Raw genomic sequence first — 57,671 nt, forward strand, 5'->3', positions numbered from 1 at the left:
GTTTGGTCAACGGTATTCTCTCTTCCACGCAAACGACGGAAGCAGAGATTTATGAACAGCGTGAACGCGTAAAACAGTTGAAACATTTATTGGAGAGCATTCATGTTCCAGAATCAAAACAATTGCTGCAATATATCGATGCACTCGTGAAGAAAAGTGTTTGGATTATGGGGGGTGACGGTTGGGCATACGATATCGGTTTCGGAGGTTTGGATCATGTTATCGCATCCGGACGAAATGTAAACATCCTTGTTCTTGATACGGAAGTCTACTCCAACACCGGCGGACAAATGTCCAAAGCAACGCCTCGCGGCGCTGTTGCAAAATTTGCAGCGGGTGGAAAACCGGGTGGAAAGAAAGATCTCGGATTGATCGCCATGAGTTACGCTAATACCTATGTTGCACAGATTGCGATGGGTGCGAACGATCTGCAGACGGTGAAAGCAATCCAAGAAGCAGAAGCATTTGAAGGACCATCCCTTATCATCGCCTACTCTCATTGCATTGCGCACGGCATCAACATGCGCCTTGGTATGAATGCACAGAAGCTTGCGGTGGACTCTGGTTACTGGCCGCTATATCGTTACAATCCAGCGTTGATGAAAGAAGGAAAGAATCCATTCCAACTTGATTCGAAACCGCCGAAAGTGAAGTTTGAAGAGTTTGCGTACAATGAGATCCGATACAAAATGTTAACGAAAATGGATCCTGAAAAAGCAAAACGTTTACTTCGCGAAGCACAGGAAGATGTATTGAAGAAATGGAGATATTACGAACAACTTGCGGCAATGAACTTCACAACACCGCAGGCAACAACGGCAAGTCATTAATACTAAACTTGACCGTCACCTTCAAGATGACGGTCAATGAATATCTTACGGAGAATAATTATTATGGATTTATCAACTGAATATCTCGGACTGAATCTTAAAAATCCCATCGTCCCCTCCGCCTCGCCAATGTCACGCACGGTTGGCAGTGTTCGATTGATGGAAGATTACGGTGCATCGGCGGTCGTGCTTTTTTCAATCTTCGAAGAACAGATCCGGCACGAAACAAAAGAACTGTATCACCATCTTACCTATCACGCGGAAAGTTATGCCGAAGCAACTTCCTATTTTCCGGAAGCACACGAATATCACAGCGGACCGGATGAATATTTGAATCATATCAGAAAGCTGAAAGAATCGGTCAGCATTCCGATCATCGGCAGCATTAACGGCGTTACCGAAGGTGGCTGGATTGAGTATGCAAAATTGATTGAACAGGCTGGTGCCGATGCTTTGGAATTGAATGTCTACTATATCCCGACCGATTCAAATATGACCAGCGATGATATCGAACAAACATATTTGGATATTGTGAAAGATGTACGCAATCAAGTTTCCATTCCGGTTGCGGTAAAACTCTCCCCATTCTTTACGTCGTTATCCAACGTAGCAAAACGATTGGATAACATCGGCATCAACGGCCTTGTCCTCTTCAATCGTTTTTATCAACCGGATATCAATCTGGATACATTGAGCGTGGAACCAGGCGTTGTCTTAAGTTCATCTAACTCTTTACGATTACCACTTCGCTGGATAGGCATTCTGCATAACAAGATTAAAGCAGATCTTGCCGCATCGACTGGCGTTCATTCCGGTGAAGATGTGATCAAATTAATTATGGCCGGCGCGAATGTAACAATGATGTGTTCGGCACTTCTTCGTCATGGACCGAGAAAGATTCGTGAAGTGTTGACGGAAGTCCAACAATGGATGGTAGAACACGAATATACAAACTTGAATGACATGCGCGGGAGCATGAGCCACAAATCGGTTGCCGATCCGTCATCATTCGAACGAGCAAATTATATGAAAGCATTACAAACATACATGTGAGGTAATTATGTCAATCTTCTTCAGCAGGCAATGTGAATACGCATTGCAATCCATCATCTATCTTGCGCAAAAAAAGCAAGGCGAGATGACCACTATTAAAGAGATCTCATCGCACTTAAACATCCCGTTTCATTTTCTGGGAAAAATCTTCCAGAAACTTTCGCATAAGGGATTGCTTCATTCCATGAAAGGTGTTTCCGGCGGATTCTGGCTGGCAAAACCTGCCGAAGAGATTGTGTTGATGGATATTATTATCGCAATCGATGGAAGCGATATTATGAATCTTTGCGTGCTCGGTTATTCGGAGTGTAACGTGGCAGCACCCTGCCCCATGCACAACGAGTGGAAAACAACCAAAGAGAATTTCTTTGCATCGTTGAGCAAAAAGAACATCCTTGATGTCGCAAAAGACATTAAAAAGGATGGATATAAAGCTGCATAATTAGCTGATTTGTCGAATTGGCTTATCCATCACCATCTTCGACTTCGACAGAACTTTATCAATGCGTCGGTTCGGTAAACACCGCACTGACGCATGCTTTCACTACATTGTAATTTATTACGAACAATGAATACTCCAATTTCCATTATTAAGCTTGCATCACATAATCAGACAAATCGCTCTGATATCAAACACGCTTCTCCTGCTTTACGAAAGATTCCTACAGAACAACGTCGAAAAAAATTCAAACCGAATCTCTCTTTCCGATGGTATCGTCGAATTATGGATCGACTAAAGAACGATTCACAATTCTTTCGGTCATCCGTACAACTAGCGTTTGTGTTACTCTGCATTTGGATCGGCATTGAATTCTATCTCTTCATGCAATGGGGAATGTCTTTTGGGACTGAAACATACGTTGAACGCCCTCCGGGCGTTGAAGGATTTCTCCCTATCAGCGCATTAATGGGAATGCTTCACTGGATCTACAGCGGAACACTCAACACAATTCATCCAGCCGGAACAATTATCCTTGTCGGATTTATCGCCGTTAGCTTGATTATGAAAAAAGCATTCTGCAGTTGGATGTGTCCTGTTGGCACACTGAGCGAATCGCTTTGGATGCTTGGCCAACAACTCTTCAAACAAAATATTATTGTGTGGCGATGGCTGGATTATCCGCTCCGTTCGTTAAAATATCTTCTTCTCTTCTTTTTTGTCTATGCCATCGGGGCAATGTCGGTTCAAGAATTGGAAATATTCATTAACAGTCCATACAACAAAGTGGCCGATATTAAAATGTATCTCTTCTTTGCCGAGATTTCGCAATTTGCTCTTTGGACAATTATTGGATTGATGCTTTTCTCGGTAGTAATTAAAAATTTTTGGTGCAGATATTTATGTCCCTACGGCGCTTTGCTAGGCATTACCGGATTATTAGCGCCCTTCCGAATCACGCGTGTGAAAGAAAACTGCATTGATTGCGAACTCTGCACAAAAGTTTGTCCATCGAATATCAAAGTGCATCAAGTCAGTCAAGTGTGGAGCGATGAGTGTACAAGTTGCCTGCGCTGCGTTGAAGAATGTCCTGTAAAAGAAACCCTTGTGCTTCGATCTAAAAAAAAGTCTGCTTCAATTTCACCGTGGGTCTTCGGTACACTTGTAGCAGGAGTGTTTATTGCGGTTACCGGATTGGGAATGTTAACCGGACACTGGAAAAACTCGGTTTCAAAGGATGAATACCAATTTCGTTTTCAAAATCTTGATTCGCCGCTCTACAATCATGCACGCGGTTCTGTTCCGCAATACGGGCCAAACGATTAAGAATCTTCTTTACATTTTCCATATTCACGTGCATATTGAAGATCATTTCAACACCGTACACTACCGATGAAGCAATTTATCATTTCACTTATCCACGCCCTGAAGCCGCCGAAACAGTGGCGTATTCCTGTTTTCATAACAGTAGGAACATTGTTCGGACTCGGTTTGCTGGTGCTGTATGTTGGTAATGCCACGTCATACCTATCCGACGATCCCCGCGCCTGCATGAACTGTCACGTGATGGCGCCGCAGTTTGCAACATGGGAACGAAGCAGTCATGCACGAGTGACTGTTTGTAATGACTGTCATGTCCCACACAATAATGTCGTCAGCAAATATGCATTTAAAGCAATGGATGGTACGCGACATTCATTTATGTTCACGTTCCGCATGGAGCCGCAAGTGATTCATATTCATGATGCTGGGATTGCCGTGGTTCAACAAAATTGCATCCGATGTCATTCCCAACTTACTCAAAATGTGAACGAAAGATTTGTCACTCTTGAAGCACAACAGCATGGAGACGGAAAACTTTGCTGGGAATGTCATCGTGAAACACCACATGGACGCGTAAATAGTCTAGCTTCTGTTCCATATGCACGTATTCCAATTCCGTCCGATGTGACACCAGCGTGGATAAAAAAATACCTACATAATGATCGAGCAGGTCAACGTTAACGCCGACCTGCCACCCAAAAAATACTTTTATATCGCGGAGCATTATTATGAACATCACTGAACTTATCGAAAAAAAACCGTGGACCGCTTGGGTGCTGTTCGGCGGTACAATCATCATTGTATTTCTCGTCGGCTGGCTGGGTGCATCCATTATGGAACGCCGCAGTGAAGCAATGATGCAATACCAAGTAACAAAACCGATTGCGGAGTGGGAACCACGCAACGAGGTGTGGGGAGAAAATTATCCCCGTGAATATGAAACATATAAAAGTACAAAAGACACGACATACCTGAGCAAATACGGAGGAAACAAAAAACGAGATCTGCTTGAAGAGGATCCGCTCAATGTTATTTTGTGGGCAGGATATGCTTTCTCTCGAGAATATAATCAGGCTCGCGGACATTATTATGCCATTAGCGATATACGAAATACGCTTCGTACAGCTGTTCCTCAGCCCGCTACATGTTGGTCATGTAAAAGTCCGGATGTTCCCCGCATTATGAACAAAATAGGACCGGCAAATTTTTATAAAGGACATTGGGATTCTCTCGGTCATGAGATTGTGAACAACATCGGCTGTCAGGATTGTCACGATCCGAAAACAATGAATCTGCGAATCACACGCCCGGCACTTGCTGAAGCGTGGCAGCGGCAAGGAAAAGATATCAACAACGCAACGCGTCAGGAAATGCGCTCACTCGTCTGCGCGCAGTGTCATGTGGAATACTACTTCAAAGGAAAAGTGGAAAAGTATCTCACCTTCCCTTGGGATAAAGGATTCTCTGCCGACTCAATGGAAGCGTATTATGAACAGATTGGTCATATTGATTTCGTTCATACAATCAGCAAAACACCCATTCTTAAAGCTCAACATCCAGATTATGAATTGTATCGCACAGGTATTCATGCCGAACGGGGTGTTTCGTGTGCAGATTGCCACATGCCGTACAAAAACGAAGGGGGCGTAAAATTCACCAATCATAAGATTGCTTCTCCATTGGAAAATATCGCTGGCTCATGTCAAGTCTGTCATCGCGAGAGCGAACAAGTACTGACAAAAAATGTAAACGACAGACAAGACAAGATTATGGAATTAAAACACCTTGCAGAAAAAGCACTTGTGGCCGCACACATTGAAGCAGCGGCTGCGTACAATGCGGGTGCAGATTCTTCCGAACTGGTTCCCGCATTAAAACTTATCCGCTCGGCACAATGGCGTTGGGATTGGGTGTCAGCAGCAAATGCAGTGGGCTTCCACTCTCCTCTGGAAGGTGCACGAGTGCTTGGAACATCAATTCAACGAGCAGAAGAGGCACGACGGTTTATTACACAAGTGCTGATAAAACACAACGCATCACCAATAGTGCAAATGCCCGATCTCTCTACCAAAGCAAAAGCGCAGGCATTCATCGGATTAAATATTCCCAAATTGATTAATGAGAAAAATGAGTGGAAGAAAACTGTCTTGCCAACGTGGGATGCCAAAGCAAAAGAACGTCAGGGAGATGTGAAGTATTAAGGTGAGATATTTAGAAATCAGAGTATTAGATAAAAAATAAGTCATGTGAGAGATCAATTGTTAGTTGCTCTATTAAAAAGAAAACAAACCGAAGAATGGAATTATCATCTAGAATCTCAAAAACACAAAAACAACGGTCATACTGAAGAATCTGAAAATAGTATCAGATTTGCCGATAAGTTTTTTATATGCACGGCACCTCCCGTTTTTTGAGATTCCGCCTTGCGGGATTCCCAAACGCGGAACCGAACAACGGGGCTTCGTTGCACATTTTTTTGAAAAAAATTCTGTGGCTTACTCAGATCCTTCGCTCCGTTCAGGATGGCAATAGTTTCATTTTTAAGATGGGTTCTAGTTACATGGCGACTGTTTTGTGTTAAACTCCATTCTTTCCCATCAAACACTCGCTTCACAGTATAAATCATTTCATATAACTCCTCTTACAGAGTGTGTTCTTTTCTGTATTGTAGTTCCTGGCAATTCCAGTTATCTTTCCATATGGAATTGAACGTTGTGAATATTGTTCTCATCGTGGCCGCATCGCAATCATTTCTGCTGGCAGTGCTCATTTTTCAAAAACACCGTGCGTTGTTTGCCAACAGATTCCTGGCTGCGCTCTTATTCTGTTTTACGGTAATCTCTATTCACCTGCTTATTCAAGACGCAGGTGTTTATCAGATAATTCCATTTGTTTTTGTTATTGTCGGAATTCCCCTTACCGCTTCTCCTCTGCAGTTTCTCTATACCAAATATCTGCTGCGAAGGCAAACACATATAGCTCCGGGTGATTGGATCCATTTTGCCTTGTTTCTCCTCTTTGAATCTGCACTACTGATAGCATTTGTCTTCGGATTCGTTGATTTTTCCGAGGCAACAGCCGCTACTCCCGATACAGCCCCATTCTTTTTGCGTCTGTTTAATTGGCTGTTGATTGCTCAGGGATTGTTCTACGTTGCAGCCGGACTCCGTTTGATTATCCGCTTTAACAAACAGTTGAAAGAAGTTCTCTCTTCTATTGAACAGCTGCAAATGAACTGGCTCCGCAACACCACGCTGGCGATGCTCTCCGCTTGGATATTGTTTTTGGTTGAAGATACGCTGATGACGCAGGGAATCAATCTTTCCAACTACGTTTTTGTCTCCGTTGTTTTTGCCATCTATGTGTATGCTATGGGGTTTTTCGGATTGATGAAGTCGGAAATCTTCTCCGATCCTTCGGTGGAGAAAGTGATGCACGTGGTAGAAGAAATTGAAATCACTCAGGATGAAAACAATGGAGCAAAATATCAACGCTCGGGACTTTCCGATGAAACGGCGGGGCAATATCTTCAATCGCTCCTTCGGTTGATGGAAGAAAAGAAGATCTACCGCAACAGCTCTCTGACGCTTACGGAATTGTCGGAAGAGTTATCCGTTTCGCCGCACAATCTTTCAGAAGTAATCAATACAAAACTCCGAAAGAATTTTTATGATTTCGTAAACGGATATCGCCTGGAAGAGGCGAAGAAGGATCTTGCAGATCGCTCCAAACAACATTTGAAAATTCTCTCCATTGCTTTCGATGCAGGGTTTAATTCCAAAGCCACATTCAACACATTGTTCAAAGAACAAACCGGCGTCACCCCTTCCGAATACAGAAAAAAATTGTTGTTGTCGACTATCGGCGAATAAATAATTAACGTTTTTTTCGCCACAGATTACCATGATAAAATTTATTTTTTCTATTTTCTTCATACTTTCTCTCCTTCACGGGGGTCAACTCCCCTTTTCGCGCGGTGTCAATCTCACCAACTGGTTTCAAGAAGCAAACGCACGCGATATTCAATTTTCAAAGTACACCAAAACGGACTTTGCCAATATCAAATCTCTTGGCTGCGATGTCATCCGACTTCCCATAAATATGCATTCCATGACAAGCGGAAGCCCGGCATATATTGTCGATCCTCTGCTATTCGATTTTCTTGATGCGGCTGTAGACTGGGCGGAAGAACTCGGTCTTCATATTATTATTGATAATCATAGTTTCGATCCTGCCGTGAATACCTCGCCGCATGTTGGAAATATTCTTGTTCCAGTATGGAAACAAGTTGCTGAACATATGAAGCATCGTTCTAAGTTGGTCTATTATGAAATATTAAACGAACCGCACGGAATTGGTGATGATGTCTGGAACATTATCCAGAAAGTGGTCATAGATTCCATCCGTTCCATTGATTTGAAACATACCATCATCGTCGGTCCCGCCGGGTGGAATAGTTACCACAATCTCAATCTGATGACCGCGTATGCAGATACAAATCTGATCTATACGTTTCATTTTTATGACCCGTTTCTGTTCACGCATCAAGGGGCAAGCTGGGCAAATCCATCACTTGTTCCGTTGACCGGTATTCCGTTTCCGTATGATGTGACACACATGCCTCCATTTCCTCCCGCGTTAGTCAGAACATGGGTGCAAAATGATTTTAACAATTACGCTGCTAACGGTACAGTCGCTAAAGTAAAATCGCTCATCGATATTGCAGCAAATTTTCAAAGCAACCGGAATGTCCCTCTCTTTTGCGGTGAGTTCGGTGTCTATATTCCCAACAGCAATAATCAGGATCGAGTAATATGGTACGAGCTAATCCGGACGTACTTACAAGAAAAGGGAATTGGTTGGACCATGTGGGATTATCAAGGGGGCTTTGGTCTATTCAAATCCGGATCGCAGGAATTGTTCGAGTATGATCTGAATATTCCGTTGGTCTCTGCTCTCGGTTTCAATGTTCCTCCGCAGAAACAGTTCACCATCACTCCTGATACAACAGGATTTGATCTGTATCGAGATTACATTGGTGCGCATATATTAAAATCGCATAATTCTCCAAGTACCACATTGGATTTTTATTCAACCGATGTACCGGCGGAAGGAAAATATTGCATCCGCTGGAACGATGCGCTGCAGTACCAACATATCGGATTTAATTTTCTTCCAAATAAAGATCTTTCCATTCTTAAGGACTCGGGATATGCATTGGAATTTCGTGTGCGAAACGGTGTACCGGAACTGCAATTCGACGTTCGCTTTATCGATACCAAAACAGGCCCCTCCGATCATCCTTGGCGAATGCGAAAGACAATGAATGCCGCAACTGTACCTTGGGACAACTCCTGGCATCACGTTCAAATTCCACTTTCATCATTTACCGAACATGGTTCATGGGACAGCATTTGGTATAATCCCATTGGCGCGTTCGATTGGAAAGCGATCGACCGTTTCGAAATTGTGGCGGAACAAAGCAGCTTTCTCGGAAAAGAAATTTGGCTGGATGATATTCGCCTCATACGTCATACTCCATCGCTTGTTCAACAATCATCTGTTGTACCACAACAATTCACACTGTATCAAAATTACCCCAATCCTTTTAATCCGAGCACAACAATTCGGTTTGATGTACCTGCTTCTTCGCACGTAACATTACAGATCTTTACTGTTCTTGGTCAACATGTAGTAACACTCATCAATGAAGTGACCGATCCAGGAACACATCAAGTACAATGGACTCCACATCTCTCGGGTGGGATCTATTATTATAGAATACAGGCAGGCACATTTATACAAACCCGAAAACTTGTATTTTTGAAATAGAGGATTAAAAACTTTCTTTCATCGATTGCGCTAAAAGATGCAGAAAAATATCCGTGATACTCTTCAGCGTTTGCGGATATTTATCTCTCCCGTTCATCCCAATCGGACTGAACCACCTTTCCACGTTCAAACCCATCGGTAAAAGCGAATACTCCGGCGATATATCGTAATTTTGTTCTGTAATGATCATCGATTATGGATTAATAGTTTTGGAGAAACAATGAAACAACTGTTCAAATCATTTTTTGTATTAATACTTTCTTCATTTTTTCTTTTTTCGCAACAGCATTTAACTGGGACCATCGAAGGAATTGTCCTCGATCACGCAACCAAATCGCCGCTGATTGGTGCAAATATCGTTCTTTTGAATACAACCATTGGATCTATTACCGATACAGATGGGAAATTTTCAATCAAGAATGTACCTGTGGGAAATTACTCTGTGCAAATGCGAATGGTGGGCTATGCCACCGCAACAAAGACAGATATTATCATCCGTTCACAGCGGATCACAACAGTCTCCGGATCCTTGTTTGAACAGGCACTCGAATCGGAACAAGTAACAATCACCGCCGGATATTTTCAACAAAATGATGTTCAGCCGCTGAGCATTACATCATTCAGCGCTGAAGAAATTCGTCGTGCACCTGGTTCCGGCGGCGACATCAGCCGGGTGATTATGACTCTGCCAAGTCTGGCAAAAGTGAATGACCAATCCAACAGTCTTATCGTCCGCGGCGGAAGTCCGTTGGAAAATGCTTTTTATCTTGATGGCATCGAAATTCCCAACATCAACCACTTCCCCACACAAGGAGCAACCGGAGGACCGATTGGAATGATAAATGTTGATCTCATCGACGAAGTGAATTTTTATACCGGCGGATTTTCTGCGGCGTATGGTGACAAACTTTCTTCGATTCTCGATTTAAAAATGCGGGAAGGAAACAGGAATGAATTTGACGGACAGTTCGATCTGAGTATTATGGGATTCGGGGGCGTTGTGGAAGGACCGATCGGAGAAAAAGGATCGTACCTTCTTTCCGCCAGACGAAGTTATTTGGATTATGTCGTAAAGATCTTCGATATCGGAACATCGGTTGTACCGCGATATGGCGACATACAAGGAAAGATCACCTACGATCTTTCACAACAACACAAACTCAGTCTTATTTTCATCAACGGAGACGATCACAACAATCCAACACGAAGTGTTGCCGAGGAAAATGATATGCTCTATTATGGCAATCAGGATATATATCAAACCGCCGGAGGTATTGCATGGAGAGCTTTGTGGAGTGGTAATTTCTATTCAATGACTACAGTTGGTTATCAAGCAACAATAGCGCAAGAAGATTTTTTTGAAACCAACACTGGATTGCCTCTGGTGAGGAATCATTCAACGGAAGCTTCCATCGGCATCCGAAATAGCAATCACCTTCGAATCTCAGAATCACATTCGTTGGAGTTTGGCGGGGAAGCAAAACAGTTGATGCAAACATATGATAATGCATTTGGTGCATATTCAACCGCATTCGGTGATTCAACAACACCCGCCTCCATCGGAAATAATGTTAACGAAGTAAAGATAGGCGCATTTTTCACATACATCGTCCGACTGTTTGAAGGATTAACGGCGACAATCGGTACTCGAGCTGATTATTTTTCTTTTAATGATCGAGTTACTGTTTCTCCACGACTTTCTCTTTCCTATCAACTGAACGATCTCACCTCTTTCAAACTTGCATCGGGTATGTACTATCAAAATATGCCGCTGTCGCTCCTTGTACAATCTGCAGCGAACAAATCTCTTCATGATCCGTACGCAGTCCATTACATTGTCGGTATTGATCATATCCTCGGCGAAGCTGCCAAAGCAAGTGTGGAAATCTATCAAAAGGAATATTATGATTTTCCGGTCGATCCTTCAGATCCATCTCTCTTCCTTGTGGATGAGATCTTCTATCGTAACGGATTATATTTTCATCACAAACCGTTAAGCAATGACGGTAAGGCGCGTTCGCGCGGTATTGAACTAACACTTCAAAAAAAACTCGCGAAGGATTTTTATGGAATTGTAAGTGCAACACTGTTTCGAACAGAATATAAAGGGGCGGATGATGTCTGGAGAAATCGGGTTTTCGACAATCGTATCATCCTTAGCGCTGAAGGGGGATATAAACCAAATTCGGAGTGGGAGTTCAGCGCGCGATGGATCTATGCCGGAGGAACTCCGTACACTCCGTTCGATTTAACACAATCCTCTCAACTGAAACGAGGAATATTCAACAGCAACAAGATCAATGGATCACGCTATCCTGCATATCATTCCATGAATGTTCGATTTGATAAACGGTTCCATTTTGAACACTCCAATCTCGTCCTCTATCTTAGTGCATGGAATGTGTACAATCAAAAAAATGTGGCTACCTATTTTTGGAATGAGAAAGAGAATAAACTGAATACCATTTATCAGTGGAATCTCCTACCAATCTTCGGGGTAGAATATGAACTGTAAATGTTAAAAATCAGCCGTGAACAAAGGGTATTTTACCTTGTCAAATAGCTTGCTCCTCTATCCGAACTTTGTTACTTTTCGCGTAACAGTTCTTGGGGAGGTGCTATGCCTGAGAAAAATAAATCTCTCGTTCGCCGTTATTTTACTGAGGTTTTGAATAAGGGGAATTACGATCTTATTAAGGAACTTTTTTCCCCCTCGTTTATTTTTTCCGGTCCCGCCATGAAACCAATGCGGGGTATGCCGGAACGGATTTATGATTTTGTTGCTTCGGCGCGGAATGCTTTTCCCGACCTGTATTTTTCGATCGAAAATGAAATTGCCGAAGATAATCAGGTAGTGGTGGTGTGGAGGATGACGGGAACCCACGAACATGCGTTTCGAGAAATCGAACCGACTCACAAACACAGTTCCATTACCGGAACGGATATCTTTTATATAGAGAATGGGCAGATCGAAGGAATGTGGGCATTTTTCGACATGAGAGGTATCCTGGAACAATTGCCAAAAAAGAAAGTGCGCGTCCCCTCAAAAAAGAAATCGGTACAAAAAATAATCCGACGAAAGAAAAAAACGTTGTAATACACATTTTCAACTTCGGTAATGACAACGCATCAATAAACAATTTCTCCTTCCACAAAACATAATTCGTATATGCAATCCGCTGCGCTTACACCAGAGGAATATATGACAAACCTGCCGGAAGAACGGAAACCGGTAATGATGGAACTGCGGAAAGTTATTCTCAAAAATCTTCCGAAAGGATTTGTGGAAGTGATGAATTATGGAATGCTTGGATACGTCGTTCCCCATTCAATGTATCCGGATGGATATCATTGCAACCCGAAACTGCCACTTCCCTTTATGAACATTGCGTCACAGAAAAACTTCATTGCGGTTTATCATATGGGAATGTATGCCGACAAGAAGTTGCTCAATTGGTTTACAAAGGAATATTCAAAATTGGTCAAAACCAAAATTGATATGGGAAAGAGTTGTCTTCGCTTTAAAAAACCTGATCAGATACCGATTAAACTGATCGGCGAATTGGCGGGAAAAATGTCCGCAAAGGATTGGATCACAATCTACGAAAAAAATATCAAACGATAGTGTTGTTACAGTTCAAATTTTTGCATTCGCTCCGGAATATCAATCTGCTTGAATTTATTCTCCGTTAAGGAAGCCGCAAACCGTTCCGCTCGCTCCAGATCGCCATGGACAAGAAAAATATTCTTCAGCATCGATTTGTCGAATGGCGCCATATAACCGAGTAATTCGTTATTATCTGCGTGAGCGCTAAAAGAATTCATTACCACCACTTCGCAATTCAATTTTTTCACTTCACCAAAGATGGAAATCTCCGGATTTCTATCAACAATTTTCTTCCCTAACGTGTGTTCCGCCTGGTAACCGACAATCAACACAGTGTTGTTCGGATTTTCAATGTTGTTGTTTAGATGATGTACAATACGCCCCGCTTCGCACATTCCCGAAGCAGCAATAATCATACATGGTTCCCGCTTATCATTTAACGTTTTGGACTCCTCTGCCTCGCGGATAAAATGCAATCGTTCAAATCCGAACACATCGTCATCACTTTTTAAGATTTTATTTGTCTCTTCGTCGAAACATTCGGGATGTTTACGGAAAATCTCCGTTGCCTTCATGGAGAGAGGACTATCCACATACACCGGGATGTCTGGAAGTAATCCTTCGTTCTTTAAATTATTTAATTGGTAAACCAGATCCTGCGTTCTTCCGACGCTGAACGACGGAACAATAATCTTCCCTCCCCGATCCATCGTCCGTTTCACCACTTCTAATAATTTTTTGGAAGACTCCTCAGGCGGTGCATGGAGTTTTCCGCCATATGTACTTTCGCATATGAGGGCAGAAACATTTCCCATAAATTCAGGATCGCGCAGAATGGGAAGATTCGGTCTGCCGACATCGCCGGTAAATCCAAGGTGAAAAGTCTTTTTCCCTTTTTCCTCGATCGTCAGATGAACGGAAGCTGACCCGAGGATATGCCCGGCATCAAAATATTTTCCCGAAACTCCGTTGAGTACTTCAAAGTCCGTTCTATATGGTATTTCCACCAGCAAATCGAGCATCGGCTGAACATCTTCAGTATTATAGAGTGGTTCAATCGGAAGTAGTCTTTTTTTCGCCCTTCGTTTATTGACAAATTCAACATCCTTCTCCTGGATGTGTGCGCTGTCCATCAGCATAATCCGGCAAAGATCAGCGGTAGCAGGAGTGCAAAAAATTTTCCCTGCAAATCCATTCTTTACCAAATTGGGAAGATTGCCGGCATGATCGATATGAGCATGAGAAAGTACAACAGCATCAATTGTTGTTGGATCAAAAGGAAAATTTTTATTCCGTTCATAGGTCTCCGCTCGTCGCCCCTGAAACATACCGCAATCAAGCAAAATTTGTTTTCCGTTGACATGAAGCAGATGCATTGAACCGGTAACCGTGCGGGCAGCGCCAATAAATTGTAGTTCCATAGGTAAATTCGAAGTGATGGATCAATAAAAAATGTATAGCGGAAGTTGTTCCTTTGATAATACTAAACGAATGCCCTCTTATCAAGATTCAATTTCCGAGCTGTTTTTGAAAACGGATAATATAATCTTCTACTAAATTCAAGATCATATAATCCAAATCATTATACCGTCGGTTATAACTCCTTATTTTTCATCGCTACGTTCGTTGAAGTTATCAACCGTAGTAAAATATCTTCAAAAACACTAAATATTCTTGCCTTTCTCACCCAAAAGAATGTGGATAACCTGTGAATTGGGGTGGAAAGGTTTTTCTTGTCTGCCCTTTCGATTTTTCGTATTTTTGTATAGAAAATCTCGGCCTTTGGAGTAATTCTCTAAAGGTTTTTTTATCAATGGATATACACGCTTGCGTTGTCTTGATGACTTCGGAAGATTAATCGTTTTCTGACTATGATCGAAAGTATGACCGGTTTCGGTAAAGGTGAGGCTTCCTCAAAAGGGGTCACATTTATCGTAGAACTTCGCAGTGTGAACAACCGCTTTTTAGAGATCTCAACCCGCGCCCCAAGAACAATCTCCCAACGCGAGAATGAGATCAAAGAACTCATCAAGTCCAAGGTGGCCCGCGGAAAGATTTCGTTAAGCGTAATAAAAGAAGATGAAAGTGATGGCGAACTTCCGATTGCTGTTGATAAAAAGCGAGCAAAAGAAATTTATACCGTACTTGAGCAATTGCGTAAGACGGCAAAGATTAAAGCTCCTGTAAGCCTTGAACACCTGCTCCATTTCTCTGAAATTTTTGAGACGAAAGAAGTGCAAGAAGATGAAACAGAATGGAAAGTGTTCCAGCAGGCACTGTCAAAAGCTGTAGACTCGCTAAAAAAGATGCGGGAAAAAGAGGGAGCAGAACTCTCGCGTGATTCAAAAGAACGGATTCAAAAGATCAACAAGAATATTGATACGGTTGAACAGCTCTCAAAAAAACGAATCCCCGAAGAGCGTAAACGGTTAAATGATCGGGTGTTGCAGCTGGTGGAAGATAAGAGTATCATTAATAATCAGCGTTTGGAATTGGAGATCGCTATCCTTTCCGAAAAACTGGATGTGACGGAAGAATGTGTCCGATTCCGCAGTCATAATAAGTTTTTCCTTGAAGCGTTGCAATCGAAGGAATCCGAAGGGCGCAAACTGAACTTTCTGATACAGGAAATGAACCGTGAAGCAAACACAATCGGCTCAAAATGCAACGATGTAGAGATTGCCCATATCGTCGTTAGCATCAAAGAAGAATTGGAAAAAATCAGAGAGCAACTGCAGAATATTGAATAACGGAGGTAGAGAATGAAAACATTCACCGCTGTTCTTGAAAAAGATTCTGATACAGGATTGTTTGTCGGATACATCCCCGGATTTCCGGGGGCACATTCGCAGGGAGAAACACTCGACGAATTGAAGAATAATCTTCAAGAAGTTGTCGAGATGATTTTAGAGGGCGGGGAACCTAAGCTTGAAGCCGAATTTATCGGGACACAAATGATTACGGTATGAGCAACATTCCTGTTCTCAGGCCGACAGAAGTTATAAAAATTTTGGTATCCATCGGTTTTATTGAAATTCGTCAAAAGGGTTCCCATAAGCAATTTCAACATGCCGACGGGCGTATGACTACGGTTCCGTTTCACAAAGGTAGAGATATTTCCCCTATATTGTTGCGGCAAATTGCTAAAGATATCGGGTTAACAATTGAAGAATTTTTGAAACATCGATGAGTTCAGCAAAACTTTTTGCATTTGCATCACCCAGCGGTGGTGGTAAAACATCCATCATCAAGCCGCTGCTGAAGAAACATCCGGAATTTGAATTTTCTGTTTCTGCGACGACACGCGGAATGCGCCCCGGGGAAGTGAATGGAAAGGATTATTTCTTTCTTTCGAAACAGGAGTTTGAAGATCTGATTGCCAGCGGAGGATTTGTCGAACACGAGTTTTTCTTCGACAATCATTACGGAACATTAAAGCGCGAGGTCGATCGGTCATTAGCGGCAGGACATTCGATGGTGTTCGATGTGGATGTCAAAGGAGCGCTCTCCATACGGAATATGTATCCGAAGGAAAGTGTTTTAATCTTCATCGCACCGCCTAGTTTAGAAGTATTAGAGCAGCGCTTGCGAAACCGCAAGACAGAAGATGATCAGAAGATCCAAAAGCGGCTGCAGCGTGCGGCGATGGAGATGGAAACAGGAAAACAATTCGACGCGAAGGTGGTAAACGACGCGTTAGAGGAAGCAATAGCAGAAGTAAATTCGATAATTACGAAACATATTACATCATAACACAATAGAGGTAACGGTAATGGCAATTAAAACCCTCGAGATAAAAAATCTTGAAGCAAAAGCGGCGAATGTGTACGAAGCGATCGTGGTTCTTTCCAAACGAGCTCGTCAGATTAACGAAGAGACAAAGATGGAATTCTCACAGCGCATTGAAAATCTTGTCGCTCTTCCCAATGCGAATGACGACATGGATGAAGAAATCTCCAATCCAGACCAGTTGAAAGTCAGCTTGGAATTTGAAGCTCGTCCAAAACCGACCGAAGAAGCGATTGACGAGTTGATGAAAGATAAACTCGAATTTCGCTATAAAGAACCCGAAGTAAAGAAATAATTTTTCTCATCGACACCATCCAGGTTTTTATCAATCTGGATGGTGTTACCTTTTTCCCCATGCTGGCCGGCAAAAATATCGCTCTTGGTGTCACTGGCGGAATTTCCGTCTACAAAATGTGCACCGTTGTTCGGCTCCTGAAAAAAGCCGGTGCGAACGTTCGCGTCATGATGTCCCCGTCGGCAACCGAATTCGTCACCCCGCTTACCTTCTCAACGCTTTCGCAGGAAGAAGTTGTTGTTTCCCTCTGGCCGGAAAACAAAAAAGGTTCGACTAATCTCGGTGTGAAACATATCGATATTGGTCTCTGGGCCGATGTGATGCTTGTTGCTCCCGCCACCGCGAATACTATTGCTCATATTACACATGGTTATGCTGAAGATGCTCTCTCCTCCACTATTCTTGCCCTTCGCGCTCCGTTAATTATTGCGCCGGCAATGGATTTGGACATGTGGGAACACCCTGCAACACAGGATAATCTGACAACGCTTCGTGCGCGAGGATGCTTCATTATTTTACCCGAAAGCGGCGAACTGGCAAGCGGTCTTGTTGGCATGGGACGATTACCGGAACCGGAAACAATTGTTGAGTATGTGAATGATGTTCTCCAAAAAACGCCGCAGGATTTGAAGAAGAAAAAGATTCTCATCACCGCCGGACCGACGCATGAACCAATCGATCCTGTTCGATTCATCGGTAATCGTTCTTCCGGTAAGATGGGATTTGCCATTGCTAACGCGGCTGCTCTGCGCGGCGCCGACGTAACGTTAATAAGTGGACCAGTTACGCTTGGAACACCAAAGAATGTGAAAAGGATCGATGTTGAAACTGCGGAAGAAATGTACAGCGCTGTGATGGCACACGCAAAAAAACAGGATGTGATAATCATGTCTGCCGCTGTTGCGGATTATTCCCCCGTAACACAGGCGAAAGAGAAAATCAAAAAACACTCAGCCGGAATGACGATTGAGCTCCGATCGACTCCAGACATCTTAAAATCGATTGGTGAGAAAAAATCAAAAAAACAGATTCTTGTCGGTTTTGCCCTCGAAACGGAAAACGAACTTGCCAACGCACAACAAAAATTGCAGAAGAAAAATCTTGACCTAATTGTGTTGAATTCAACAAAAGATAAAGGAGCTGCGTTCGGTACCGATACAAATGTCGTTACATTGATCGATCGCAAAGGAACGGTGAAGAAACTTCCAAAAATGCCGAAGTTTGATGTTGCCGTGGAGATCTTGAATCACATAAAGACAATTGTATAGCCACAAAGGCACGAAAGCATAAAATTTTCTTATCACATGCCTGAATCTGAAATCGAAAAAATTTTATCAGACGCACAGCGATTTTTACAGCAGGAACAACTGTTGTTCGGCAATTCCCTCTATCATGAAACGATAGTAACAAAAACATCACTAACCGCAATTGCCGAAAAAAAAGAAGAACCTATGGCTGCAAAAAAGAAGATCGAAACTCCACCAGAACCAATCAACATTGTTCAAACACAAAAAAAATCTAACGAACCGTGGCAATCCGATGTAAAGTTGGACGATCTGAACAGGCATATCTGTAACTGCACAAAGTGCAGACTTGGTACTACACGGACGAAGTTTGTCTTTGGCGTCGGCAATCCAAAAGCAGATCTCCTGGTGATTGGTGAAGCGCCGGGAGCAGATGAAGATAAGCAAGGCGAACCATTCGTAGGACGTGCGGGACAATTGCTGAATAAGATTTTAGAAGCAGTTAATTTTAAACGTGAAGAAGTGTATATCGCAAATATTTTAAAATGTCGTCCGCCGGAAAACCGCCGCCCTCATCCGGACGAAGTGGAACAGTGCGAACCGTATTTGTGGAAACAGATTGAGCTGATCAAACCAAAATTTATTCTCTGTCTCGGACTCACAGCGGCGCAGACATTGTTAAAAACAGAAGAGTCTCTCACTAATTTGCGCGCATCTGTTCACAATTATCATGGCGTACCGACGTTTGTTACGTATCATCCCGCAGCACTGTTGAGAAATCCGAACTGGAAACGCCCAACATGGGAAGATGTGCAGAAGCTGAGAAAAATGTATGATGAAACAATTAACAATAAACAATAATCAATCAGCATACAGTCGTTCCTGATTCAGGAATAAGGTAATTGATTAATGTTCACTGATCATTGAAATTATGGCTGACCAAAATATAGAACAATCTTCAGGACGCGTACCACCGCAGGCAATGGATGTGGAAATGTCCGTGCTGGGAGCAATGCTGATGGAAAAAGAGGCAATTTCCCATTCGCTCGAAATCCTGGACGAGGATGCATTTTATAAACCTGCTCATGTGGAGATCTTTAAAGCAATCATCTCCCTGTTCGAAAAAAACGAAGCGGCGGATTCCATCACTGTTGTGGAAGAACTTCGCCGTGCCGGAAAGTTGGACAGTGTCGGCGGTCCTCTCTACATTTCCGATTTGACAATGCGCGTAACATCTGCCGCGAATGTGGAATATCACGCAAAGATCGTTTTGGAAAAGGCTCTCCTTCGGAATCTCATCTCCACCAGTACGGAAATTACCAGTCGTGCTTTTAATGAACAGGATGATGCGCTGGATCTTTTGGATGAAGCGGAAAATAAAATTTTCCAAATCTCCGAAAAGAGAATGAAAAAGACTTTTGTACCGATGAAAGAAGCGGTCTTTTCAACCATGGAAATGCTCGAAAGTATCCACGGCAAACACAGCGGCGTCACCGGCGTCCCGTCTGGTTTTACTGCGCTGGATGCGATGACGGGTGGATTCCAAAATTCGGATATGATTATTGTTGCCGCCCGTCCTTCTATGGGAAAGACAGCGTTCGTACTTTCTCTCGCACGTAATGCGGCTATTGACCACGGAAAATCGATCGGTTTCTTCTCTCTGGAAATGTCTACTCAGCAATTGGTTCTTCGTCTTATTTGCGCGGAAGCGCGCGTTGATGCGCAGAGCGTTCGCACAGGCAGATTGCCGGAAGAACAATGGCGTAACTTGAGCACTCGTATTGGAAAACTCTATAACGCAAAAATTTTTATTGATGATACTCCCGCTCTTTCCATTCTTGAACTTCGCGCAAAAGCGCGCCGGTTAAAAGCGGAACACGATATTAGCATGATCATTATCGATTATTTACAATTGATGGCAGGGCCGAAAAACGCCCAAAGCCGCGAGCAGGAAATTTCGCAAATCTCGCGGTCTTTAAAAGCGCTTGCTAAAGAAATTAATATTCCTGTTGTTGCACTATCGCAACTAAATCGTGCAGTCGAAACGTCATCCGATAAACGGCCAATGCTTTCCAACTTACGCGAATCGGGCGCTATCGAGCAGGATGCGGACGTTGTGCTCTTTATTCATCGCCCGGAAAAATTCGGATTAACACGCGATGACGGCTCATCCGCGGAAGGTATTGCTGAAATCATTATCGGCAAGCAGCGTAACGGACCGACAGGCGAAGTGGAATTGGCATTCGTCAATCAATATGCGCGATTTGAGAATCTCGCTCTTCCAACGTTTGATGATTATGCTCCTCCGGTCAGTAATGAACCGGCATTTTAAGAAAACTCTTTCATCATTGTCATTCTGAATCCCGCTCATAATTTTTACTAAATGCGGGATGAAGAATCTGAGCAAGTTTCTCTCAGATTCTTCCGTCTCGCTACGCTCGACGTCAGAATGACAAGCACTTCAATGGAATATTTATAGGGGTCTTTTATGAATCGACGAAACTTCATCGCATCATCCTCGCTCGCAGCCATTGCTACTTCACTTCCGACATCATTATTCGGAGCCTTTATGCAAGATCTTACGGACGAACAGATTTGCAAAATGAAATTCGATTTTGCCGTTGCACAATCATTGGCAGGCAAGCCGATCGGCGATGTAATGGTTGAAATCGGAAAATCATTCATCGGTACCGATTATCTTGCCCACTCGCTGGAAGATGAAGCAGAAGAAAAATTAGTGGTGAACCTCCGCGCATTGGATTGCGTCACCTTCTACGAAAACTGCGTTACCCTCGCTCGCTGCATTAAGATGAAAAAGACAACATTCGAAGATTATATGGCACAGTTGCAGTTTCTCCGCTACCGCGAAGGAAAAATTGACGGATACACAAGCCGTTTACACTATACAAGCGATTATTGGTTCAACGGAGAGAAAAAAGGAATCATGAAAGTTGTCACCAAGGATATTTTTGGCGAAAAGAATGTCGTTGAAATTCCGAAGCCGATTAATTTTATGACAAAGCATCGCGAAAGTTACAAAAACCTCGCAACAGATGATGATAACCTGAAGATTATTAAACAACAAGAAGATGTGATCAACGCACGAAAAGATTATTTTTTACCAAAGGGTAACGTACACATGTACGCTGACAAAGTGAACCATGGTGATCTGATCGGTATTACAACAAACATCACCGGGATGGATATTGCTCACACTGGTGTTGCGGTAAAGATTGACGGCAAACTCCACTTTATGCACGCTCCGATCACCGGTTCGAAAGTCCAGATCACCGAGAAACCGTTACACGATTATCTTGCAAAGAACAGCAAACAGACAGGGATTATTGTGGCGAGAGTGAATGAAGTGTAAGTATTTTTGACTTTCGATAATTGAGTGTTTACTTTTGAGGGATGATTGTGAGGAGAAAATAGCGATGAAATATAAATCAGTAAATATTGATCCGGAAATTCTCGGCGGGACACCTGTATTTATGGGAACCCGTGTTCCCATTCAAACACTGTTCGATTACTGGGAAGGGGGCGACACATTGGAAGAATTTTTGGATGATTTCCCTTCCGTTGCAAAAGTGCAGGCTATTGAAGTATTAGAAATGGCAAAACAGACGCTCACCACCGAAAAAGTTTTGCATGAAAATTTTACTTGACGAGAACCTTCCCCGAAAACTCACTATTGACTTCGGCGCCGGTTTTGAAGTCCACACTGTCCGTGATATGGGATGGAACGGAAAGAAAAACGGAGAATTGCTTTCACTCCTAGCCGCAAACAACTTTGATATTTTTATCACGCTCGATAAGAACCTTCGGCACCAACAACATCTAACCAAATATAACATCACTGTTTTTCTTTTGTATTCGGTCAACAATAGACTCGGCACGCTTCAATCGCTCATCAAGAAAGTTGCTCTGATCTTAGAAAAAAATAATTTTGACAAATTTAACGAAGTTAGATAAAAGACATCAAACGGAGATTATGGCGAAGCCATCCCCCTTGGGGTTGTGGCAAGAGTGACAGAAGTATTGTAATAGACCGCCCAATGTTTAGGGTTATGTAATTCTCGTTCCCAAACTCCCCGCCTCAAATACTCCGACGGGCAACTGTTTGGGAACGTTTGTTTTAAACCGTATAAAAATAGCGTCTATGATGGACTGGAACTATGCAAGACGAAATTAATCTTTGAAGTAAAGACTTTCCAAATCTTAAAGATTTGGAAAGTCTGTTGTGATGGTTGCCTCTTACCTTCAATTTTTGTACCCTTTCTCCATTCATTCATCTTCTTAGAGAAAAAATGTTCACACGATATTCTGTTGCTCTCCTCCTTGTATCATCATTCCTATTTGGACAAGAAAATAATTCATCCATACGCATTAATGCAGACAGTACCGCCGCTGCATTGTATGCTGAAGGAAACTATTGGAAACTGATGGAGATCTCCAAGCAATACAATATTGATTCTCTGTCAGCAAAGTTCCTCTTCTCTCTCGGCATGAGCTACGCTGCTCTCAGCGAACCGCTTCGCGCGCAAGATTTTTTGAAGCGTGCCATCGCACTCGATTCATCCAAATTGCAGTACCGCTATCAATATGCGCGGCTCCTTTCACAGTCCGGATTGTTTGACGATGCTATTGATCAACTGACACAATGTATTGCCATAGACAGTACGTATATTCCCGCCCGCTTCCAGTTGGGATTAACCTACGCTGCAAAGAAAAAATACCCGGAAAAAGAGATCGCGATTTTTTCTTCTCTGATCGATCGCAATCCGCGAGATTTTTTAAGTCTCTATTATGTCTCGGAAGCTTTAAAACGTTTGAACGAACCCGATTCTGCCTATTTCTTTCTCCGTTTGTCGTTGTCAACAAATCCGCGTTATTATCCGGCACTGATTAGCATTTCCAACTATCTCAGCGCAAAAAAAAGATATGCGTATGCCCTGCCGTACTATTTATTAGCGGATTCACTTCGGGGAGATAACAAAGATCTGAAATTCCAGATTGGTGAGTGCTATCGAAAATTGGAAATGCTTTCGGATGCCAAAATGTACTTTAAACGAGCCATCGCTTTGGATACCACCAATGCTTTGTATTATGCACAATTAGCATATGCCTATTACTCTGCCGGACAATACGACTCTTCGGCAGAGACCTATCAACTTGCCATCCTTAATGATGATGAGAATCCGCAGTATTACAGAAACCTGGCGCTTGTGTATAAAAAGATGGAGATGCCGGAATTAGTGATCCATGCGTACAATAATGCGGTGCGCGTAATGCATCCGGAAATTATCGCCTATACTTACAACGACATTGCGGCATACCATCTTGAAAAGACGCAATGGAGAAAAGCTATTGCAGCCTATCAGCGTGCCTTGGATGTAAATCCGGATCTCATCGATCCGTACTATTTTATGGGAACGGCGTATTTGAATCTGTCGGAACACCAGACAGCGATTCAAATGTATACCACATTCCTCCAAAAGACAGAGAACAATCCGGCAAAAAAGGGAGAGCGGTTCACAGCGGAAAAGATGATTGAATATCTAAAGAAAGCAAAAAAGAAAAAATAAAGAATCTGGATTCTCCAAAGGAGTCCTTTAGACCAGTTTTCCGCCTCAAAGTAAATTACGGCGGACAGGTCGCCGGAATAACGAATAATCTCTCCCTAAGGATGAACATTTTCCCCTTTTTACCGTATCTTACGCTATGTTTAGAAAGCAAACCAAGAATATCACCGATCTCTTCAACAATCTTCAGAGCGACCTCACGACATCAAAGGCGTACCATTCTTTTCGAAAAAGCTCAAAAGAGGTAACCGAGTTTTATCTCACCGACGAACAACACGAACGGCTGAAGCACATGAAGCATATCAAACGTTCGATGTATCTATTCGGCTGGATTTTGCGGGCAATGTTTCAAAAGCTTTCCCCTGCAAGACAAATAATGTTCATTATTGGAATAGTTTTTCTTGTGAGAGTGCAAGCTTCGTTCGGTGGTAGAAATTCCGTCAGCCTCGATTTTAATGCTATCTTTGGGGGAGGTTTGCTTGTGCTGGTGATTCTGCTGGAGTTGAAGGATAAACTTCTTGCTCACGATGAGCTGGAAGCGGGAAGAAAAATCCAGGAGTCGTTGATGCCCGAACGAATGCCAAAAGTAAAGGGATGGAATTTGTGGTTGTACACTCGCTCGGCAAATGAAGTCTGCGGCGATCTGGTTGATTTTTTAAAATCGGATTCAGAACGATTCAGTATTGTCATGGCGGATGTTGCGGGAAAAGGATTGCACGCTGCACTGATCACAGCTAAGCTTCAGGCAACAATCCGTGCACTTGCCGGAGAGATCCATTCCCTTCCGGAACTGATTGGAAAAATCAATTCCATTGTCCATCGCGATAGTCCTTCGCATATTTTTTCGTCGCTTATCTATGCAGAATGTTCAGAACAAAACGGAACAATCACATTTGTCAACGCAGGACACTTTCCCGCACTGATCGTCCGTGGGTCGACAACAAAAGAATGTGTGAAAGGTGATGCCGCACTCGGTCTCGCTCGGACGATTACTTTCACAGAACAGAGAGCTGATCTCAACGCCGGTGATCGTTTCATTCTCTATTCAGACGGATTAACCGAAGCGAAAAATGAAACGGGAGAATTTTTCGGCAAAGACCGATTGATTAATCTTCTTTCCACAGTGAGTGGTACCCCGGAACAGATTGGAGCAGCTATCTTACGCGATGTTGACCGTTTCATCGGCACTTCTACTCCGTTTGACGATCTTTCGATTATTATAGCGCAAAAACTGTAATTCTCATCTCCGATTCTTCCTCATTTTTGATTATCTTCTTCTATCATGATTCATCCGGCAGAAAAAGGAATACGTTCCGCAATCATCGGCATTATTGTTAATGCCGCACTGGCATTGATTAAAGGAATCGCCGGCTTCTTCGGCAATTCATATGCATTAATTGCCGATGCAATCGAGTCTGCTTCGGATGTTGTTAGCTCTTTGATTGTTGTGAGTGGACTTCGGATTGCTTTAAAACCGAGGGATAAGAACCATCCGTACGGTCATGGTAAAGCAGAACCGATTGCCGCAATGGTCGTTGCCCTCTCATTGTTTGCTGCGGCTGTCACCATCATTACCCAAAGCATTCACGAAATCATTACTCCTCATCATGCTCCCGCTTCTTTTACACTGATTGTTTTGATTGTAGTTGTTATTACAAAAGAATCATTGTTTCGTTTTGTTTTTCGTGTAGCGGAAGATGTGCAAAGCACCGTTGTAAAAACCGATGCGTGGCATCATCGTAGTGATGCGATTACTTCTATGGCTGCATTTATCGGTATCTCTATTGCATTACTCGGCGGCGAAGGATTTGAGAGTGCCGACGATTGGGCTGCATTATTTGCTTCGGCCATTATTATGTTCAACGCACACGCACTTTTTCGTCCGGCACTGGATGAAGTAATGGATGCTGCTCCACCGCCGCAAATTGAAGAACAGGTGCGAGCAACAGCTCGGTCAGTCGCTGGCGTTATTAAACTTGAAAAATGTTATGTGCGAAAAATGGGGTTGGACTACTTCGTTGACCTGCATGTTGTTGTGGACGGCAGTCTAACAGTCCGCGAAGGACATTTGATTGGACATAATGTTAAAGATGCCGTTTGCACTACAAATTCCCGCATTGTGGATATGATGATCCATATCGAACCGGAATCGTTTCTGAATGTTCCTGTTCGCAGATCGAATTGAATATCATTTGGTAAAGAGGTAATTTATATTGTTCGAATTCATCTTATCATCGTGGGGAAATGATATATGAGCTGGCAGTTTTCTCTGTTTGGAAACATTTTTCTCGGCGCCACTTTTTTGGCTGCCGTTGTCACCTATAAAGCGTGGCGGCGTTCTTTTCCGGGAGATTCTTTTTTCGTTTTTTTCATGGCATCCGCAACCGTCTGGGCGTTTACCAGCGCATTGGAGTGGTATGTTACACTGTCGAATGAAAAAGCATTCTGGTCACAGATCAGTTATTTAGGCATCGTCAATGTCGCTCCGGCATGGTTCTCCTTTTCTCTTGCGTACTGCGGTTATGCAACAATTCTCACGAAAAGAAATGTGATACTGTTTTGGATTATTCCTGTTGTAACGCTCCTTCTTGCATTAAGTAATTCCTTTCACGGGTTAAATTGGCCTGCCTATCGTCTTGTAGAACATCCACTGGGGAACTACATGTTCTATGAGCATGGTCCCTCTTTTTGGGTGTTGACGATCTATTCATACATCTTGAACCTTTTGTTCAGCATTATTTTATTGCGCCAAGCAAAAAAAATGTTTCGCGCATATCAAATGCAATCGTTTATCCTGTTCGTCAGCGTAATGATTCCTTGGATCGGTAATGCACTCTATAACACCCGCGTTGTTACGGTAATCGACCTGACACCGATCGCCTTCACCATCACCGGAACATTAATGTTGTGGAATATGAAACAGTATCGGCTTTTTGATATTGCTCCCATTGCCCGGGAAACATTGTTCACCAATATTCGGGAACTTGTCGTTGTGCTGGATTCGCAGAACCGAATTATTGATATGAATCCGTTCGCGTTGAATTATTTCAACATAGCGCGCGCGCCGGTAGGGAACAATTTCACTGAAGTATTTTCTCAATGGAAAGAATTCAGTGCATTCTTGCGAGCTGATAATATTGCAGAATTGGAATTGAAGTACGATCACCAAGGAACAACGGAATGGTTTTTGGTGACACGTACTCCCATTGTTGGCTCCCATTCCTCTTCAACCGGCACATTGATTATCTGCCGCGATATTACGCAACGCAAACGGACCGAACATGATCGCGAACACCTTATTGATGAATTGCAGGAAGCACTGGCAAACGTGAAAACTCTTGGAGGATTGCTCCCCATCTGCGCCAACTGCAAAAAAATACGGGATGACGAAGGATACTGGAACCAGGTGGAACAGTATATTGGAAAACATACCGATGCAAAATTCACCCATGGAATTTGTCCCGAGTGCGGGAAAAAAGCCCTGGACGAATATTACCGGACAAAAGATATACCGGGACATTCATCCGGTTATCGAAAAATTCAGTAACTTGTTTTTCATAAAGAGTAGATATAACTTATCATCAGTGCAATTGCAAAAATAAACTTAGAATGACATCGACAAAAAAACTTCTTCTTCTCTCCATTGCATTCTTCGGATTCTTTGTACCGAATGGAATGTTTTTCTATTATGTCTTCGTTCAATTCACATCGATATCCGATGTGCTCAGCAATCTGCTGGCGCTTGGCTTTATTCTTGACGCATTCATGGCAACCGCATTACTGGCATGGTGGTTCGCAAAAAATCCACTCGGCAAGCATTCGTGGAAATTATTTGTCATGCTGAGTCTATTAGGTGGATTAGGGTTTTCTCTACCGTTCTTTTACTTCCTGAACATGCACTCTGTTTCGTGATCGATTTATTTTCCCTACCTTGCATACAGGTGTTTCCTTTCGTAGTTTTAACAAACAACCACGTGCAGTTTTTATCATCATTTTTGCTTCATACAAACCATCGACTGGATGAAATCAAAATATATTGATAGGATCATTCTTAAACTTAGCTCTATCGGAATCACCGCGGACGATGATTATGAAATCCGATTAAAAAAAACACTCCTCGTTTTGTGTTCCATTCCGTTTATGTTTGCCGGCTTTGCATGGGGCATGCTCTATTTTTCATTCGGAGAATGGAATGCCGGCTGGATCCCGTTTTCCTATAGTCTCTTTTCATTATTAAGCTTGATCTACTTTATTGTCACGTCACAATATTGGTTCTTCCGATTCAGTCAACTGACTTTGATTCTTCTGTTGCCATTTTTTCTCATGATAACATTAGGAGGATTTATCAACGGAAGCGCCGTTGTCATCTGGTCCTTTATTTGCCCGCTTGGCGCTTTGTTATTTGAAAAGCCTCGATACGCACCATGGTGGTTTCTCGCTTTTTCCTTGGTGATCCTTTGTAGTGGAATCATTGAACCTTCCATTTCAACAGTAAACAATCTTCCGTTTGAATTGCGAATTGCACTGTTTGTCTTGAATTTTCTGGGTGTCGGCGCTCTGGTTTTTTTCATGGTGTTTTATTTTGTGAAGCAAAAAAACCTTTACCAGGATAAATCGGAAACATTACTATTAAATATTCTCCCAAAAGAAATTGCGGAAATACTGAAGAATGAAAATCGAGTTATCGCAGATCATTATGACGGTGCAACCATTTTGTTTGCGGATGTTGTCAATTTTACCCCCATGTCCGCAACAATGAAACCGTCAGATCTTGTCAGCCTTCTCAATGAAGTTTTTTCATACTTCGATTCCTTGGTTGATACATACGGCTTAGAAAAAATTAAAACTATCGGAGACTGTTACATGGTAGCATCCGGTGTTCCTCGGCCTCGAACGGATCATGCCATTGTCGCAACATCTATGGCTCTGGAAATGCAAGATTTTGTTTCGAAGCAAACTTTTCTTGGTAAACAATTAAAGTTTCGCATTGGAATAAACTCAGGAAATGTTGTTGCTGGTGTGATTGGCAGAAAAAAATTTATATACGATTTATGGGGAGACGCTGTAAATACTGCCAGCAGAATGGAATCTCAGGGAACAGCTGATGCAATTCAAATTACACGCTCCACATACGAACTGATTCATCACAAATTTTTGTGTGAACCCCGCGGCACTATCACTATTAAAGGAAAAGGGGAAATGGAAGTGTGGCATGTACTAGGGACTCAAGATGCCTCTCGTTAAGAAAATATTGTCGTTTGCCTTATTCGACAATATTATTCCGATATAACTATTCCTTATTTGCTTTATAAAAACACTCTGTAACCACACAATGACCTCCATTTGTCGACCTCAAAAGACAAATGTATCTTGCATTGTTTTCTTCCCTTGCGTACTTTATCATCATGAATTTTGAATCATATTTCCAAACATTTCGCAATCACATTGTCGGTATCGATCAAATCTTTGAATCCCCGCACAGTATGCAAAAGATAGTATATGCCGATTGGACTGCCAGCGGACGTTTATACGAACCGATCGAAAAGAAAATGCTGGAATCATTCGGTCCATTTGTTGGCAACACTCATTCCGAATCTTCCATCACCGGCGGTTTAATGACGCATGCGTATCACCATGCACATGAGATCATCAAAAAGCATGTGAACGCGAACTCAGATGATGTGCTTTTGTTTGTCGGCGCGGGAATGACGGCAGCGATCAATAAATTTCAACGAATTCTGGGTGTTAAGATTCCAGAAAAATTCCGTGATGCCATTTCCATTCCTGAAAATGATCGTCCCGTTGTGTTCGTCACGCATATGGAACATCATTCCAACCAAACAACGTGGTACGAAACAATTGCCGATGTCTGCGTGATTGAACCGACACGCAACGGTTTGGTTGATGTGGAAAGTCTGCGAAGGTCGCTGGGAAAATATAAAGACCGCTCCGTGAAGATCGGTTCCTTCTCCGCCTGCTCAAATGTCACCGGAATTTTTTCGCCGTATCATCAACTTGCCAAAATCATGCACGAACATGGCGGAATTGCGATTATCGATTTTGCCGCAAGCGCTCCCTACGTAACGATGGATATGCATCCCGCTGATCCGCTGGAACATTTGGATGCCATTATTTTTTCACCGCATAAATTTCTCGGCGGACCCGGAACACCGGGAGTTCTTCTTTTTAATAAACAGCATTATACGTTACAATCACCCGACCAACCGGGCGGCGGAACTGTGTTATGGACAAATCCCTGGGGACAACACAAATTCTCTCCCGATATTGAAATTCGGGAAGATGGTGGTACGCCAGGATTTCTGCAGGCGATTAAAGCGTCACTTGTTGTGCAATTAAAAGATCACATGGGTACGGAAAATATTACCGCACGAGAACATGAACTTGTTACGCTACTGTTTCAGAAGATGCGAACTATTCCGCATCTCAACATTCTGGCAGATAATGTTGAAGAGCGGTTATGCATCTTCTCCTTCTATTTCGATAATATTCATTACAATCTTGTTGTAAAAATTTTGAATGACCGATTCGGTATTCAAGCGCGGGGAGGATGTTCGTGTGCAGGAACGTACGGCCATTATCTGCTTCATGTGGATCAACAACATTCAAAATCAATTACCGATAAGATTGACGCGGGCGATCTTTCAGAAAAACCGGGCTGGGTACGCATTTCACTTCATCCCACAACGACGAATAATGAACTCAACTCTATCATCAATGCTCTTGAACAAATTGAGAAGAACATCGCAGAATGGAAGAATGATTACGCATACGATCTACATTCAAATGAATATCATCATAAGCAAGAGAATGGCGTGATGGCGAAGATTGCAGCACAGTGGTTTGAGGTCTGATGTAATACCTTGATTCAGCAATTGTTTGCCTCAGTTGAAGTACTATTTATTGATCAATAACTTTCATCACTTTATTTCAAGATTTATGAAAAGGAAAACTATGAAGAAAAAAATCCTTTCCATCTGCGGCAGTATTCTTGTTACCGGCATCTTTGTAGGCATCGCTAACTATCTCAACCAGACGTATTTTCCTTTGCCTCCCGGCGTTTCCATGGAAAACAAACCTGCCCTTGAATTATATTTAAAATATCTGCCGGGTGGTGCGTTTGCTATTACATTTTCAGGGATGATGCTCGGTGGTTTTGCGGGAGCATTCACCGCAGTGATGATTGACGGAATTGATGGGGGGCGGCATGCATTGCTCGTGGCTTCGCTATTCACACTCTATGGTGTTGTTGGAATGTTGATGGTCGCACATCCATGGCCGCTGTGGTTCATCAATCTGTTTACCTATCTCTCCTTTGGCATTATGGGAAGCAAAACTGCATTTAAAGTACGGGGCTAGTGAGCGAAGAACGTTTATCAACAGAATATATACTCCACTTAAAAAAAGACTTGCATTAAGGATACCATGAACCTCATTCAAAAACCGCTCCCCGGCGAATACGATCCGTATGCCATTATGTATGTAAAATTGCTGCCGGATGATGGACATATTTTAGACCACCTCCGAACGAACGCAGAAATGATCAAACAATTTTTCCTATCATTAACACCCCAACAATGGATGCATCGTTATGCAGAGGGAAAATGGACGATCAAAGAAATTCTGCTGCATATCATAGACGATGAGCGAATTTACGCCTATCGTGCTCTTCGTATTGCACGAAACGATGCAACACCCCTTCCCGGTTTTGATCAAGATCCCTATGTTGTTGAGTCGAAAGCAAACGAGAGAAGCACTGAGAGTTTGCTTAATGAATACATCACTGTCCGAAACGCAACACTCTCCCTTTTTGAAAATCTACCGGACGATGCATGGATGCGAAGTGGAACGGCTAACGATCATTCGGTCACCGTTCGCGCATTGATCTATCATCTTGCGGGACATGAACTGCATCATCTGAATATTATCAAAGAAAAATATCTTCGATAGACATCCTCGGACTCTCAAAGAATTCGGAGTTGTTTAGTACCAATCTTCACTTCACCTTCTTCCCATTATCCAATAGATGAGCACGGTTTTGTTGAGAAACTGTTTTTCATTTATTTTCGATACAAGAAATGCTGAAGAATTCCGTATATTTATCATACTCTTTGCGAAAATTCAGCCCAAGAGCAACATCGCGCAGACAGAAGTAATACATTAAAAGGATCACCATGGTAAAAAAATTAATTGTATACGTTCTTGCCGCTCTCCTTATTGTGTTCATTGGAATGCAGTTTGATCGTACAGTGAAAAATAATTCCAACGATCAAACGAAACATATTTCCACATTGTATATACTACCAGATAGCGTTGAAGCAATTCTCTCGACAGCGTGTTACGATTGCCATAGCAACAACACCCGTTATCCATGGTACGCCGAGGTGCAGCCGATTGGACGATGGCTCAATGATCATATTCAACAAGGGAAAAAAGAATTGAATTTTTCTGAATTTGCATCCTACCGTCCAAGACGACAATTTCACAAATTGGAAGAGGTGGTTGAAATGGTGAAAGAAAATAGCATGCCTCTTCCGTCCTACACAATAATGCATAACGATGCAGTATTGAATGACGGACAAAAAGCATTGTTGTATTCATGGGTAAGTGCAACGCATGATTCGATGAAATTGGCGTTTCACCCGGATAGTTTAAAAGCTCGTCGACGATGACATATACGGCCGACATATCCTTCAATCAACAATATATCCATGCTATTGTTGAAGGAACGAATACCGCAAGGAATGTGGAACGGTATTTTACGGATATTCAACGTGCCGTTGAATTGTATCAATGCAAGCATATTTTAATTGAAGAACGTCTTGCCGGTCACGGGTTGGATATATTTGAAGTATTTGAGCTTATTCGTGTACAGGCTCGCTATGCCCGCGACAATCAACTGTGCATCGCCTATATTGATCTTAATAGAGATCATCATAGCAACGCCGTTGCTTTTGGAGAAAATTTAGCAAATATCCTGGGGGTGAATGTGAAAGTCTTTTCGGCAACTGAGGATGCAAAGAAATGGTTAAGTGAAAAATAATCTGTGAACAATAGCATATGCAAATAAATAACTATTAAGTCTCATTTCCAATCCGTATAGAGAGGAACCGTATGAAACAATTCACCACCATCATCACCATGCTAATCTGCCTACAAATACTCTCTGCGCAGCAATGGCAATGGCCCGATAAACCGAAGAACATTACAGCACTTCCTTCTTCTATTGGCGGAAGAGACCTTCAACGAACTATGTTCTCCTTTACCGGAAGTCTCGGCGTACGTTGCACCTATTGTCATGTGGGTGAAGAAGGAAAAGACTTTAAAGATTTTGATTTTGTTTCGGACGCAAAACCGGCAAAGAACAAGGCGCGTATGATGATTAAAATGGTAAAAGAAATCAACGGAAAATTTCTTGCAGACTTTCATAACGACAACTCCGCCAGTATTCAGGTAAATTGTCAGACGTGCCATCGAGGTAATTCTACACCGATAGCACTAGAAGATAAACTGAAACAAACATTTGATGCAGCCGGTATCGACTCCACCATTAAACAGTACCGTGCTTTACGAGAACAATTCTACGGTGGATTCACCTATAATTTTAAAGAAGGAACACTGTTGCGTCTTGCCGATAAGATCTATGCGGATTCCACGAAACGTCAGGCAGCGTTGGATGTTGTAAATCTGAACATTGAAATGTATCCCGCATTTGCATTTTCGTATACTCATCTTGCAAGTTATTATGAGGATATGGGAAACAAACAGGCTGCAATTGAAAGTTATCAAAAGGCAATTGCTGTGAATCCAAAAAATGAAATACTCAAAAAGCAGCTTGAACGACTTCAAAACGGTAAATAAGCAGAGAGTATGATTGTTGGAGAAACATTATACGTTTGGACCAGAACTCAATGGCGGGCATGGCTTTCAAAAAACCATGCTGCAGCAAAAGAGATCTGGTTGATTTATTATAAAAAGGAATCGGGGAAAAAACGGATATCGTACAATGATGCCGTTGAGGAAGCTCTTTGTTACGGATGGATCGACAGCACGGCAAAATCACGAGATAAGCAAAGTTGGGTGCAGCGCTTTTCTCCACGCAGACCAAAAAGTAATTTGTCGGAATTGAACAAAGAACGAATGAGGGTGATGATAAAAGCAAAAAAAATGACGAAGGCGGGATTACTCAGTGTAGCACAGCATCTCACCCCCATTACACAACAACCAAAACGTTTTGTTTTCCCTAAAGATATTCTTCTTGAGATTAAAAAGAACCCAACCGCATGGAAACATTACCAACGTTTTCCGCTTAACTATCGACGTATTCGCATCGCATGGATCGATGATTCCAGAATACGGCCGGATGAATATACAAAAAGACTCCGGTATTTCATCTCAATGACGGAAAAAAACAAGCGATTCGGGACGGTGCAATAAGCATTCTCTGTATTCGTCTATTTTAGGCTCAGGCTAAACAGGTTCACTATTTCATCAATCGAACAATAAGGATTATGACCGAAAACGTAAAAGACAAAGTGTTTACACGCTATCAAATATTTATTATTGCCGTGCTGGCGTTTATTCAGTTCACGGTGATTCTCGATTTTATCATTATTGCGCCTCTCGGCGCGCTGCTGATGAAAACAATGGGTGTAACACCGGCGCAGTTCGGGTCAATCGTCTCAGCATACGCATTCAGCGCGGGTATTTCCGGGTTCCTCGCCGCCGGTTTTGCAGATAAATATGATCGGAAAAGATTTCTTCTCTTTTTTTATGCCGGCTTTATTCTTGGAACCTTTCTCTGCGGCATTGCAACCAACTACTACTTCCTGCTCGGCGCCCGTATTGTCACCGGTATTTTTGGCGGTGTGATTGCATCCGTATCGCTTTCTATTGTTACCGACTTGTTTGAAATGAATGTGCGAAGCCGTGTGATGGGATTTGTACAGATGTCATTTGCCGTTGCACAGGTGGCAGGAATTCCGCTCGGCATTTACCTTGCCAATGTCATTGGCTGGCATGCACCGTTTATGATGATCGTCGGTATTGGTATTCCGGCAGGAATAGCGATGATGAAAATGGTCCGTCCCATTGACACACATCTTTCGTTTGAGCGATCGTCTCATCACAATGCATTCAATCATTTACGAACGACCGTTTCCCACCCTGACTATGTGAAAGCATTTGCCACAACGGCATTTCTGACAATCGGGGGATTTTTAATGATGCCTTTTTCAAGCGCCTTTCTGGTCAATAATATTGGTATTACACAGCAACATCTCCCTCTGGTGTTCATGTTTACCGGTATGGCAACAATCATTATTCTTCCGATTGTGGGGCGCTTCAGCGATACGGTTGGAAAATTCAGAATGTTTGTTATCGGAACTGTTGTTGCCGGGGTTGCGATTATTTATTATACAAACCTCTCCGTATCACCGTTGTGGGAAGTAGTCCTTATTAATGTGATTCTTTTTGCAGGGATTATGTCTCGCATGATCCCTGCAACAACATTAATGACGGCAGTTCCCGAAATTTCTGATCGGGGTGCATTTATGAGTATCAATTCATCGTTGCAGCAAATTTCCGGCGGTGTTGCTTCCATATTTGCTGGTATGATCATTGTCCAGATTGATCAAGGACCGTTGCAAAACTATAATGTGTTGGGATACCTGTGTGTTGCATTGATGATTATTGGAATAGGGATGATGTATATGATCAATACGCTTGTGGAAGAAAAAACAAAAACTGCATCGTCGTCACTCAGTTCGGGAGGAATATCTCAGTAGTTTCTTAGTTCAAAAATATTTTTATTAACAAAATGAGATCTCTGAAAAAGTTACGCACATCCTTATTAATGAAAGAATATTTCGTCCCTGACGGGACTTGAAAATTGATTCACTTGATCTTCTACAAATATCTTGTCCCTTCGGGACAACGGAACAAGCGAATTTGTTCATGATTTTATCGGTTTTAAAATGCGCCGTAGGCGCGTAATATTTGTAGTGCATTACGATTTCCAAATTGAGAGTCCCTTTAGGTCGACGACTCGACTCGTCGAGGACGAGATAAGAAGAATTTTCAGTTTTGTCTACGACCCGTAGGGCGTAACATCGGTTACTCAGTAGAATTACATAAAAATTCAAAAACATGAAAACACGAAAGTGCACAAAAAGAATTTGAACCATTTTCCAAAAAAGATTGGTGAAATTTTGTGTTTTAGTGGTAAAATCATAAACGCTGAATAGTTACAAGAATAAAAGGTTTTCAGATATGAAAGTTGAAATTTGGTCGGACGTGATGTGCCCATTTTGTTACATTGGCAAACGTCGTTTTGAACAAGCATTGCAGCAATTTCCCGACAAAGAACATGTTGAGATTGAATGGAAAAGTTTTCAGCTCAATCCGGACATGGTAACCGATCCCGATAAGAATATCAATCAATTTTTAGCGGAACATAAAGGGATCAGCATCGCACAAGCAAAACAGATGAACGACCGCGTGACCGACATGGCACGTGACGTTGGATTGCATTATGATTTTGATAACGCTATTGCTGCCAATTCATTCGACGCACATCGCCTTTCCCACTTCGCAAAAAAACAGGGAAAGCAGGATGCAATCGAGGAACGCCTCTTCAAAGCATACTTTACCGAAGGAAAAAATACTGCTGATCACGAAACGTTGATTCAATTAGCAGAAGAGGCTGGATTGAATCCGGATGAAACAAGAATGATGCTTGCCGGAAACGAGTTTGCCGATGCGGTAAATAATGATATCTACCAGGCACATCAAGTCGGCGCACGCGGTGTTCCCTTTTTTGTTTTCGACAATAAATATGCTGTTTCCGGAGCACAACCTGTTGAAGTGTTCTTACAAGTATTAAACAAAATCGTTGAATAAAGTGAACAGTGTGGAGGTTTCAAGCATTGTCGTTAATACCATTCGCAAAAATTATTTACACTTGTAAAGTGTTGGGGTTTTACAATTCAGATTGTTTTCTCCGTTAATTAAATCCATAATCAGCGCAACAGTTTGCTGCGTATGCCGTATAATTTCTCACTAATTCGACCCCAAGTATTTATTATCTTTCGAAAGGTCTCTTGTGAGAATTTTCTACAGTTTTTTCCTCGTCACTGCACTCATCCTCAATATTCACGCACAACAAAAAATTAAAACCGGAGCAGAAATCTGTTCTGATGGAAAACAACAACGCTCTCTTCCGATAACATTTGCAAAAACATCTTCACCCGGTTCACCGAAACATTCATTTGACGCCCTTCATTATTCGCTTAATCTTGATCTCTATAAGAACTATTCCACACCATTTCCAAAATCCTTTACCGGTTCCGTTACAATGATGTTAAGAGCAGATTCTACACTCTCTTCCGTTTCTTTAGATGCAGTCAATAGTTCCATAACAATTGATTCGATTCGTCTTGCAGGAACATCGTTTACGCATGCCGGAAATATTCTTACCATTCAATTGAATAAAACATATCAGGTAAACGAAACTCTTTCTGTTCTGATTTATTACCGACATAACGATGTTGCCGACGGTGCGTTCTTTGTCGGATCGGATGGAATGATCTTTACCGATGCAGAACCGGAAGGGGCACGAAAATGGTTTCCGTGCTGGGACAAACCGTACGATAAGGCAACCATGGAACTCCGTGCGAAGGTTCCAGGAAATGTAAAACTCGGATCAAATGGATTGCTGAAGGATACAACTCGCACCGGAGATTCTCTTTCATTTCATTGGGTCAGCAAAGAACCTGTCAGCACGTATCTCGTCGTCATTTCTTCCAAAGTAAATTATAATCTTGATATTGTGTATTGGAAAAAACTCCCCAACCCTTCGGACAGTATTCCCATTTTCTTTTACTGGAATGCGGGAGAGGATCAGAACGCATTGAACACAGCAAAGACCAAAATTCTTCCTATGACGACCCGCTTCTCTCAATTGTTTGGAGAACACCCGTTCCAGAAGAACGGATTCGCAACATTGAACCAGCAATTTGTCTGGGGAGGAATGGAGAATCAAACGCTTACCAGCTTGCTGCCGAACGGTTATGCTGCGGAATTTCTCGTGGCACACGAGTATGCTCACCAGTGGTTCGGCGATATGGTTACATGCGCAACATGGGCAGACATCTGGTTGAACGAAGGTTTTGCTACGTATGGAGAAGCTTTATGGGCAGAGCATACGTTAGGAGCTGGTGTGTACAAACAGTATGTCAATCAAATTGCAGGAGGTTATCTTGCAGCAAATCCCGGTTGGGCAATCTATGTTGCTGATTGGGCGGTGAATGTTCCACCTTCACACGTGTTGTTCAATACTGCAATTACATACAATAAAGCGGCAAGTGTTCTTCATATGCTCCGTTCCGTACTGGGAGATTCTGTGTTCTTTGATGCTCTCTATGCATATGGAACGGCTCCTTCGGTGAAATACGGATCGATTACGACAAACGATTTCATTCAGATGATAAACACTCGAACCAAGCAGGATTTGAATTGGTTCTTCGATCAATGGTTGAAAGCAGCGAATCATCCCGAGTATTTCGTTAAGTATTCACTGAACAGACCGGCAAATAATGTATTTGTCCGCATTCAACAAACGCAATCTTCCGCAACAATATGGAAAATGCCTGTATCGCTCCGATTCGTGTTACAGAATGGAACCGATACAACAATAAAAGTTTGGAACACAACAAAGAATGATACCTTCACGTTTGCATTTTCTTCTTCTCCTGTCTCAATGAGTTTCGATCCGAACAACGATATCATACTGAAGAAAGCAACTGTTGTAAAAGAATATTCCAGTCCCCTGCTGAGTGCTGTTCCCGGAACATTGTACGCAGCATCCGGCAGTACGGATGGAGGAAAATTATATACGCTAAACACCGGAAACGGATCTCTTTCACTTGTTCGGAAAACCGATGTTTTGCAACTCAATGGTTTACGCGTTCATCCGAAAACAAAGGAGTTGATTGTTTATAATAACACGGTTTCCAGCGGTGGCGCATTCTATCGGATGAGTAGTGATGGGGTAGACGTACAGCAGATCTCTTCCACAACGTCAGCAAATCTGAAAGGACTTGCGCTCTATAATGATTCCATGGCCTATACCGGAGCGTTTAATGGTACAATCTATTCTGTGAACATCAACACTGGTGCACTAGTTCAAATTGGTACGAACGGATCATCGCAGCGCCCCGGCGGACTCGCTGTAAATCCATTGAATGGTACATTATGGATGTCTCTCCGCAATACTTCGGGCGCGGTGGATAATATCTATAAATTGAATCGTGCCACCGGACTTTCCACATTGGTAGGAAGCGCAGGAATAGGATCGGCAATTACCGATATCGTCTTTGATAAAAAAGGAACACTTTATGGTCTTGCCGGTACAGGAACTGCAACCAACTCACTCGTTCGGATAGATACATCAACAGGAAAAGCAACTGTTATAGGAACTCTCGGCAAGTCTGACATTCAAGCGATTGCTATTGACCCTGATGCACCGGCGAGTGTTGGTGAGTATAATCCTTTAACAATTCCCAACACTGTCGTGCTGGAACAGAATTTCCCGAATCCTTTTAATCCTTCAACAACAATCAGTTATTCCATACCAACGGAAAACAATGTGCGTCTGGAAATTTACAATCTCCTTGGTCAGTCAGTCCGTCAATTGGTGAACGAACGGCAACATGCAGGATGGAAACAAGTGGAATGGAATGCTTCAGGACTTTCGAGCGGTATTTATTTCTACCGGCTTACCGTTGGAAACAATGTGGAGATGAAAAGGACTGTGTTGTTGAAGTAGTACAACAAAATTAACGTGACCGTCACCTAGGGCAAATTATTTATAGGTGACGGTCACATTGAGTTATTGTTGTTTTTCGATTGAATGCTGAATAATTTCTCCTATAACAGAAGAAATTGCTGAGGCAACAATGGCAAGAATAAACCACAACTGTCCCGAAATATCCATCGCTTTTGTCCAGAAGCCCGCGACGGCAACACTCATCGTAAGTGTGTACAGTATTGATGAGATGACAGCTTCAAGCACGGTAACACCACGGGATCGAAATCCGATAATAAATGCAATTACCGCCAACCCTCCGAAAGCCCATCCGGCAATCACCACCTTCAAAAAGAGAAAATAACCGGAAAGCCATTGCATAATCGCTATCGGCAGCAGGTGTCCCAGGATAAAGTAACAATACCCCACGGCAACCCATGTCCAGTTCGGTGGAAAGGTAATCCATTGTAATTTGGATGCGTTCATCGTATTCATAAGCACCTTTTAATTTTGTCGTATGATGGATTGAAAAGCACTGGAAGGATAAATTTCCATGATATACTGTAAACGTCCAGTGGAACCATTGTCATTTTTATATGCCGTATTTCCCCCTTCATGATTTCCAACTGCTACTACTGTAATAGAAGAATCATTATTCATTGGCTGCAAGATTAATTCGCCGAATGGAGTTTGTTGATTTATTCCAAGTTCGGAAAGTGAAGCAAATGTGGATCGATTATTCGTTGCCCGTCTGACATAATAATCAGTCATCAGTTTTGGATATGCCTTTGCCATTTCATTGGTAAGCATGTCCCGTTCCTCGGCAATGGTATTATCTATTTTCATCATTCCGAATATCCTTGGGGATTGTATCGACATCATGCTTGAATAGATCGCCATCATACCGGTAGCAATTAATGCCAAAAGGAATACAAGCGTACGGAAGAACGAACGAAAAGAAAATGTTTTGGACTCCTGATGCTCTTTCTTGGAAAAAGAATGAAGGTTATTCAAAAGAATGGTTGGGCCGGCTACAAAGAAAATAAGAATTGACATCAGCGCTCCTACGGCAATAGCAATGGAGATCTGATCAAGTGGTAATCCCTGAAACTCTTTAATTCCATGCCCTACAATTATTCCACCGGCAACAACTGGTGCGGGTGTAACAAATGTTGGATCTCTATGCCCCATAAAAGTCATTGCCGGTAGAATGGCAAATAAAAATGTCAAAAAAGCAATGGTTAAGGAGAAGAGCCATTCCAAATATTTTGGAGAAAATTCCTGGGTGTTGTTTGAATCAGTTGTTGCGTTCATACGTTACTCCTTTCGCAGTAATCGTCGTTGTTGTTTGCACTCTGCCGCTACTTCCGTTGGCATTTGCAAATTCACTCTTCAACCCTCGCGCTATTGTATCGATGCTGGTCAATACAACCATCGTGTCACCATAAAAATGGACATATCGTTTGCTGGCATCATTTTGAGAATCTTCGGATAAAAACATATCCCCTTTCATTTTGCTTCCATGAATGTTTTTGAAGATGGTAACAATTCCTTTCTTCTTTCCCATCGTTTTGTGGTACTGAACGAAAACCGGCATGGCGCGAGTATTCACATCGTCACCAATAAAAATTCCTTCTGCAATCACCGTACGGATTTTTGCTAATGTTGATCGTTGATAAGTGCTCATATCGTTCATCGAGCTCCATCCGATATAATTCAACGCAAGAATCACCAGAGTACTAGTCGCCACTATCATCTTCAATTTTGATGATCGTTCGGATCGTATCACTTTGACTGCGAGAGCAAGCAAATAGACCCCAGCACCAATACCTCCTGCAATGATAGATGGCCACAAATCGTACGGATTATAAAATATATAAAATGGCACGGAAACCATGAACGTGCCAACCAACAACCAAATAAAGATCATTCCATCCTCCTGCGTTTGATTGTGAAGAGTATACTTTCGAGATGACGTGTGAATGTGCTAAACGAAATAATCAGAGTCAAGAGTCCAAATAACAATACACCAATAAATAGATATTCTGAATCCCAAAATTGTTTATCGGAATGAACCTGCCTGCCACACTGAAGGTACTCTTTGAACGGGCAGAGATTCTGAGCCTTTTTTCAGATTTGCGTTTGAATTTCACTTGCGAACCATACCTCTTACATATTGATAATCCGATTTATACGATTCCATAATTTAGAGCCGTTCTTGGGGTTCGCAGTGCTCAATATAATAATCTTAGAATTTCTTAGATCCTTCGCTACGCTCAGGATGGCGGTAGAGTTATTTTTGAAAAGACTTTTACGTTTCGTGTGTCATTCAAATTCACTGCTGTCCAAAATAAATATTAAGTGAATACAAAATTGGTCGTAATATCTCAAATTGAGCAAACTTATTTTGATTACATGTAGTAAACCCCTTTTGCTATAGAAGAGATTGTATTAAAGTGCGTGGGTGCGAAATTTAGGAGGATTGAGCGAATGGGAAAGCGATGAATGACGGGACTTTTGATGGCGCGCTTCGCGCCATCAACGGGCTAGAGCGAACGGGATTCATCGCGTGCGTTAAATTTCGTCCGCCTTTGGCGGACTTCTTTTCTTGCTCCGTCAAGAAAACAAGAGAGTGAAGGATTTTGTTGTTTTATCAATGTGTTTTGGACAAGTGTGATTCGCATTATAGAATAAGCAATGTTCATTATCAGATTAAACACTTCTTACTTCAGGATTGTTTTTATATTCTATCATAGGAACAATAATGAAAATCTATCCATGAGAATTGTAAAATCTCCATTGGAATAAATTTTCAACCTTCGCATGGTTTTTCTTTAATAGAGAAAAGAGTATCTTTGTCTAGCCAATTTTTAGGAACATATTGATGACATCTCTCTTCAGATTATTTTTGAGTTTTCTTTTTTCACTATTCGCACTCTCTCTACTTTCGGCGCAGCCGGTAATTCAATTAAACAAAACAATATTTACACTTGGTGCAATTTATCAAGGAGAGATAAAATCAATTCCATTGGTAGTAACCAATACCGGCAATCAACCGCTGATCATCCAAGGAATTGAAACATCATGCGGCTGCACTTCGGCGAAACGTTCTGCCGAAGCGATTCCTCCGGGTAAAAGCGATACAATTACCGTTTCATTCAATTCTCTTGGATTCTACGGTGTAATCACAAAAATCGTGACGGTCAATTCAAACGATCCTATGCAGCCGCAGATTGAAGCAAGACTCACCGGAACGGTGACATCGGTATTGGAAATTGTTCCGCCGATGTCGGTGATTAATTTTGGCGGAGCAGAAGCCGGGACAACAATCCGCGTTTCATTTGTCTTCAGAAACACCACCTCGGACCAGATCAATATCCGCGGCATTAGTTGTGCTGATTCTTCCATCCGCGCACAGATAAGCTCGCAAACCATAGCACCTTCCGACTCGATCATGATCCCATTCACAGTCACTCCACGAACAAAAGCGTTTATGGAAAATTATTTTTATATCGAAACGACACATCCACTTCAGTTGCGAGTACCGTTCCGGTTTATGTATATTGGACGATGAAACGCATTTTCATACCGATAGTATTCACAGGATTGTTAGCTGGCACGTTGGACATCTCCGCGGCCATGCTTAGATATTATTTCACCACGGGGAAAGATCCAATGAACGTGCTGCGATTTATCGCCAGCGGTGTGTTTGGCAATAGTGCGTTTTCCGGCGGTATTGTAATGGCGTCATATGGACTCCTCTTTCATTTTGTGATCGCCTTTTCGTGGACAACTCTTTTTTTCGTGATCTATCCTAAACTGATGCGTCTTTCAAAAAATAAATATCTTTTAGGAATTGTGTATTCAGTTGTTATCTGGTCTGGAATGAATCTAGTTGTTCTTCCGCTTTCCAATGTTCCGCAGCTCCCCTTCACAGTTGCCAAAGGAGCGGAAGCAATTGGAATTTTGATTGTGTGTGTCGGATTACCGATATCGATCCTCGCTCATCGATATTATACAAAATTGAATACGCCATGATCAGTGCAAAAACCTTCCGTCAATTGGCGCTTGCTTTTTCCCAGGCGGAAGAGCATCCTCACTTTGAAAAATCATCCTTCCGTATAAAAAAGAAAATCTTTGCAACACTGGACGAAAAGAAATCGGTCGCCGTCGTGAAACTATCACCGATTGATCAATCAGCATTTTGCGCATTTGATGCAGCTGTTATTTTTCCGATTCCGGGAAGTTGGGGAAAACAGGGATGGACGATGATCGAACTGAAAAAGGTAAAAATCTCTACCCTGAAAGATGCTCTTTCCACAGCATATGCAACTGTGTCTAAGAACCGTTGAATATTTTAGTTTTGATATAACTACTCAGTGACGAAATAAAACAGTTTAAAATCCATGACATTCTGAACGAGTTCCGCAGTTTTGTTGCGGAACGCAGTGAAAAATCTGGTTTGTGCGCTCGAAGACTCATGTGTAGTTTTTTCAGATTCTTCGCTACGCTCAGAAGGAGAAGTAATTTATGATTCACCTGAATAATAGCTTAGCAGATCCGTTTTGATCAATCTGAACAGCTTTTGTTTTTTTTTCTCCGTATCCGTGTGAATCCATTTTTCTGTGTCATCCGTGTTCTCTTCATCTGAATTGCACAAGTATATTGTTATCAGAACAAATATTCAGTACACTTCCGGCACAACTTATTACGAGAAACTATGCCCTATCTTCCTTCTTCTGACCGTTACAAATCAATGCAATACCGTCGCTGCGGCAAAAGCGGAATCAAACTGCCTGCCATTTCACTCGGTCTCTGGCACAATTTCGGTCATGTGGATGATTACGAGAATTGCCGAAACATTATCCATCTCGCATTCGACAGCGGCATCACTCACTTCGATCTCGCAAATAATTACGGACCACCCCCCGGTTCTGCTGAAGAAAATTTCGGAAAGATTTTAAAACAAGATCTGCTCGGTCATCGGGATGAAATGATCATTTCTACCAAAGCGGGATATTATATGTGGGAAGGTCCATACGGCGAGTGGGGTTCAAAAAAATATCTTGTATCCAGTCTCGATCAGAGTCTTCAAAGAATGGGACTTGAATATGTTGATATCTTTTATTCTCACCGCCCTGATCCGGAAACACCATTGGAAGAAACAATGTCTGCTCTTGATCTAATCGTCCGGCAGGGAAAAGCGTTGTATGTCGGCATTTCCAATTATCGCAATGAGGAAGCTGTAAAAGCAATCGCCATTTTAAAACAATTGGGAACTCTCTGCCTGATCCATCAACCAAAATATTCCATGTTTGAACGATGGGTTGAAGGAGGATTAATGGATATTCTTGATCAAAACGGTGTTGGATGTATTCCGTTCTCTCCTCTCGCTCAAGGATTGCTCACCAATCGATATTTGAACGGCGTTCCAAACGATTCGCGTGCTGGAAAACCACATGGGTTCTTAAAGACTGCACAAATTACAGAAGACAAACTCAACAAGATCCGTAAGTTGAATGAGATAGCAAAAAAAAGAAACCAGTCACTCGCTCAGATGGCACTGTCATGGCTTCTGAAAGATCAACGGATTACTTCCGTCCTGATCGGTGCAAGCAAACCGGAGCAGTTGGCGGATTCTTTAAAATGTCTTTCTAATACCGAATTTGATTCAAACATCCTTGCAGAGATCGAAGGAATTTTGAAGTAGCATCAAAATTTAACAATAGAAATTATGGGGCCGCTATATTTTTAGCGGCGTACCTCTGTTCGAATAATTCAACGACATACTATCGTTTCACTCTTCTTCGCATGCAACCACAACAGCCTGATCTGCAAGAATTGTACGAGAAACTTCGCGAAAGCGAAGAGAAGTACCGCCGTTTCGTGGAAAACGCTGCCGACATCATCTATCGCACAGATGGCGAAGGACGATTCATTTATGTTAATCCCGTCAGTTTGAGAATTTTTGGATACACCGAAGAAGAGTTCATGGGAAAACATTACCTGGAACTTTTCCATCCCGATTTTCGAAATAAAGCTCGTCAGTATTATGCAACGCAGTTTTTCAACGGACAGTACACTTCCTACCTTGAATTTCCCGCAATCAATAAAGAAGGAAAACAATTTTGGCTGGGACAAAATGTTCAGCCATTGATGGAGAACGGACAGATTTTCGGATTTCAGGCCGTCGCACGCGACATCACGGAACGTGTCATTGCAGAAGAGGCAATGAAGCGTTCGGATGAAGAGGTTAGGAAATTAAATGCGGAATTGGAACAGCGTGTTGCGGAACGGACAGCGCAGCTGGAAAACGCGAATAAAGAATTGGAAGCGTTCAGTTACTCCGTTTCACACGACCTTCGCGCACCTCTGCTGACGATTAATGGATTTACACAATTCCTGGGGATGCACCTTGGAGAGAAGCTGGATGATGAAGGGAAACGGCTCCTCTCCATCATCCGCACAAATACCCAGACAATGCAGAACCTCATCTCTGCCCTGCTGATGCTTTCCAAGACCAATAAAAAAGAGCTGGAAATGACGCAGATTGATATGCAAGAGTTAGCGTTGGAGACATTTAACGATATCGCCTCTCCGGAAGCACTGCAAAAGATTGTAATCACTATCCCGGAAATGCCGGAAGCCCGCGGGGACAGGTTGTTATTGCGCCAGGTCTGGAGCAACTTGCTTTCCAACGCGATTAAATTTACTTTAGCGAAAGATGAACGGACGATCATCGTGGGAGGGCGAAGTGAAGAAAACAGAAATGTCTATTTTGTGAAAGATTCCGGTGCCGGATTTGATATGAAAGATGCGGGGAAACTGTTCGGTGTTTTCTCACGTTTACATTCGGATGAGGAGTTTGAAGGGACGGGAATCGGGCTTTCAATTGTTCGCCGAGCAATTCATCGTCACAAAGGGGAAGTCTGGGCTGAAGGTGAGGTCGGAAAAGGGGCAACGTTTTATTTTGTCCTGCCTGTAGGATAATAATACTCCGGATTTGTAGTTCATTATTTTTGAAAGGAAATTACTATGTCAGATCAACCTGTAAATATCCTGCTTGTGGAGGACAATCCTCACCATGCAGAACTTGCCATGAGAGCTTTAAAGATGCATAATCTTGCCGAACACTTTGTCTGGGTAAAGACCGGAGAAGACGCAATAGATTTCATCTTCTGCCGCGGCGAATTTGCTTCACGAACGATTGGGCATGCACCAAAGGTTGTGTTGTTGGACTTGAAGCTCCCAAAGAAAAGCGGATTGGATGTTCTGAGAGAAATCCGTTCTGACGAACGAACAAAAGATATTCCAGTGGTGATGCTAACAACTTCCCGTGAGCAAAAAGATATTGTGGAAGGTCATAATTTAGGATTAAATGGATACGTTGTGAAGCCGGATGATTTTGAAAAATTCGCCGAAGCGATCCGGAGTGTCGGATATTACTGGCTCGTACTCAACCAGCAGCCGAAGAAGAAATAATATATATTTTCGTAACTACTCAGCAGAAATACATAAAAATTCAAAAACATGCCACCAAATCACAAAAACACCAAAGTCCGTAAAAAGAATTTGAACCATTACCTCAAAAAGGTTGGTGAAATTTTGTGTTTCCGTGTTTTAGTGGCAAAAAATCACAACCGCTGAGTAGTTACATATTTTCATTTTCTTTCAATCGTTCTCTCTTCCCAGCATGTTCTTCGGGGGTGTGAGAACGATTTTTTTATTATACATAGATGATAACAAGCGTCACACTTCAGTTTGGTATTCAATCACGCTTTACACTATGACAATTGCAAACTCGGTCGTCCCAAACAATAGAACACGGATGACACAGAAAAACAGATTGTCGCGGATAAAGAGTTTTAAAAAAACACTCTGTTACACTGAGCGAAGTGAAGTGTCTGAGGTACAATCCTATAGTACAATCAGATTCCCTGCAGATTCGGTCATCCCAAACAATAGAACACGGATGACACAGAAAAACAGATTGTCGCGGATAAAGAGTTTTAAAAAAAACACCCTGTTACACTGAGCGAAGCGAAGTGTCTGAAGTACGATCCTATAGTACAATCAGATTCCCTGCAGATTCGGTCGTCCCAAACAATAGAACACGGATGACACAGAAAAACAGATTATCACGGATACGGAGTTTTAAAAAACACCTTGTTACACTGAGCGAAGCGAAGTGTCTGAGGTACGATCCGATAATACTATCTTGCATAAAGATTAGAAAGATATTTGTTATATCACTATCTTGTCAAATTATTGTAGAAGATACCTTTTCCAGACTCAGATCCATTCCTCTGTAAAATTTTTTGCGTGCTCTGTGCAAAATCGCATATCGTATTTTGTCCCTTTTTCACGATCTCCCTTCTTGCGTTTTTCCTTCTCTTTTTGCAGTTTCCCCCATGCGAAAAACGACCATACTATATGGTGTCGCCATGGCGGCATTGTTGTTCGTGCTAAAGTTTATCGAATACCAATTCATCATTCGCGATCTCTCTGAAGAGTTTTATATCGGATTCATCGCACTGCTGTTTACATCGCTCGGAATTTGGATCGGGTGGAAACTGACACATCGTCCTCTCCTGCCGCAGTCTCCGGACTTCCATCCCGATGCGACAACGCTCGAAGCACTCGGCATCAGCAAACGAGAACATGAAGTACTTGTATTGATAGCGCATGGACTTTCTAATCGCGAGATTGCGGAGAAACTTTTCCTCTCCCCGCACACAATCAAATCGCATTCTTCCAGTCTCTTTCTAAAACTGAATGCACGGCGCAGAACCGAAGCAATTAAACGGGCGCAAGAACTGCGGATTCTTGGATAGGAAAAAAGGATGAAAAACCCTTTTTCACCCTTTTGGGTGATGCGTGAAGGGATTCCCCGCCGTATCTTGCGTGTATGTTGTATTAAATATTTTCATTTTTTTATCACACTATAAAAGAGGTTGTCATGCGTAAGATTGTACTCTTCTACGGCACTATGTCCGGACTGTTGATGGTCCTGATGTTCGTCATCACTTTTTATCTGATAGACCAGGGAATCCTAAAGGAACATTCGGAATTGCTGGGTTATGCAACGATGCTCGTCGTCTTGTCCCTGATCTTCTTTGGCATAAAATCGTTCCGTGACAAGCACGGCAATGGAACAATCACTTTTTGGAAAGGGCTTAAGGTAGGATTAGCAATTGCTTCCATCGCATCGTTCTTTTATGCAACAGGATGGGAAGTGTATTATAACGGTATGCCGGGGGTGAAAGAGAACTTCATGAATAAATACACCGATTCACTTATCGCTAAAATGAAACAAGAAGGATCGGCACAGGAGAAGATCGACGCAAAGATAAAAGAGATGGAGAGCATGAAAGAGATGTATAAAAATCCGTTCATCCGCTACGGCATGACATTGGCAGAGATCTTCCCAGTGGGACTTGTCATCTCATTGATCAGCGCGGGCGTGCTGAGGAAAAAAGAAATACTGCCGGCAGCTTAACGTGCCGGCGGGATATTGTAATTCTGATTAAAAATATTTTTTGGATCGTATACCTTTTTGATCATTGCTAGGCGTTCGTATGTTGTTTTGGGATACACAATAGAAACTTCTTTCTCGGTCGCCTCGCTGAAAAAATTGACATACGCGCCGAAAGTAAACGGAAAGATTGAATTCCACGGAATCATCGCTTTCTCCGTATCGCTGTCGGATGCATTCAGCGGCAAAAATGTTGCCGAAATAAACAATGCCTCACTGTTGCGATGAGCGAACGCCGTTGCATTCGGAGTAACGCGGTTCATCGCGCCTCCAACACTTCGTATCTGCAATACCGGACTATTATCCTTACCGTAATGCTTCGCAACGGTGTGAATGAATTCATCACTGAATTTTTCGGTGAAGCCGTTGTTGACAATAATCTTCATTCCTTCGGGCGGATGAGGATCTTCGAGTACGTCGGCATAATTTTTCTTTGTAACTAAATTTTGAACAACGTTCCCTATCTGAAGCAGCGGATCAATCGCCTTCATCGCCGATGCTTCATCGTCCCCTGCATAGCAGCACCATGCAATTGCCGAGGGAGGATTTCCCATGAATGACGGCATCAACAGAAACATCACGGTGAGATCTTCTGTTGCAACCCGCATGTAATCACGCCAGCCTTTGAGTAACGCCGGAACATTTTCAAGCGCGTAAATGATCATTCCGGAATACACTTTATTGACCGGATGGGCGGCAAATTCAAAATTGGTAACAACGCCAAAGTTTCCCCCGCCGCCTCGAATCGCCCAAAAGAGATCCGCATGTTCAATCGCGCTTGCACGCAATACTCTGCCATCAGCCGTTACAACTTCCGCCGCAACCAGACTGTCAATTGTCAATCCATATTTTCTCACCATCCACCCAATACCGCCGCCGAGCGCCAATCCGCCGACACCAACTGTTGTTGAATCACCGGACGAAAGCGCAAGTCCATGCTCTTGCAGCGCCAGGGCTACATTCTTCCAAATTGCACCCGATTCAATACGAACAATATGTTTCTCTCTATCAATAAGCCGGATGTTGTTCATCGCCGAAAGATCGATAACTAATCCACCGTTGTTCGTTCCTAGTCCTGCTCCATTATGCCCTCCGCTACGAATGGAAAGAAGCAGCGAATTGTTTTGCGCAAAACGGATTGCGACGGCCACATCATCTGAGCTGTTCGGACGAACAACCAGCGCCGGTGAACCTTTGTGAATAAATGTTGCGCGGGCTTTTTCGTATGCTGCATTATCGGGTAAAATAATTTCGCCGGAAAATTCACGGTGAAAAATTTTTATGTTTGTTTGATCCATAGTGTGTAGAAATGGTTTCAAAAATACCTAATCGTTGTCATTTCGATCCCGCTTTAGCGGGAGAGAAATCTCGGTTTTAACTTCGATTGATAAAACGAGATTCCTCACTCGACCCTTTGGGTCTTCGTTCGGAATGACAATACATTTCATTTTTGAGATGGTTCATAATTATTTATTTCATAGAAAAATAAAATCGAAGTAATTTTTACGCCGAATCGTGCAAAAAGATACATCAACAATTATTTTTTTGAAGATTTTTTTTCAATTGGAATGGACGATTTTAGTACTGCATAAATCGCCATTGCATGTCCATGCCCGAGTTCAAAATCTTTTTTCAGCCACGCAACAATTTGTCCGGCTTTTGTTCCAGCTTTTAACAATCCATTTTTTGCTGCGAGATTTTTAAAATCGTCAGGTGTTTTACCTGTTTTTGCTTTAATGTTATCGAGATATGCTTGAAACGACATTGTTTTTTTTTGAGTTTTCGATCTGCTGATACGTTCACCAGCTACATTTCGGAAACAGATTTTAAATTCGAAAGACCGGTCTCGAATTGTTTACCTACCATTGCATCCATACTCATAAAAACGGTCATAACTTTTCCTAAAAATTGATTTGGTCCATGCATTGCCCAGGTTACTTTTGTGAATTCTCCATCAGGTTCAAGCGTAAATTCTGCTGTGTTATGCGCTTCAAACGGTTTAAAAAAATCCAGTTTGATCGTAATTTTTGACGAAGAAACATTCAGCACTTCCATGCGGCCTGAACCGGCATTGGAATTTCCTTCCCACTCATACACAGCACCGAGTCCTTCGTTGGAGCCGCTGAATGTTCTTTTCATTGCCGGGTCCAGTTTTTCAAACGGCGACCATGAATTCCATTTGTGGAAATTGCTGATAAGTGTTGAAATTTTTTCCGACGATGCTTTTATGCTTGTTGTTCGTTCAATGCGGAATGTATCCGGCTTGGTCGATGCAACAATAAGAATAACGGCAACAATGGCGGCAAGTGCCGCAAGTGTTCGAACAATTATTTTTTTCATGATATCCTCCGTTTGCTATTAATAGTTTAATTATTTGGTAAAGAATTCTATTACGATTGCGGCGAGCACCTCTGCTTTCACATTGTGCGTTTGACCTTCCAGTATTTTGAGCGTTCCATTCGGAAGAAGTTTGGCGATCAATTCTACCGGATTCCGCAACGTCGCGGGGCTTTTTCCACCACCAGCAATGAGCGTAGGGATTGTTATGGAAGATATTTTTTCCTCCGGCACAGACCAATTTCCCATGATCGCCGAATCATATGGCAGTGTATGTGCGACCGCTTTTAATTTTTTCCACATCGGCATCAATTGCATGATGAATGCGGCAATCGCCGGTGCTCCAACCATTGTCACCATAAAATATTTCACCGCTTTGCCGCGATTGCCGGTGGCTAATATTTTTTTCAACTCCGATTCATGATCAACCGCAGGTTTCCCTTTGTTTTTATCCCATACATACGGCGGCTCGTACAACGCCATCTTCTTAATATTGAGTCCATTTGATGCTGCTCGAATCGCAAGACCTGCGCCAGATGAAAGACCAAGAAGAAATGCGGAACCTCCTGCTTCTTTGATAAGCGCATCTATATCTTCAACTTCACGATCGACAGAATATGGTTTCTTATCCGTGCTGTCTCCGCGTCCGCGGCGATCGTACCAATAAACAATGAAATGTTTTGCAAGCAGCGGAGCGAGTTTCGCCATCGGTCCGAATGAACGGTAACAAAGCGCGCCGTCAATAAGAATGATCGGTTGTCCATTTCCTATTTTGTCGTAGGCAATCGTTGTTCCGTCCTTTGAAATGACTGTGTTCATAGTCTCTAATTTTTGAATTGGGAATAATGAATGTATTAAGCTGTTGTTTCAACATGTTTCTTAAAATTATCTAAAATCGTCTGCCATCCGGCCCGCTGCAATTCCGGCGTATTCTCTGTTTCTGCCTCGAACGTCTCTACAATCTTTACTGCTTTTCCTGTATTCGTAAACATGATCTTCGCTGTTCTGCCATCTTCCATTGTGTATGTAATTGTTTTGTGTGTTTGCACATCATCGTACGTTCCGATAAAATCGAAACTTGCGCTGCCATCTTTCGCGGACATTCGAGAAAGGAATTTTCCGCCGACACGAAGATCGTTTTCTGCGTACGGTGTGTGCCAATCGGGTGATCCTGTAGCCCATTTCGTAATATCTTCGGGCGCATTCCACATTTTCCACACTTTTTCAATCGGCGCGTTGACCGTTGTTTCAATGGTGATCATTTGTTTCTTTGCTGTTGTCATATATTCACCGAGAATAAATGTTGATAATAAAATTCGCTATTTCTTTTCTCGACGAGTCGAGTCTTCGACAGGCATCGGCGCATCAAGAAATTCTTCGATCATTGGAACAGTCAATTCAATCATGTGCTTTTCCGGATTTGGATTTTCTGCCACGCCGATATAAGAACCATGCTGTGCAGGAAGAATCATCAAACGTGAATTTGAAATTAATTTTGACATCGCTAAAGCGTGATCGGCCAGGATGACGTCTCGGTCGCCGTTGATGATGAATGTTGGTGCTTTTATTGAACTCATGGTTTCCTCCCTCCAATCTTTAAATCGTAACATCCGCTCTTTGTCTTTATTGAACATTGCCAGCAGTTTGTTTGTGTCGGGATTTATTTGCAGAAATGCATCTTTTAACAATTGAGGCATAACGGCTAAGGATGCTTGTTTCATTCCGTCGAAGAATCCCGGGATCAAACCTTCTCTTTTATAAAATGTTGAAGCAAGAATAAGTTTGTGTACAATTTCAGAGTGTCGAACGGCAATTTGAATTGCGGTATTTCCTCCGTTGCTGAATCCAAGAAAATCTGCTTGTGTAATGGCAAGTGTTTGTAAAAGCGTTGCGACATCGTCCGCATCCTGTTCGAAACTTTCAGGTGAATTTCTATCGCTGGTGTGCCCATGACCTTGCAATTCAACGGCAACAATGATTCGATGCTTTGCCAGCATAGGAAGAATTGTTCCGAATGTTGTCGTAATGGTGGATCCCCCTCCGTGGATCAATATGAGCGGTGGCGTACCGGAATTATCTCCGCCCGCCTGAACGTCGGGCAGGTGGATTTCATAGTACATCTTTAAGCCGTTCACGGAAGCATAATTTCCCTTCGGTGATGATGTCTGTGTGAACGATGATGTGAAAACAAAAAGCATGGTTGTGAAAATTTTTTTGAACATACACGGTTCCTTGAAATTTAGAACGCGACAATTGTTTTGAATCCTCCGAACGCCATCCGCTTCATATCGAACGGCATTGGCATATTCATCGGTTGATTCATGATCGGATCGTTCATCACCTTGGCATTCACGCTATCTCGGTGCTTGCGCGATTTGTACACGATGAATGAGAATATCACCGTTTCACCTTTTTTTGTCTTCGCCATTTTTGGAAATTTAACTCCTGGAAGTGCCGGATTAAGATCGTCGCCGATGCATTCGAAATATTCCAGCGCGCCATGTTTCTTCCAGACCTTCGCGCCAACTTGGGCCATTTTCCGGTACGCCGGAAGTTTCTTTTTTGATATCGGAATGACAAAACCATCAACATATTTACCCATGATGTTCCTCCTGATGAATTATTGTGTATGAATTAGTTGTTTGTATTGCTTGCGTAGCGAAGTATAACACCGCCGTTTTTTAGCACTTGCGTACTGAGCAGTTGTAATTTCAATTGTTCAGAATTTAGTTTGAAGAGAGGGGTTCCTCCGCCGAGAACGACCGGTACAACGCAAATTCTGTATTCGTCAATCAATCCGAGTTTCATTAGTGTCGCTGAAAGGTCCGCGCTGCCGAAGATGTAAGAATCTTTTTTTGATTGTTTCAACGTTGCAATTTCTCCTGCAATATTATCTTTCACTAACCGCGTATTGTTCCAATCGGCTTTGGTAAGAGTCCTGGAGAAAACGATTTTCGGAATGCTGTTCATAAAACCGGCAACTTCACCTTCGCCTGTTGCGGTTGTCCAATATGCCGCCATCCCTTCAAAGGTTACCCGTCCGAACACCAGAGAATTGCATTGCCTCAATTGTTCAATGGACAACTGTTCAAGTTCATCGCCCCACACTTTGTTGTGAAAATCCAGGTCCCATTTCTTTGTTCCTTCAAAGTAGCCGTCCAGTGTCATCAAATTCCACATTACAAGCTTACCCATTATTGATTCTCCTTTTTATTTTTTATGTAATGAAGAACAACTACACCTGACGCAAATTTTTTGGTGTCAACGAGTGTAAGATTAATTTTATTATTGATTCCATCGAATAAGCGGGGACCTTTTCCTGCAATTATCGGATGAACCAAGAGATAATATTCATCGATCAGACCGAGTTGCGTAAGAAATGCGGCAATGCTCAAGCTGCCGATGGAAATATTTTTTCCGGGCTGCTGTTTCAATTTCATGATCTCTTCTTGAAGATTTGAACGCAGAAGCGTCGTGTTGTTCCATTCCACACTCGTTAACGTTTTTGAAAAGACGATCTTCGGGATCGAATCATACGTGCTGGCAAATTCGTTGACAGCTTTCGATTCCGATTTATTCATCGCGACGTCGTGCCAATACGGGTACATCAAATGATAGGTGTTGCGCCCGAAGATATCGATGTCTGCACTTCGCAAGAGCCCGGTGAAGTACTCGTGCAGTTCATCGTCAGCAATTCCATTGGTATAATCACACACGCCATCCAGTGTTATATTGATTCCAAACACTACTTTTCTCATTAATCGTTTCCTTTCATGAAGTTATGGAATATTTTTCCCCTTCCTGATACAACGCATTGATCTGTTCATCCGCGGGACGAATCTCCCATGTTCCACCCAGCCGTGTTGACGGATGGTTCGACATTAATTGAATGGCGTGGTTCAGATCCCGCGCTTCAAGAATCATAATGCCGCCAAGTTGTTCCTTTGTTTCTGCAAACGGTCCGTCGGTAATAAAAGGTTTTCCGTTTTTGTATCTGATGGTTGTTGCTGTTCTAATGCTTTGCAGCGCTTCACCACCGACAAAGTTGCGATTCTTACGCAGTTCTTTGTCATACCTCATGCATTGATCGATAAAATCTTTTTGTTGCTGTTCTGAAAATGAATTGAATAAATTCTCATCTAAGTAACCGAGACAAATGTATTTCATACTATGTTCCTTTTGTGAAGAATTTTTTATCAAATTGAAAAAGAAAACTATACTTTTAATTCAGGACTTTCAAATGTGTGAAGAGGACGAACCTCGATTCCCCAGCCAAATTGTTCTCCCGCGGTCATTTGAACTGCCGGATGCAACGAAGCAATTCGGATGGCTTCGTCCATATCGTTCGCTTCTATCAGGAATGCGCCGCCGATTATTTCCTTGGTTTCTGTGAAGGGACCGTCGGTGATCGTTACTGTACCATTCACGCGCCGCACACTTTTACCGACAGCTTCGAGGCCGGTATCAACAATCACCTGCCCGGTGTTGTACAGCTTTTCTGAATAGGGGCGGCATTCCCGCATAATAGCATCAATTTCAGATTGAGGAAGGTCTTTCATTTTTTCCCGATCTAAATAACCCAAACATAAAAATTTCATCCCTGTTCTCCTATCGCTTCGTACCGTCCCTCTTCTCGTAGTTCGTGTTCAATAGGCCGCACTTCAATACTTCCAATCCGAGCCGAAGGCCACTGTGAAGCAATGTGAATTGCCTCGTTTAAATCTTTCGCATTGATGAGAAAGAATCCCCCGAGCGTTTCTTTTGTTTCGGCAAAAGGACCATCGGTAACGGAAAGTTTTCCGCTACGTACACGCACAGTTGCCGCCATGTGTATGCTTTGCAGCGGCTCCGTGGAGATCAATACTCCTCTGTTGCGCAATTCTTCAACATACGCAAGCGTTTCTTTTCGAAGCGACTCCCATTCACTTTTGGTCAGCCCATTCAGCGTTGCTTCTTCTTCGTACGCAAGGCAAATGTATTTCATTATTTTTCTCCTATGATCACACTACTTTTTCTTTTTCGCTTTCGCTTTTTCTAACTGTTCCTTCACTCTGAACCGTACAATTTTTTTTATCAGTGCAATAGGAAGCGGTTTGTCTATGGGAAATTGTATCGTCCCCTTTCCACCTTCATACTTTGACAGCTCCTTTTTGAATGCTTCAATCGCCCGCGGTGCCGGATAAAATCCGATATGATGTTCGTATCCGCCGAAATGCACCAGGTTGCCGTTCAGCGTAATAAATGTCGGAATGCCGTATTTGATCGTCTCTTCGGTTTCCGGAGCTGCTTTTTTAATTGCAGCTCTCATTTCTTTTAAAAGCTTTTGAGTGCTGTTGGGAAAGTGTGCGATGTAGTCGTCGATGTTTTTTGTTTTACTGGTTTGCATATTTTTTATCTATGTTTTTCCACCGCGGCTGTTACCGTAGGACTGTCTGCGGCATTCCGCGCATCTTCTGGCCATTCATTTACTTCAAACACCTGACGGATCTCTATGGTGTCACCATCTGCTGCCGGAACACGCTTTGCCCACTCAACCGCTTCTTCTTTGGATTTAAAATCAACCATCCAATACCCGCCGAACACTTCCTTCGATTCGATGAACGGTCCGTCGGTAACGGTCGGTTTCCCTTTAGGGAATGAAACGCGCGCACCTTTTTCAACGGGATGAAGTCCGTCAAGAGCAATCAAGTGACCGGCTTTTGCCAGTTCTTCGTTGTATTTCATCATCGCTTCCACTGCATCAGCGGGAGGAGTAAAATCTGCACCGACTCTTTTTCCTTTTCCCCCTTGATAAACGGCGGGAATCATAAACATCATAAATCTCATAGTAATATCTCCTTATAGTGTTTAAAATGAACCTGTCTTGACTTTTCCAGCCCGCGTGTAATTTGCAATAATCACTCCTGTTGGCGAAACCAAACTCTCCGTTAATGTAAGGGCTGCCGGAATTGCTCCATTGTCAAACAATTTTTTCCCTTTACC

Annotated in this window: 65 protein-coding genes and 1 pseudogene (2 of these 66 cut by a window edge); 46 read left to right on the forward strand and 20 right to left on the reverse strand. The window is 42.5% G+C overall.

Annotated elements, in window-relative coordinates:
- From nifJ to WDA22_16580, 8 genes are all read left to right on the forward strand, one after another.
- Positions 1-830, forward strand: the 3' portion of a protein-coding gene (gene nifJ, locus WDA22_16545) for a pyruvate:ferredoxin (flavodoxin) oxidoreductase (protein MFA5835089.1). 2,761 nt of this gene lie to the left of the window's left edge; the window shows 830 of its 3,591 coding nt (coding positions 2,762-3,591); its start codon lies off the left edge, out of view; the stop codon is at positions 828-830.
- A gap of 63 nt (positions 831-893) precedes the next feature.
- Positions 894-1,883: a dihydroorotate dehydrogenase-like protein gene (locus WDA22_16550; protein ID MFA5835090.1), complete on the forward strand. Its 990-nt coding sequence runs from the start codon at positions 894-896 to the stop codon at positions 1,881-1,883.
- A gap of 7 nt (positions 1,884-1,890) precedes the next feature.
- Entirely contained in the window at positions 1,891-2,325 is a 435-nt protein-coding gene (locus WDA22_16555) for an Rrf2 family transcriptional regulator (GenBank protein ID MFA5835091.1), read from the forward strand.
- A gap of 126 nt (positions 2,326-2,451) precedes the next feature.
- On the forward strand, positions 2,452-3,648 hold the full coding sequence (locus WDA22_16560; GenBank protein MFA5835092.1) for a 4Fe-4S binding protein: 1,197 nt from the start codon (positions 2,452-2,454) through the stop codon (positions 3,646-3,648).
- Between the two features lie 66 nt (positions 3,649-3,714).
- On the forward strand, positions 3,715-4,326 hold the full coding sequence (gene nrfH, locus WDA22_16565; protein ID MFA5835093.1) for a cytochrome c nitrite reductase small subunit: 612 nt from the start codon (positions 3,715-3,717) through the stop codon (positions 4,324-4,326).
- A 47-nt stretch (positions 4,327-4,373) separates the two neighbouring features.
- Positions 4,374-5,846 carry an ammonia-forming cytochrome c nitrite reductase subunit c552 gene (locus WDA22_16570; GenBank protein MFA5835094.1) on the forward strand — a complete coding sequence of 491 codons (1,473 nt, stop codon included), beginning with the start codon at positions 4,374-4,376 and terminating at the stop codon, positions 5,844-5,846.
- Positions 5,847-6,344: 498 nt separating this feature from the next.
- Positions 6,345-7,517 (forward strand): helix-turn-helix domain-containing protein, encoded by a 1,173-nt coding sequence (locus tag WDA22_16575; GenBank protein ID MFA5835095.1) that lies wholly within the window; start codon positions 6,345-6,347, stop codon positions 7,515-7,517.
- 31 nt (positions 7,518-7,548) lie between these two features.
- Positions 7,549-9,477: a cellulase family glycosylhydrolase gene (locus WDA22_16580; protein ID MFA5835096.1), complete on the forward strand. Its 1,929-nt coding sequence runs from the start codon at positions 7,549-7,551 to the stop codon at positions 9,475-9,477.
- A gap of 4 nt (positions 9,478-9,481) precedes the next feature.
- On the opposite strand, the gene WDA22_16585 is transcribed toward WDA22_16580, so the two are convergent.
- Complete coding sequence (locus WDA22_16585) at positions 9,482-9,667, reverse strand: hypothetical protein (GenBank protein ID MFA5835097.1); 186 nt, start codon at positions 9,665-9,667, stop codon at positions 9,482-9,484.
- Positions 9,668-9,697: 30 nt separating this feature from the next.
- On the opposite strand from WDA22_16585, the gene WDA22_16590 reads away from it, so the two are divergent.
- The 3 genes from WDA22_16590 (at position 9,698) to WDA22_16600 (ending at position 13,102) form a co-directional block, all read left to right on the forward strand.
- Positions 9,698-11,992 (forward strand): TonB-dependent receptor, encoded by a 2,295-nt coding sequence (locus WDA22_16590; protein MFA5835098.1) that lies wholly within the window; start codon positions 9,698-9,700, stop codon positions 11,990-11,992.
- Positions 11,993-12,097: 105 nt separating this feature from the next.
- Positions 12,098-12,574 (forward strand): ester cyclase, encoded by a 477-nt coding sequence (locus tag WDA22_16595; GenBank protein MFA5835099.1) that lies wholly within the window; start codon positions 12,098-12,100, stop codon positions 12,572-12,574.
- 72 nt (positions 12,575-12,646) lie between these two features.
- A complete protein-coding gene (locus tag WDA22_16600) occupies positions 12,647-13,102 on the forward strand; it encodes a DUF1801 domain-containing protein (GenBank protein MFA5835100.1) in 456 nt (151 codons plus the stop codon).
- 5 nt (positions 13,103-13,107) lie between these two features.
- On the opposite strand, the gene WDA22_16605 is transcribed toward WDA22_16600, so the two are convergent.
- Entirely contained in the window at positions 13,108-14,505 is a 1,398-nt protein-coding gene (locus WDA22_16605; GenBank protein ID MFA5835101.1) for an MBL fold metallo-hydrolase, read from the reverse strand.
- A gap of 450 nt (positions 14,506-14,955) precedes the next feature.
- Between WDA22_16605 and WDA22_16610 the strand changes: the two genes are divergently transcribed.
- The 27 genes from WDA22_16610 to WDA22_16740 all read left to right on the forward strand — a co-directional run bounded on the left by WDA22_16610 (position 14,956) and on the right by WDA22_16740 (position 39,838).
- Complete coding sequence (locus WDA22_16610) at positions 14,956-15,834, forward strand: YicC/YloC family endoribonuclease (protein ID MFA5835102.1); 879 nt, start codon at positions 14,956-14,958, stop codon at positions 15,832-15,834.
- A 12-nt stretch (positions 15,835-15,846) separates the two neighbouring features.
- Positions 15,847-16,053, forward strand: coding sequence for a type II toxin-antitoxin system HicB family antitoxin (locus tag WDA22_16615; GenBank protein MFA5835103.1), 207 nt, complete (start codon positions 15,847-15,849; stop codon positions 16,051-16,053).
- Positions 16,050-16,274, forward strand: coding sequence for a type II toxin-antitoxin system HicA family toxin (locus WDA22_16620; GenBank protein ID MFA5835104.1), 225 nt, complete (start codon positions 16,050-16,052; stop codon positions 16,272-16,274). Before WDA22_16615 ends, WDA22_16620 begins: the two co-directional genes overlap by 4 nt.
- Positions 16,271-16,837 carry a guanylate kinase gene (gmk, locus tag WDA22_16625; protein ID MFA5835105.1) on the forward strand — a complete coding sequence of 189 codons (567 nt, stop codon included), beginning with the start codon at positions 16,271-16,273 and terminating at the stop codon, positions 16,835-16,837. The genes WDA22_16620 and gmk overlap by 4 nt, the downstream gene beginning before the upstream one ends.
- A gap of 19 nt (positions 16,838-16,856) precedes the next feature.
- Positions 16,857-17,168, forward strand: a complete 312-nt coding sequence (locus WDA22_16630; GenBank protein MFA5835106.1) for a DNA-directed RNA polymerase subunit omega — start codon at positions 16,857-16,859, stop codon at positions 17,166-17,168.
- A 59-nt stretch (positions 17,169-17,227) separates the two neighbouring features.
- Complete coding sequence (gene coaBC / locus WDA22_16635) at positions 17,228-18,436, forward strand: bifunctional phosphopantothenoylcysteine decarboxylase/phosphopantothenate--cysteine ligase CoaBC (protein ID MFA5835107.1); 1,209 nt, start codon at positions 17,228-17,230, stop codon at positions 18,434-18,436.
- 36 nt (positions 18,437-18,472) lie between these two features.
- The gene (locus WDA22_16640) at positions 18,473-19,273 is read left to right on the forward strand and encodes a uracil-DNA glycosylase (GenBank protein ID MFA5835108.1); all 801 of its coding nucleotides are present in this window, start codon (positions 18,473-18,475) and stop codon (positions 19,271-19,273) included.
- A gap of 70 nt (positions 19,274-19,343) precedes the next feature.
- Complete coding sequence (gene dnaB / locus WDA22_16645; GenBank protein ID MFA5835109.1) at positions 19,344-20,744, forward strand: replicative DNA helicase; 1,401 nt, start codon at positions 19,344-19,346, stop codon at positions 20,742-20,744.
- A gap of 156 nt (positions 20,745-20,900) precedes the next feature.
- On the forward strand, positions 20,901-21,782 hold the full coding sequence (locus tag WDA22_16650) for an N-acetylmuramoyl-L-alanine amidase-like domain-containing protein (GenBank protein MFA5835110.1): 882 nt from the start codon (positions 20,901-20,903) through the stop codon (positions 21,780-21,782).
- A 64-nt stretch (positions 21,783-21,846) separates the two neighbouring features.
- Positions 21,847-22,077, forward strand: coding sequence for a DUF433 domain-containing protein (locus WDA22_16655; protein ID MFA5835111.1), 231 nt, complete (start codon positions 21,847-21,849; stop codon positions 22,075-22,077).
- On the forward strand, positions 22,061-22,384 hold the full coding sequence (locus WDA22_16660; GenBank protein ID MFA5835112.1) for a DUF5615 family PIN-like protein: 324 nt from the start codon (positions 22,061-22,063) through the stop codon (positions 22,382-22,384). The genes WDA22_16655 and WDA22_16660 overlap by 17 nt, the downstream gene beginning before the upstream one ends.
- A 335-nt stretch (positions 22,385-22,719) precedes the next feature.
- Entirely contained in the window at positions 22,720-23,997 is a 1,278-nt protein-coding gene (locus tag WDA22_16665) for a tetratricopeptide repeat protein (GenBank protein ID MFA5835113.1), read from the forward strand.
- A gap of 136 nt (positions 23,998-24,133) precedes the next feature.
- Positions 24,134-25,231 (forward strand): PP2C family protein-serine/threonine phosphatase, encoded by a 1,098-nt coding sequence (locus tag WDA22_16670; GenBank protein MFA5835114.1) that lies wholly within the window; start codon positions 24,134-24,136, stop codon positions 25,229-25,231.
- Between the two features lie 45 nt (positions 25,232-25,276).
- Complete coding sequence (locus WDA22_16675) at positions 25,277-26,179, forward strand: cation diffusion facilitator family transporter (protein ID MFA5835115.1); 903 nt, start codon at positions 25,277-25,279, stop codon at positions 26,177-26,179.
- A 66-nt stretch (positions 26,180-26,245) separates the two neighbouring features.
- A complete protein-coding gene (locus WDA22_16680; GenBank protein MFA5835116.1) occupies positions 26,246-27,541 on the forward strand; it encodes a histidine kinase N-terminal 7TM domain-containing protein in 1,296 nt (431 codons plus the stop codon).
- Between the two features lie 62 nt (positions 27,542-27,603).
- Complete coding sequence (locus WDA22_16685; protein MFA5835117.1) at positions 27,604-27,906, forward strand: hypothetical protein; 303 nt, start codon at positions 27,604-27,606, stop codon at positions 27,904-27,906.
- A 108-nt stretch (positions 27,907-28,014) separates the two neighbouring features.
- Positions 28,015-29,238: an adenylate/guanylate cyclase domain-containing protein gene (locus tag WDA22_16690; GenBank protein MFA5835118.1), complete on the forward strand. Its 1,224-nt coding sequence runs from the start codon at positions 28,015-28,017 to the stop codon at positions 29,236-29,238.
- A gap of 119 nt (positions 29,239-29,357) precedes the next feature.
- Complete coding sequence (locus WDA22_16695) at positions 29,358-30,866, forward strand: aminotransferase class V-fold PLP-dependent enzyme (protein MFA5835119.1); 1,509 nt, start codon at positions 29,358-29,360, stop codon at positions 30,864-30,866.
- A 100-nt stretch (positions 30,867-30,966) separates the two neighbouring features.
- Complete coding sequence (locus WDA22_16700; protein MFA5835120.1) at positions 30,967-31,371, forward strand: hypothetical protein; 405 nt, start codon at positions 30,967-30,969, stop codon at positions 31,369-31,371.
- Between the two features lie 66 nt (positions 31,372-31,437).
- Complete coding sequence (locus WDA22_16705; protein MFA5835121.1) at positions 31,438-31,962, forward strand: DinB family protein; 525 nt, start codon at positions 31,438-31,440, stop codon at positions 31,960-31,962.
- A 224-nt stretch (positions 31,963-32,186) separates the two neighbouring features.
- Positions 32,187-32,684, forward strand: a complete 498-nt coding sequence (locus WDA22_16710) for a heme-binding domain-containing protein (GenBank protein ID MFA5835122.1) — start codon at positions 32,187-32,189, stop codon at positions 32,682-32,684.
- The gene (locus tag WDA22_16715; protein ID MFA5835123.1) at positions 32,681-33,055 is read left to right on the forward strand and encodes a hypothetical protein; all 375 of its coding nucleotides are present in this window, start codon (positions 32,681-32,683) and stop codon (positions 33,053-33,055) included. Before WDA22_16710 ends, WDA22_16715 begins: the two co-directional genes overlap by 4 nt.
- A 71-nt stretch (positions 33,056-33,126) precedes the next feature.
- Positions 33,127-33,873 carry a c-type cytochrome gene (locus WDA22_16720; GenBank protein MFA5835124.1) on the forward strand — a complete coding sequence of 249 codons (747 nt, stop codon included), beginning with the start codon at positions 33,127-33,129 and terminating at the stop codon, positions 33,871-33,873.
- 9 nt (positions 33,874-33,882) lie between these two features.
- Positions 33,883-34,449, forward strand: coding sequence for a YdeI/OmpD-associated family protein (locus WDA22_16725; GenBank protein ID MFA5835125.1), 567 nt, complete (start codon positions 33,883-33,885; stop codon positions 34,447-34,449).
- A gap of 74 nt (positions 34,450-34,523) precedes the next feature.
- Complete coding sequence (locus tag WDA22_16730; GenBank protein ID MFA5835126.1) at positions 34,524-35,798, forward strand: MFS transporter; 1,275 nt, start codon at positions 34,524-34,526, stop codon at positions 35,796-35,798.
- A 484-nt stretch (positions 35,799-36,282) separates the two neighbouring features.
- On the forward strand, positions 36,283-36,912 hold the full coding sequence (locus WDA22_16735; GenBank protein ID MFA5835127.1) for a DsbA family oxidoreductase: 630 nt from the start codon (positions 36,283-36,285) through the stop codon (positions 36,910-36,912).
- Positions 36,913-37,114: 202 nt separating this feature from the next.
- On the forward strand, positions 37,115-39,838 hold the full coding sequence (locus tag WDA22_16740) for a M1 family aminopeptidase (GenBank protein MFA5835128.1): 2,724 nt from the start codon (positions 37,115-37,117) through the stop codon (positions 39,836-39,838).
- A 63-nt stretch (positions 39,839-39,901) separates the two neighbouring features.
- Here WDA22_16740 and WDA22_16745 read toward each other — a convergent pair whose 3' ends face one another.
- The 3 genes from WDA22_16745 to WDA22_16755 are packed head-to-tail and all read right to left on the reverse strand — an operon-like array spanning position 39,902 to position 41,747.
- On the reverse strand, positions 39,902-40,312 hold the full coding sequence (locus WDA22_16745; protein MFA5835129.1) for a hypothetical protein: 411 nt from the start codon (positions 40,310-40,312) through the stop codon (positions 39,902-39,904).
- Positions 40,313-40,321: 9 nt separating this feature from the next.
- The gene (locus WDA22_16750; GenBank protein MFA5835130.1) at positions 40,322-41,131 is read right to left on the reverse strand and encodes a hypothetical protein; all 810 of its coding nucleotides are present in this window, start codon (positions 41,129-41,131) and stop codon (positions 40,322-40,324) included.
- Complete coding sequence (locus WDA22_16755; protein ID MFA5835131.1) at positions 41,115-41,747, reverse strand: hypothetical protein; 633 nt, start codon at positions 41,745-41,747, stop codon at positions 41,115-41,117. Before WDA22_16755 ends, WDA22_16750 begins: the two co-directional genes overlap by 17 nt.
- A gap of 954 nt (positions 41,748-42,701) precedes the next feature.
- Here WDA22_16755 and WDA22_16760 point away from each other — a divergent pair.
- The 8 genes from WDA22_16760 to WDA22_16795 all read left to right on the forward strand — a co-directional run bounded on the left by WDA22_16760 (position 42,702) and on the right by WDA22_16795 (position 49,316).
- Positions 42,702-43,391: a DUF1573 domain-containing protein gene (locus WDA22_16760; protein MFA5835132.1), complete on the forward strand. Its 690-nt coding sequence runs from the start codon at positions 42,702-42,704 to the stop codon at positions 43,389-43,391.
- A complete protein-coding gene (locus tag WDA22_16765; protein ID MFA5835133.1) occupies positions 43,388-43,855 on the forward strand; it encodes a hypothetical protein in 468 nt (155 codons plus the stop codon). Before WDA22_16760 ends, WDA22_16765 begins: the two co-directional genes overlap by 4 nt.
- Positions 43,852-44,169 (forward strand): MmcQ/YjbR family DNA-binding protein, encoded by a 318-nt coding sequence (locus WDA22_16770; GenBank protein MFA5835134.1) that lies wholly within the window; start codon positions 43,852-43,854, stop codon positions 44,167-44,169. Before WDA22_16765 ends, WDA22_16770 begins: the two co-directional genes overlap by 4 nt.
- 368 nt (positions 44,170-44,537) lie before the next feature.
- Entirely contained in the window at positions 44,538-45,527 is a 990-nt protein-coding gene (gene mgrA / locus WDA22_16775; protein MFA5835135.1) for an L-glyceraldehyde 3-phosphate reductase, read from the forward strand.
- Between the two features lie 101 nt (positions 45,528-45,628).
- Positions 45,629-46,807, forward strand: coding sequence for a PAS domain S-box protein (locus WDA22_16780; protein MFA5835136.1), 1,179 nt, complete (start codon positions 45,629-45,631; stop codon positions 46,805-46,807).
- 45 nt (positions 46,808-46,852) lie between these two features.
- Positions 46,853-47,299 carry a response regulator gene (locus WDA22_16785; protein ID MFA5835137.1) on the forward strand — a complete coding sequence of 149 codons (447 nt, stop codon included), beginning with the start codon at positions 46,853-46,855 and terminating at the stop codon, positions 47,297-47,299.
- Between the two features lie 929 nt (positions 47,300-48,228).
- Positions 48,229-48,651: a LuxR C-terminal-related transcriptional regulator gene (locus WDA22_16790; GenBank protein MFA5835138.1), complete on the forward strand. Its 423-nt coding sequence runs from the start codon at positions 48,229-48,231 to the stop codon at positions 48,649-48,651.
- A 125-nt stretch (positions 48,652-48,776) separates the two neighbouring features.
- Positions 48,777-49,316 (forward strand): DUF4199 domain-containing protein, encoded by a 540-nt coding sequence (locus WDA22_16795; protein MFA5835139.1) that lies wholly within the window; start codon positions 48,777-48,779, stop codon positions 49,314-49,316.
- Here WDA22_16795 and WDA22_16800 read toward each other — a convergent pair.
- From WDA22_16800 to WDA22_16870, 15 genes and pseudogenes are all read right to left on the reverse strand, one after another.
- Positions 49,313-50,650 (reverse strand): FAD-binding oxidoreductase, encoded by a 1,338-nt coding sequence (locus tag WDA22_16800; protein MFA5835140.1) that lies wholly within the window; start codon positions 50,648-50,650, stop codon positions 49,313-49,315. The genes WDA22_16795 and WDA22_16800 overlap by 4 nt on opposite strands.
- 239 nt (positions 50,651-50,889) lie before the next feature.
- Positions 50,890-51,117 (reverse strand): DUF4287 domain-containing protein, encoded by a 228-nt coding sequence (locus WDA22_16805; GenBank protein ID MFA5835141.1) that lies wholly within the window; start codon positions 51,115-51,117, stop codon positions 50,890-50,892.
- Between the two features lie 41 nt (positions 51,118-51,158).
- On the reverse strand, positions 51,159-51,692 hold the full coding sequence (locus tag WDA22_16810) for an SRPBCC family protein (GenBank protein ID MFA5835142.1): 534 nt from the start codon (positions 51,690-51,692) through the stop codon (positions 51,159-51,161).
- 30 nt (positions 51,693-51,722) lie between these two features.
- Positions 51,723-52,508, reverse strand: a complete 786-nt coding sequence (locus WDA22_16815) for an alpha/beta hydrolase (GenBank protein MFA5835143.1) — start codon at positions 52,506-52,508, stop codon at positions 51,723-51,725.
- Positions 52,509-52,543: 35 nt separating this feature from the next.
- Positions 52,544-52,972, reverse strand: a complete 429-nt coding sequence (locus tag WDA22_16820) for an SRPBCC family protein (protein MFA5835144.1) — start codon at positions 52,970-52,972, stop codon at positions 52,544-52,546.
- A 36-nt stretch (positions 52,973-53,008) separates the two neighbouring features.
- Entirely contained in the window at positions 53,009-53,911 is a 903-nt protein-coding gene (locus WDA22_16825) for an alpha/beta hydrolase (protein ID MFA5835145.1), read from the reverse strand.
- A gap of 17 nt (positions 53,912-53,928) precedes the next feature.
- The gene (locus tag WDA22_16830) at positions 53,929-54,291 is read right to left on the reverse strand and encodes a DUF1428 domain-containing protein (GenBank protein MFA5835146.1); all 363 of its coding nucleotides are present in this window, start codon (positions 54,289-54,291) and stop codon (positions 53,929-53,931) included.
- Positions 54,292-54,323: 32 nt separating this feature from the next.
- The gene (locus tag WDA22_16835; protein MFA5835147.1) at positions 54,324-54,884 is read right to left on the reverse strand and encodes a dihydrofolate reductase family protein; all 561 of its coding nucleotides are present in this window, start codon (positions 54,882-54,884) and stop codon (positions 54,324-54,326) included.
- On the reverse strand, positions 54,884-55,447 hold the full coding sequence (locus tag WDA22_16840) for a dihydrofolate reductase family protein (GenBank protein MFA5835148.1): 564 nt from the start codon (positions 55,445-55,447) through the stop codon (positions 54,884-54,886). The genes WDA22_16835 and WDA22_16840 overlap by 1 nt, the downstream gene beginning before the upstream one ends.
- Positions 55,448-55,460: 13 nt before the next feature.
- Positions 55,461-55,856 (reverse strand): YciI family protein, encoded by a 396-nt coding sequence (locus WDA22_16845; protein MFA5835149.1) that lies wholly within the window; start codon positions 55,854-55,856, stop codon positions 55,461-55,463.
- A 47-nt stretch (positions 55,857-55,903) separates the two neighbouring features.
- Positions 55,904-56,287 carry a YciI family protein gene (locus WDA22_16850; protein MFA5835150.1) on the reverse strand — a complete coding sequence of 128 codons (384 nt, stop codon included), beginning with the start codon at positions 56,285-56,287 and terminating at the stop codon, positions 55,904-55,906.
- Complete coding sequence (locus tag WDA22_16855; protein MFA5835151.1) at positions 56,284-56,673, reverse strand: YciI family protein; 390 nt, start codon at positions 56,671-56,673, stop codon at positions 56,284-56,286. The genes WDA22_16850 and WDA22_16855 overlap by 4 nt, the downstream gene beginning before the upstream one ends.
- Positions 56,674-56,694: 21 nt before the next feature.
- Positions 56,695-57,075: a DUF1801 domain-containing protein gene (locus tag WDA22_16860; GenBank protein ID MFA5835152.1), complete on the reverse strand. Its 381-nt coding sequence runs from the start codon at positions 57,073-57,075 to the stop codon at positions 56,695-56,697.
- A gap of 5 nt (positions 57,076-57,080) precedes the next feature.
- Positions 57,081-57,515, reverse strand: coding sequence for a YciI family protein (locus WDA22_16865; GenBank protein ID MFA5835153.1), 435 nt, complete (start codon positions 57,513-57,515; stop codon positions 57,081-57,083).
- Between the two features lie 21 nt (positions 57,516-57,536).
- A pseudogene (locus WDA22_16870) lies at positions 57,537-57,671 on the reverse strand (dihydrofolate reductase family protein) (it continues 452 nt past the right edge of the window).

This window comes from Bacteroidota bacterium (assembly GCA_041658205.1).
Classification (GTDB): Bacteria; Bacteroidota; Ignavibacteria; order UBA10030; family UBA8401; genus UBA8401.

Coding starts and splice junctions, on each gene's coding strand:
- WDA22_16585 (MFA5835097.1), bottom strand. CDS start 9,667: ATGATCATTACAGAACAAAATTACGATATATCGCCGGAGTATTCGCTT.
- WDA22_16805 (MFA5835141.1), bottom strand. CDS start 51,117: ATGTCGTTTCAAGCATATCTCGATAACATTAAAGCAAAAACAGGTAAA.
- WDA22_16630 (MFA5835106.1), top strand. CDS start 16,857: ATGGCAATTAAAACCCTCGAGATAAAAAATCTTGAAGCAAAAGCGGCG.
- WDA22_16755 (MFA5835131.1), bottom strand. CDS start 41,747: ATGATCTTTATTTGGTTGTTGGTTGGCACGTTCATGGTTTCCGTGCCA.
- WDA22_16845 (MFA5835149.1), bottom strand. CDS start 55,856: ATGAAATACATTTGTCTCGGTTACTTAGATGAGAATTTATTCAATTCA.
- coaBC (MFA5835107.1), top strand. CDS start 17,228: ATGCTGGCCGGCAAAAATATCGCTCTTGGTGTCACTGGCGGAATTTCC.
- WDA22_16820 (MFA5835144.1), bottom strand. CDS start 52,972: ATGACAACAGCAAAGAAACAAATGATCACCATTGAAACAACGGTCAAC.
- WDA22_16665 (MFA5835113.1), top strand. CDS start 22,720: ATGTTCACACGATATTCTGTTGCTCTCCTCCTTGTATCATCATTCCTA.
- WDA22_16650 (MFA5835110.1), top strand. CDS start 20,901: ATGAATCGACGAAACTTCATCGCATCATCCTCGCTCGCAGCCATTGCT.
- WDA22_16825 (MFA5835145.1), bottom strand. CDS start 53,911: ATGTTCAAAAAAATTTTCACAACCATGCTTTTTGTTTTCACATCATCG.
- WDA22_16680 (MFA5835116.1), top strand. CDS start 26,246: ATGAGCTGGCAGTTTTCTCTGTTTGGAAACATTTTTCTCGGCGCCACT.
- WDA22_16795 (MFA5835139.1), top strand. CDS start 48,777: ATGCGTAAGATTGTACTCTTCTACGGCACTATGTCCGGACTGTTGATG.
- WDA22_16600 (MFA5835100.1), top strand. CDS start 12,647: ATGCAATCCGCTGCGCTTACACCAGAGGAATATATGACAAACCTGCCG.
- WDA22_16835 (MFA5835147.1), bottom strand. CDS start 54,884: ATGGGTAAGCTTGTAATGTGGAATTTGATGACACTGGACGGCTACTTT.
- WDA22_16620 (MFA5835104.1), top strand. CDS start 16,050: ATGAGCAACATTCCTGTTCTCAGGCCGACAGAAGTTATAAAAATTTTG.
- WDA22_16865 (MFA5835153.1), bottom strand. CDS start 57,515: ATGAGATTTATGATGTTTATGATTCCCGCCGTTTATCAAGGGGGAAAA.
- WDA22_16770 (MFA5835134.1), top strand. CDS start 43,852: ATGATCAGTGCAAAAACCTTCCGTCAATTGGCGCTTGCTTTTTCCCAG.
- nrfH (MFA5835093.1), top strand. CDS start 3,715: ATGAAGCAATTTATCATTTCACTTATCCACGCCCTGAAGCCGCCGAAA.
- WDA22_16830 (MFA5835146.1), bottom strand. CDS start 54,291: ATGGGTAAATATGTTGATGGTTTTGTCATTCCGATATCAAAAAAGAAA.
- dnaB (MFA5835109.1), top strand. CDS start 19,344: ATGGCTGACCAAAATATAGAACAATCTTCAGGACGCGTACCACCGCAG.
- WDA22_16735 (MFA5835127.1), top strand. CDS start 36,283: ATGAAAGTTGAAATTTGGTCGGACGTGATGTGCCCATTTTGTTACATT.
- WDA22_16550 (MFA5835090.1), top strand. CDS start 894: ATGGATTTATCAACTGAATATCTCGGACTGAATCTTAAAAATCCCATC.
- WDA22_16790 (MFA5835138.1), top strand. CDS start 48,229: ATGCGAAAAACGACCATACTATATGGTGTCGCCATGGCGGCATTGTTG.
- WDA22_16850 (MFA5835150.1), bottom strand. CDS start 56,287: ATGAAATTTTTATGTTTGGGTTATTTAGATCGGGAAAAAATGAAAGAC.
- WDA22_16855 (MFA5835151.1), bottom strand. CDS start 56,673: ATGAAATACATTTGCCTTGCGTACGAAGAAGAAGCAACGCTGAATGGG.
- WDA22_16705 (MFA5835121.1), top strand. CDS start 31,438: ATGAACCTCATTCAAAAACCGCTCCCCGGCGAATACGATCCGTATGCC.
- WDA22_16640 (MFA5835108.1), top strand. CDS start 18,473: ATGCCTGAATCTGAAATCGAAAAAATTTTATCAGACGCACAGCGATTT.
- WDA22_16750 (MFA5835130.1), bottom strand. CDS start 41,131: ATGAACGCAACAACTGATTCAAACAACACCCAGGAATTTTCTCCAAAA.
- WDA22_16660 (MFA5835112.1), top strand. CDS start 22,061: ATGAAAATTTTACTTGACGAGAACCTTCCCCGAAAACTCACTATTGAC.
- WDA22_16780 (MFA5835136.1), top strand. CDS start 45,629: ATGCAACCACAACAGCCTGATCTGCAAGAATTGTACGAGAAACTTCGC.
- WDA22_16555 (MFA5835091.1), top strand. CDS start 1,891: ATGTCAATCTTCTTCAGCAGGCAATGTGAATACGCATTGCAATCCATC.
- WDA22_16670 (MFA5835114.1), top strand. CDS start 24,134: ATGTTTAGAAAGCAAACCAAGAATATCACCGATCTCTTCAACAATCTT.
- WDA22_16560 (MFA5835092.1), top strand. CDS start 2,452: ATGAATACTCCAATTTCCATTATTAAGCTTGCATCACATAATCAGACA.
- WDA22_16695 (MFA5835119.1), top strand. CDS start 29,358: ATGTATCTTGCATTGTTTTCTTCCCTTGCGTACTTTATCATCATGAAT.
- WDA22_16610 (MFA5835102.1), top strand. CDS start 14,956: ATGATCGAAAGTATGACCGGTTTCGGTAAAGGTGAGGCTTCCTCAAAA.
- WDA22_16655 (MFA5835111.1), top strand. CDS start 21,847: ATGAAATATAAATCAGTAAATATTGATCCGGAAATTCTCGGCGGGACA.
- WDA22_16690 (MFA5835118.1), top strand. CDS start 28,015: ATGAAATCAAAATATATTGATAGGATCATTCTTAAACTTAGCTCTATC.
- WDA22_16675 (MFA5835115.1), top strand. CDS start 25,277: ATGATTCATCCGGCAGAAAAAGGAATACGTTCCGCAATCATCGGCATT.
- WDA22_16720 (MFA5835124.1), top strand. CDS start 33,127: ATGAAACAATTCACCACCATCATCACCATGCTAATCTGCCTACAAATA.
- WDA22_16685 (MFA5835117.1), top strand. CDS start 27,604: ATGACATCGACAAAAAAACTTCTTCTTCTCTCCATTGCATTCTTCGGA.
- mgrA (MFA5835135.1), top strand. CDS start 44,538: ATGCCCTATCTTCCTTCTTCTGACCGTTACAAATCAATGCAATACCGT.
- WDA22_16765 (MFA5835133.1), top strand. CDS start 43,388: ATGAAACGCATTTTCATACCGATAGTATTCACAGGATTGTTAGCTGGC.
- WDA22_16590 (MFA5835098.1), top strand. CDS start 9,698: ATGAAACAACTGTTCAAATCATTTTTTGTATTAATACTTTCTTCATTT.
- WDA22_16710 (MFA5835122.1), top strand. CDS start 32,187: ATGGTAAAAAAATTAATTGTATACGTTCTTGCCGCTCTCCTTATTGTG.
- WDA22_16810 (MFA5835142.1), bottom strand. CDS start 51,692: ATGAAAAAAATAATTGTTCGAACACTTGCGGCACTTGCCGCCATTGTT.
- WDA22_16715 (MFA5835123.1), top strand. CDS start 32,681: ATGACATATACGGCCGACATATCCTTCAATCAACAATATATCCATGCT.
- WDA22_16605 (MFA5835101.1), bottom strand. CDS start 14,505: ATGGAACTACAATTTATTGGCGCTGCCCGCACGGTTACCGGTTCAATG.
- WDA22_16725 (MFA5835125.1), top strand. CDS start 33,883: ATGATTGTTGGAGAAACATTATACGTTTGGACCAGAACTCAATGGCGG.
- WDA22_16745 (MFA5835129.1), bottom strand. CDS start 40,312: ATGAATACGATGAACGCATCCAAATTACAATGGATTACCTTTCCACCG.
- WDA22_16570 (MFA5835094.1), top strand. CDS start 4,374: ATGAACATCACTGAACTTATCGAAAAAAAACCGTGGACCGCTTGGGTG.
- gmk (MFA5835105.1), top strand. CDS start 16,271: ATGAGTTCAGCAAAACTTTTTGCATTTGCATCACCCAGCGGTGGTGGT.
- WDA22_16840 (MFA5835148.1), bottom strand. CDS start 55,447: ATGAGAAAAGTAGTGTTTGGAATCAATATAACACTGGATGGCGTGTGT.
- WDA22_16860 (MFA5835152.1), bottom strand. CDS start 57,075: ATGCAAACCAGTAAAACAAAAAACATCGACGACTACATCGCACACTTT.
- WDA22_16730 (MFA5835126.1), top strand. CDS start 34,524: ATGACCGAAAACGTAAAAGACAAAGTGTTTACACGCTATCAAATATTT.
- WDA22_16615 (MFA5835103.1), top strand. CDS start 15,847: ATGAAAACATTCACCGCTGTTCTTGAAAAAGATTCTGATACAGGATTG.
- WDA22_16700 (MFA5835120.1), top strand. CDS start 30,967: ATGAAGAAAAAAATCCTTTCCATCTGCGGCAGTATTCTTGTTACCGGC.
- WDA22_16800 (MFA5835140.1), bottom strand. CDS start 50,650: ATGGATCAAACAAACATAAAAATTTTTCACCGTGAATTTTCCGGCGAA.
- WDA22_16595 (MFA5835099.1), top strand. CDS start 12,098: ATGCCTGAGAAAAATAAATCTCTCGTTCGCCGTTATTTTACTGAGGTT.
- WDA22_16785 (MFA5835137.1), top strand. CDS start 46,853: ATGTCAGATCAACCTGTAAATATCCTGCTTGTGGAGGACAATCCTCAC.
- WDA22_16760 (MFA5835132.1), top strand. CDS start 42,702: ATGACATCTCTCTTCAGATTATTTTTGAGTTTTCTTTTTTCACTATTC.
- WDA22_16575 (MFA5835095.1), top strand. CDS start 6,345: ATGGAATTGAACGTTGTGAATATTGTTCTCATCGTGGCCGCATCGCAA.
- WDA22_16815 (MFA5835143.1), bottom strand. CDS start 52,508: ATGAACACAGTCATTTCAAAGGACGGAACAACGATTGCCTACGACAAA.
- WDA22_16580 (MFA5835096.1), top strand. CDS start 7,549: ATGATAAAATTTATTTTTTCTATTTTCTTCATACTTTCTCTCCTTCAC.